Here is a 43431-nt window from a genome sequence, read left to right as displayed (position 1 = left end):
CCACAGGCCCAGCACCCACCCACGCAGCAGCACAGGGCGCAGCTCCGGCGCCCGCCCGGCCGACAGCGCGGCCGGTGGTCGTCGTCCTCCCTGCCGCCGCCGTCCCCCCGGACGGGGACCGTGGGCGGCCGGGGGTCCGGGTGCCCGGGACCTCCGTGCTGGTGCGGGTCGCCGATGTGCTGGGCGGCTCCCGGGGCGGGGGCGCGGGGACGACACCGCCGGGGTGGGCGTGACGGGGGCGCGGGCGGCGGGTGGGCTGTGCGTCGGAGGCGGGGCCGGGCGGGGGTGCCCGGGGTGAACCTCGTCGTCTATCTGGCGGCCGGGCTGTTCGGGCTGTCGGCCCTGGTGTTGTTCCGGCGGCCGCGCAGGGCCGTACGGGACCCGCTGACCGTGTCCACGTGCGTGGCGGTCGTGCTGGGCGCGCTGGTGTTCGTCTGCTCCGCGCCGCTGACCCTGGCCGCCGTCAACCGCCTCACCGGAGTCCCCAACTTCGGCGCCCCGCTGACGTACTGCATGATCTGCGCGTACAGCTGCTCGCTGCTGATCCTGCTGATCCACTGGCGGGGCGGCCCGCCCGAACGGGTCCGGCGGCTGGTGCTGCGCAGCATCGCCGCGTACGTGCCGCTGGTCGCGGCGATCGTCGTGCTGTTCGCGCTGGGCGACGCGCGCAGCGAACGGCTGGCCGACTTCGACACGTACTACGCGAACACGCCGTGCCTGCGCGAGATGATCGTGCTGTATCTGGTCGGGCACAGCGCGGCGACGCTGACGATGTGTGTGCTGTGCGTGAAGTGGAGCCGGGAGGTCACCGGGCTGCTGCGGGCCGGGCTGCGGCTGATCATGGCCGGTTCGGCGCTGGCCGTGGTGGGCTTCCAGCTGACCAAGTGCACGGCGGTGGCGGCGCGTTGGTGCGGGCACGATCTGGACGTGCTGTCCACGGTGGTGGCCCCGCCGCTGGCCTCGCTCGGCGGCCTGCTGTGCTCGGTGGGCTATGTGCTGCCGAGGCTGCTGCCGCCGCTCCTCGCGCACGCGCGCTGCCTGCGCGACTACCGCAGGCTCGGGCCGCTGTGGTCGCGGGTGCGGCTGGTGTCCACCGCGCCGAAGCCGCCCAGCGCCTGGTGGCAGCTGCCGCAGGCCCGGCTGCGCTGGCGCGAGGTGTCCATCCACGACGCGCTGCTGAGCCTGGCGCCGTACTTCGACGACCGGGTCCGCGAACGCGCCCTGGCCGCCGCCCGGGACAGGGGCCGTACCGCGCACGAGGCACGGATAGCGGCGGAGGCGGCGATGCTCGCCGACGCCGCGCGCCGCGCCGCCGCCCGCGAGGAGCCCCTGCCGGCCCCGAGCGGCTACCGCCTGCACGCCACGGAGGTGTCCGGCACCGGCGGCCTGGTCGAGCTGGCCCAGGCGGTGGCCCCCGCCCCCGCGTTCCCCGCCACCCGCCGCGACCCGCGGACGAGGGGGAACGGCGAGGACCTGCCGTGGCCGAGCCCGTGAATGTGACGCGACGCGATGCGTCACGATGGAGGCATGCCGACGTCCCCGCCGCCCTTCACCCCGCTCGACTTCCAGCTCGTGCTGCTGCGCCGCATGGCCGATCACCGGCCGGAGCTGGTGGAGCGGGCCCGGCACGAGCTGGGGGTGTCGGTCGCGGAGATGCGGGAGGCCAACAAGCGGTGGCAGGCGATGGCGCGCTCCCCGCGGTCGCGGTCGGCGGGTGCCCGGTACCGGTCGGTCCTCGGGGCCCCCGAGTCGACGGCCGCCCGCCGTATCGGTGACCTGGACTGCGAGGCCCGGCAGTGGCGGCTGCCGCTCTGGCCGGAGCTGCGTTTCGAGGTGCTGGCCGGTCCGGACGGCCGGGTCTGGAACGAGTGGCTGGTCCGCGCCCCGGGCGCCACGGGACCCGAGCTGCGCACCCTGGACGACCTGACCCCCTGGTCCTGCACGGTCGAGGAGGCCGCCCGCGCCTTCCCCCCGGCCCGCCCCCTGGAGGGCACCGCCCCCACCCGCTGGGGCCTGGCCTTCACGGCCCCGGACACGGACGGCGTACGGCACGAGGTGGTCGCGGAGTTCACCTGGGGGCTGCTCCAGCGGACGCGGGTGGACGGGTAGCGGCCGCCGCCGCGAACGGGGTCGACGCCACGAACGGGGCCGGGGCCGGGGGCGCGACGTGACCGGCGCAACGCTCCGGGAGTGCCGCGGGTGGGGTAGGAACGTGGGTGTCGGGCCGTCGGACGGGCCCGTGCGTCGCATCCACGGTTTCCCACGGTGAAGGAGTCCCCGCGTGTCCTCCCTCTTTCCGGCCCTGACGAACGATCCGGGGCCCCGGGCCGCCCTGCGGTTCGGTGACCGTGCGCTGACGTACGCGCAGTTGGCGGCGGCGGCCGGGGCCGTCGGCGCGCGGACCGGGGGGAGGGGGCGGGTCGCCGTGTGGGCGACGCCGGAGCTGGAGACCGCCGTCGCCGTGGTCGGCACGCTGCTGTCCGGGGCCACCGCGGTGCCGCTCAATCCGCGGTCCGGCGCGAAGGAGCTGGCGCACATCCTCGCCGACAGCGCGCCCTGTGCGGTGCTGGCCGCGCCCGGGGACGAACTGCCGCCCGCGCTGGCCGGGCTTGAGCGGATCGACGTGGACGTGGACGTAGATGTAGTAGACGTAGATGTACGGGAGCGCGGGCCCGTAGCCGTATCCGTACCCGTATCCGTATCCGATGAGGACCGGTCCGGGGAGGGCGCGGGCGGCGACGGCGGAAGTGACAGCGACGGTGACGGTGACGGTGATTGTCGTCCCGCTCTCGTCGTCTACACCTCCGGGACCACCGGGCCGCCCAAGGGCGCCGTGCTCCCGCGCCGGGCCCTCGCCGCCACCCTGGACGCGCTCGCCGACGCCTGGCGGTGGACCGGCGAGGACGTCCTCACGCACGGGCTGCCGCTGTTCCATGTGCACGGGCTGGTGCTGGGCGTCCTCGGGCCGCTGCGGCGCGGCGGGTCGGTGCGGCACCTGGGGCGGTTCACCCCCGAGGGCGTGGCCCGGGAGCTGTCCGGCGGGGCGACCATGCTGTTCGGCGTGCCCACCATGTACCACCGGATCGCGGAGGCGCTGCCCGGCGATCCCGGCCTGGCCGAGGCGCTCGCGGGCGCCCGGCTGCTGGTGTCCGGCTCGGCCGCGCTGCCGGTGCACGACCACGAGCGGATCGCGGCGGCCACCGGACGGCGGGTGATCGAGCGGTACGGCATGACCGAGACGCTGATGAACACCAGCGTGCGGGCGGACGGCGAGGCCCGCGCGGGCACGGTCGGGCTGCCGCTGCCCGGGGTGGAGCTGCGGCTGGTGGAGGAGGACGGCACGGCCATCACGGCGTACGACGGGGAGACGGTCGGCGAGATCCAGGTGCGCGGGCCGAACCTGTTCACCGAGTACCTCAACCGGCCCGACGCCACGGCCGCCGCGTTCACCGCCGACGGTTTCTTCCGCACCGGCGACATGGCAGTGCGCGACGGCGACGGTTATGTCCGCATCGTCGGCCGCAAGGCCACCGACCTGATCAAGAGCGGCGGCTACAAGATCGGCGCCGGGGAGATCGAGAACGCGCTGCTCGAACACCCGGGCGTGCGGGAGGCCGCCGTCACCGGGGAACCGGACCCCGACCTCGGGGAGCGGATCGTCGCCTGGATCGTGCCGGCCGATCCGCGCCGCGCGCCGGGCCTGGACGAGCTGGCCGGGCACGTGGCCGCCCGGCTCGCCCCGCACAAGCGGCCCCGCGTCCTGCGCCTCCTGGACGTGCTGCCCCGCAACGACATGGGCAAGATCATGAAGCGGGAGCTGACGGGCCGGGACCTGACGGGCGGGGAGCTGACGGGCCGGGACCTGATGGACCGGGCCCCGGAGGATCGGGCTCCGGAGGATCGGGAGCGGACGCGTGGCTGACCTGGGGCGGCTCACCGCCCGGCAGGTCCTCGCCCTGGTCACCGACGACTTCACCGAACTCCCCGCGCCCATACGCGAGTACCCGCCCGACGGCCCGCTCGGCTGGGCGGGCTACGACACCTCGCGCGCCCGCGCCGCCGAACGCACCGGCGAGCAGGAGTCGGTGGTGTGCGGCACCGGGCACGTCGGCGGGGTGCGGGCGGTGCTGATCGCCTTCGAGTTCGGCTTCCTCGGCGGCTCGCTGGGACAGCGCACCGGGGACCGGCTGGAGGCGGCGTACGTCCACGCGCGCGAGCACCGCCTCCCCCTCGTGCCGCTGGTGGCGACCGGCGGCAGCCGGATGCAGGAGGGCATGCTCGCCCTCACCCAGCTCCAGCGGGTGGCCCGCCAGTCCGCGCTGCTGCGCGCCGCCGGGCTGCCCCAGGTCGCGGTCCTGCGCGACCCGACCACGGGCGGCGGCTGGGCCACCCTGGGCGCGGGCGCCGACGTGGTGCTGGCACTGCCCGGCGCCCAAGTCGGCTTCGGCGGTTCACGGGTGCGGCCGCCGGACGCCGACCCGGCCGCGTACACGGCCGAGGCCCAGGTGGCGGCGGGCTCGGCGGACGCCGTGGTGCCGCCCGGGGAACTGCGCGGGACCCTCGGGCTGTGGCTGCGGCTGCTGACCCGGCCGTCCTCGCTCGCCGTGCCTCCGCCGGGGGCGCTGCCCGCGCCGGACCTTCCCCACGGCGACAATCTCCCGGGCACCGGCTGGGACGCCGTCCAGCGGGCCCGTGCCGCCGGGCGGCCGCGTGCCCGGCGGTACCTGGACGCCTGCTTCACCCGCCGGACGGCCCTCACGGGCGACCGCTGCGGCGGCACCGACGACGGGATGCTGTGCGGGTTCGGCGAGCACGAGGGCACCGGCACCACCGTCGCGTACGCCGCCCAGACCGGCACCGCCACCCGGCCCGCCGGATACCGCACCGCCGCCCGGCTGGTCCGGCTCGCCGACCGGCTCGGCATCCCGGTGCTGACACTGGTGGACACCCCGGGCGCGGCGAACGACGCCGAGGCGGAGCGGCAGGGCGTGGGCGCGGCGATCGCGGACCTGTTCGGCGCGGTGGCCGCCGCCCGGACTCCCGTCACCTCACTGCTGATCGGCGAGGGCGGCTCGGGCGGCGCGCTCGCGCTGGCCGCGCCCGGCAACACGTGGGCCACGCCCGACAGTTACTTCTCGGTGATCGCGCCGGAACTCGCGGCGGCGATCCTCAAGCGCCCACCGGAGCAGGCCCCGGCCACGGCGGAGCAACTGCGGCTGCGCCCGCAGGATCTGGTCGAGCTGGGGGTCGTCCGGGGGGTCGTGTCATGAGATCGTCCGCCGATACGGACAGGCGAGCAGTTGTTCCCTGGGACGGGGAGGCGGCGCCGTCCGTGTGCCCGGACCACACCTGCCGCGCGGGGTGGTGTCCGGCTGGGCCGCGGCCGGCAAGGGAGTTGACGTGCGCCGGCGGACGGCCGCCGTGGCGGGCTCCCGCCAGGGACAAGACGGGGCACCTTACGCTTGTCCAGCGCTTACCTGGCGCTTATTCGGCGTATCGCCATAAAATGTACCCGTCCAGCGGCACCCCGCCCGGCCCCCTTGAACAGGCGCCCGCTCCCCCGTTCCGCGCACGATGCCAAAGAGGCCGCCGCCCGGCGACCGCCCCGGTCCGTGCTCTCGGGAGGATCAGCCATGACCGCCAGTCTGGAGCAGTTGCGCCGCTGTCATTTCGCCGTCGACCTGGGGGCGGCCCGGACCCGTGTGTACGTCAAGGGCGCGGGTCTCGTCGTCGACCAGCCCTCGGCGGCCGCCGTCAACACCCGTACCGGCGCTCTGATCGCGGTCGGTGAGCTGGCGGAGCGGATGACGGGCCGCACCCCCGACTACATCCGGGTGGTGCGCCCGGTCTCCGGCGGCACGGTCGTCGACATCGAGATGGCGCAGCGCATGCTGCGGCACCTGCTCGGCGACCGGATGCGCCGCGCGCTGCGCCGCAAGGCCCGGCTGCGCGCCGCCGCCTGCACCCCGCACGAGGCGGACCCGCTCGCCCGGCGGGCCACCATCGAGACGCTGGTCGGCCTGGGCGCCCGCCGGGTGGAGCTGGTCGACACGCTCATCGCCGCGGCCGTCGGCTGCGGGCTGCCCGTGGAGCGGCCCGAGGCAACCATGATCATGGTGTGCGGGGCGGCGGCGACCCAGGTGGCCGTGCTCTCCCTCGGCTCGATCGTCGCCGCCGTACGGATGCCGGTGGGCGGCGAGGCCGTCGACCACGCGATCGTGCAGCACCTGCGCCACGAGCACTCGCTGATGCTGCCCAGCCAGTCGGTACGGCCGCTCCAGCTCGCCCTGCACGACAACGGGCTGACCGCGCACGGCCCGGCCGCCACCGAGATCCACGGGCGGGACGTGGCCACCGGCCTCGCCCGTTCCGTCGTCGTGGACACCGCCGCGGTGCGGGACGCCATCCAGACACCGCTGACCGCCGTGCTCGACGGCATCTACAAGGTGCTGCGGGAGTGCCCGCCCGATCTGGTGGCCGACCTCGCCGACCGCGGCATCATGATGGTCGGCGGCTCGGCCCTGCTCCCGGGCCTCGATCAGATGCTGCGCCGGGCCACCGGCATGCCGGTACACATCGCCGAACGCCCCGACGTGTGCGCGGTCCAGGGCCTCGGCGAGATGCTGGAGGGCCGGATCGAACCGCTGGTGCTGAACCCGCTGGGGGCGTGAGGACTCCCGTCCGGGCGGTCCGGCCGGCGGATCGGCCAGGCGGCCGGCGTCGCGCGCCTCGCACAGGACATACGTGTCCGCCGCCCACCGTCCGGCCGCGACGGGGCCGGTGACGACGGGGTGGGTGGCGTAGGCGTCGGCGCGGGCGCGCTCGTCCAGCCGGGTGCTGTCGTACGGGCACAGGAGGGTGACCGCGCGGCCCCGGAACGCGGCGTTCACCGGCGCCTCGTCCTGCGCGCAGGCCGGGTACCCGGCGGCCGACCGGCCCGCCCGGACCGGCCCGCCGACGATCCGCTCCCGGTGCCCGCGAGGTACTCGGACTCGTCGCGGCAGAACAGGGCGGTGCGCACGAAGGGCTGCGCCTGCGCCTTGCCGTAGCGGCACGCGTCGTCGTACACGTCCTCGTACACGTTTCCCACCCCCGCGCCCCCGGCTGCCGGAACGGCGCGGTCACCGACGGCCCCGGCACCGGCAGGAACAGTACGCCGTACCGGGCCCACGCACCCCAGGTGTAGCCCGCCGGTCACCGGGCAGGCGCAGGAATGCACCGCCGGGACCCCGTGGACCCGCGCGTCGGCGCGAAGGCGCCGGCGGCTCCGCTCCCGTCCTCGCGGGCGACCGAGAACCTGGGGGACGGAAACAAGGCGGGGACATGACCTCAGCTGCACCACCACCGGTGGCCCGACGACCCCACACACCCGACGCCCCACCGGTTTCCGGGCCCGGCGCAGGGCCCACCGGCCCGGGAACGGCGACCACCGGCACCGGAACGCCGGCCAACGGCATCGGGACGCCCGCCACCGGCGCCGAAGTGCTGGCCATCGCGGTCCGCACGCACCCGGACGGCCGGATCGCGCTCACCCCGCGCGGCGAGCTGGTGTTCGGGTGCGCGGGCGTGCTGACCACGACGCTGGCCGGGCTGCCGCCGGGGTCCGGGCCGGTCCAGCTGGACATGGTCTCGGTGACGTTCATGGACTCGGCGGGGCTGGAGTTCCTGGGCGTCCTGCACGAGTACGGCCGCACGCACCGCGTCCGGGTGAGCGCCACGGGCTGGACGGGGCAGCCGCGCCGGGTCCTGGAACTGGCCGGCCTGAACGCCACCGACCCGCTGAGGCTCACTACCGATCCGCTGAGGCCCACCGCCGACCCGCTGAGGGCCGCCACCGACCCGCTGCGGCCCACCGCCGACCCGCTGCGGGCCGTCTCGGGCCCGCAGGGACCGGCCGCGGCCGCCCCGGGAACCACCACCGGCCTTCCGGGGTCCGCAACGCTCCCTCCGGGGGCCACCCCAGCCCCGGGCACCGCCGTGGCGCCCGCCGCCTCCAGCGCTCCTCCCCCGCTCCGCATCCCCTCCGCCGTGGCGGCGGAACGGGCGGAGCGGCTGCTGCAGCTTCAGCAGGAGGTCGCGCAGTTGCGGCACGCCCTCGCCTCCCGCCCGGTGATCGACCAGGCGCGCGGCATCCTGATGGCCGCCCACGCCTGCACGGCGCAACGGGCCTGGGACATCCTGCGGGAGACCTCGCAGCGCACCAACACCAAGCTGCGGACCGTGGCGGAGGCCATCACGGCGGGTGCCCGGCCGGACGGTCCCGCGGTGCCGCGGGAGCTTCGCGCGGCCCTGCGCGCGGCGGTCGTACGGACGGCGCGGACGAGTGCGGACCGGGGCTCCGCTGGGTACCCGGGCGGTGAGTGACCACCCCCGTCCGCAGGAGTCACCGCTATGAGAGAGCACACCCCGTCCCAGGCCGAGGGCGAACGGGACGACCCCGACCAGACCCGGCGCACCGCCGAAGCCCCGGAGACGCCGTACCCGACACCGTCGCAGGCCGAGGGCGACCGCGACGACCTGCCCGAGACGGCCGACCCCGCCGACGACGACCGCCGCGCCTGAGCCCGCTGAGTTTCTTCCGACCGGCTCCTCCACCGGGGGCCGGTCCGGGCTCACCCCGTGCCTTGGGGAGTCCAGGACTTCGTGGTTTCTCCGCTGATCGCGGTGATCGGGCTGATCGCAACCGGGCTGGGCGCCATCGTCGGAGCACGCGCAGTCAGGTGCGGTACCGAGAAAAGCGCGGAAGCCGTACGGCGACAGGTTCGCGCGCTCCCATGGTTCCAGCTCGGCTCCTGGGGGATCAGGGCGCCGAGCCGCTTCGCGACCTCCTCGGTCGCGTCGTTGAGCCGGCTGGTGAACCAGTCGCGCGGGAATGCCCGTTCGGTCGCCTCGGCGCCCGGATCGCTGTACCTCCACACGCCGCAGTCGCCGATGTGCTGCGGATCGCTGACTGCGGAGCTGGCGATCCGGTTGAACGGCTGACGCTCCAGACAGTCCGCGGCTCACCGAATTCGGCCGCGTTCATCTTCCTCGGGGGTAACGATTCTCCTCGTGGACGAAGGTGACGCCGTCGCCGTTCGGGGGGCGGAGATCGAGTCAGATCCGCGCGACGGCGGGTTGGACGGACGCACTGTGCACCGCTCTGGAAATCAGAAGGCGAATCGGTTCTTTGATCGCTGGAGTGGTGAATGAGACGGATCACGGCGTTTTTTGACGCCTTCGGGGGGATCACTGGAAAGCCCTCCCGACGGTCCTCTGTCCGAATGGTTTCGTTCAAGCAGTTCGCATTCCGATGTGAGGAATCGCGGCCCTGCCCGGTGGGGAGTCCTCCGCACGAGACACCCCTTCTTGTCGTCGACGCAGAGGAACCCGCCCCCATGAGCACCCCCGCCCCCACCTCCCTGGCCACCAACCGGGCAGCGGACGACACCCTCCTCGTCTGGGACGAGACCCGCTGGGAGGCCGCTGTCGGCACCTGGACCGATCTGCCCGGCGCCACCATCGACCTGCGGATCGGGCAGGGCGCCGCTTCGTACGGGGCGATCTTCGTGGCGACGTTCAGCGCCGAGGCCCTCGCCTCCCACCCCGACAAGAACGCGGTCGTCAACGCCACCGTGTTCTTCGGCGACGACCCGGCCGCGCCGGTCAGCGCCAACCACCGCTTCGTGACGGCCCGGGGCAATCCGGAGTGGTCCTCCCACACCATGATCCGCATCGCCGAGTTCCAGCCCGCCTTCCCCGCTCGGGACGTCACCGCCCGCGTGAAGGTGAGGGCCTCTTCAGGTGCGACGGCGGGCTTCCAGAACTGGGTTCTGAGGATCGACCGGTACAACCTCTGACCCGGTTCCCGAGCCCTCGATCGGCGACGCGGTGATGCGGTGAATCGGGGGCTCGGCGACTCGGAAGCCGTCCGTTCCCGCCTCGTCCGTCGGCTTTTCGGAAAGAACAGAACCTTGTACAGCGGTGCACAGGTGAAGGGACGACCATGAGCACTACCCACGCGGAGCCCGTAGACGTCGAGCGGTCCGCTCCTCCGATCCGCACGATCGCGGGGACCGGTGTCGGCGGATTCGAAGGAGACGAAGGGCCGGCCGTTTCGGCCCGGTTGAACTACCCCTACGGAATCGCGGTGGACGGCACCGGAACCCTCTACTTCTCCGACCACGGCAACCACCGGATCCGGAAGATCACGGCCGAAGGGACGATCACCACGATCGCGGGCACCGGGACCGCGGGCTACAAGGGTGACAACGTCCCCGCGACCTCGACGCAGCTGAACTGGCCGCGGGGCGTGGCGGTGGACGGCGCGGGCACCGTGTACATCGCCGACAGCAGCAACCACCGGGTCCGGAAGGTCGCGGCGGACGGGACGATCAGCACGGTCGCCGGCACGGGCAGGGCGGGCTTCGGCGGTGACGGCGGCCTCGCCGCCTCCGCCCAGTTGAACAACCCGTTCGGGCTGGCGGTGGACGGTGCCGGTGTCCTCTACGTGGCCGAGTACAACGGTCATCGGATTCGGAGGATCACGGCCGACGGGAAGATCACTACGGTCGCGGGGACCGGGGTCGCGGGAACCAAGGGAGACGGCGGGCTCGCGACTTCGGCCCAGCTGAACCGCCCCCAGGCCCTGGCCGTGGACGGCACGGGCGGCCTCTACATCGCCGACAGCGACAACCACCGGGTCCGGAAGGTCGCGGCGGACGGGACGATCAGCACGGTCGCCGGCACAGGTACCGCCGGCTTCGGCGGTGACGACGAGCAGGCGGCCTCGGCCCGGCTGACCCCCCCCTGGGAGTGATGGTGGACGGCACCGGCACCCTCTACATCGCCGACAGCAGCAACCACCGGGTCCGGAAGGTCGCGGCGGACGGGACGATCAGCACGGTCGCCGGCACGGGCACGGCGGCATTCGGCGGTGACGACGGCCCGGCGGCCTCGGCCTCGCTGAACAACCCGGTGGGCCTCGCCGTGGACCGCGCCGGCGCCCTTCACATCGCCGACCACGTCAACCACCGGGTCCGGAAGGTCGCGGCGGCGAGAGCGGCCGGGCTGCCCGAGTCGGGCACGGTGGTCTCCTGGGCCAACGTCCGCAGCAGGCTGCGGATGGGGGTCTTCCGCGAGTCCACCAAGGACGGGGCGGAGATCCACCTGTCCCTCGCCTCGCCCCGGGACCACCAGCGGTGGCGGCTGGTCGAGGTGGGCCAGGACGGCGCCGACGTCCTGTACCGGATGGAGAACGCGCGCAGCGGCAAGGTCCTGGAGGTCGCCGACGCGCGGGAGACGGCCGGGGCGGTGGTCGCGCAGCGCGCCTACGAGGGGGAGGACGCGCACCACCAGCAGTGGAGGCTGGTCCCGGTGGGATCGGTGACCGACACCCCGCGGGTGTTCGAGATCGTGAACCGGAACAGCGGCCTGTTGCTGCGGGTCGACACCAACGCCCGTACGGCGGTCAGGCAGTACGGGGCGGAGGACGATCACCGGAGCCACCAGTGGCAGCTGCTTCCCGCATAGTGCGCGAGGGGGAGGGGCGGTCCGCCCCTCCCCCTCGCTCGACCCGGGGCCTTACTGGGAACCGGACGGCTTCTCCGCGGACGCCTTGGGCGCCTTGGGGGCGTCCGGGGCCTTCGGGGCGTCCGGGGTCTTCGGGGGCTTGGTGTAGTCGCTCTTCTTGGGCCTGCTCTCCAGGTCCCCGTCCTTCTGGAGGTCGCCGTTCTCCGTCACCGTCGCACTCGCCTCCTGCATGCCGGCGGACGCGGCTTCGGTCACCGAGCCGGGGTTCCGGGCGTACTGGGCCTGTGCACCGGCGGATGCCTGGGTGCTCTGGATGAAGGAGCCGAGGAAGCCGAGGACGGCCCGTGCCTCGGGTGACGTCTCCTGCACGATCTTCGCGCGGGAGGAGGCGCCGTGGATCGCGTTGTTGAACAGGCTGGGACTCGTGTCGTCGTACGTGTCGTCGTCGCAGTCCTCGAAGTCGACGCCCTCGCCCGGCCGGGGCTTCGTGCCGGCGGTGGTCACGGAGAAGAGCCCCGCGCCCTTGCCGGCGGAGTTGAAGACGTTGTCGAACACCATGATCGTCACCTCTGGTCGTCGTGGCGGCGGTGCCGCGCGGTCAGGGCTGCTTGTGCAGCGTCTGCTGGCTGGCGTCGAGGCTCTCGCCGTCGAGCATCGTGTGGTGGACCTCCAGGGCGGACACGACCTCGGCCAGTCCCTTCATGCGGAAGCCGCCGGGTGTCAGGTCGATGTCGCCGATGTCGCGGGCGACCATCCTTTCGAGGCCGGGGTAGCTCCCGGGCTGCGGGGGAGACAGGACCGCCACCGGTACGGCGTACTGCACCGCGATCAGGCCGGAGAAGGTCACCGGGATCTCGTACGTGTACTGCTTGCGGTTGCGCCGCTGCGAGACGAGGACCTGCACACGGGAGTTGGCCGGCACTTTGCCGGAGATCTGCGACTTCGAGGCCCAGCTGGTGTTCAGGGAGCCGCCCACGGTGGCCGCGATGCCCAGGGCGAGCTGCGCGTTGAGCGACGCGTTGCCGGTGGCGCTGCCCGTGGTCGTGAACCCCACCGAGTTGGTCATCCCGGTCGAGGCGGAGTTCGTCGCGGAGCTGCTCACGGACGTCTCGGTGGTGTTGGCGTTGTCGACGCCGACGCTGTCCTTGCTGTTCTTGTCGGTCACGGTGTTCGCGTTCTTGTTCGCCGTCCCGTTCTGGCACGACGCCGCGAGCTGCGACTGGAGGTCCAGACGGAGCTGGTTCTGCAACTGAAGCTGCAGCGACGCTCCGACGCTGCCGCCGAAGGTGAGCTTCGCGTCCCCGTTGAGCGACCATGTGACCCCGTTCGACACGGTGAAGTCGACCGAGTCGGTGAAGGTCATCGGTTCCGTCTGGCTGCGGTTGACGTAGGTGCGCGAGGAGAAGGTGTCGGGCGGAGGCTGGCCGATGTCGCCCCGTACCTCGATCAAGGGCTCCCCGAGGTTCATGTAGGCGAGCCAGCCCAGCTGGAAGGCGGTGCCGGGGAAGTCGCCGAAGCTCGACTTGTTCACGGAGAACCCGACGGGCTTGTGCTTCGCGCCGTAGGCGTCGACGTAGACCAGGTTGGGGTGGTCCAGGACGGACTGCCAGGTCTGCTCGATGTTGAGTTCCCGCAGGTTCTTCTTCGTCAGCGGCTGACGCTTCGCCTGCACCAGGCTGTACGCGTTGGAAGGCATCCACCCGTCCTCGACTAATTCCGGCCGCACCGCGCTCGGTGAATTGTAAACAGAGATATGCGCACGTTCCGGTGGACGAAACTACCGCGTTCCCCCTCGCCCGGGAAGACGATTCCGAACCTCACGCTCAATCGAGTGAGCGATTTCAGGAAACTGCTTCCGAAACGCCGATGGAGTTTCCTTTCTTCGCTGCCTTCACTCGATCGATGAGTTTTCTGTTCCCCTGCTCATGGGTACCGTGAGCAGGGACGTTGCCGTGCGTGGGTTTCCGTTCCGGTCATTGACATGTTTTCGGGCACTCTCTCGCAGAAGTCTGGTCAGGATTCCCGGTGACGTCGTACGGCAGGCTGCCGCATCGAGTGTCCGAGGCATTGTTCTCCGCAATCAGAACGAGTGAGGTTTCCGCGATGTACACCCAAGAGCGCACGGCGATGTCCAATTTGGTGGTCGGCGGCCCGGTGGCGGTGAACAGCTACGACAACGCGATCGTGGCGGCGCTGGTGGAGAACCGGCCGGTCATGCTCGTCCACGCCTTCAACGGCGGCTACCTGCGGCCCGCCGAGCTGAGGGAGGAGAGCCACGACAAGGGCGTCCAGCTGGCCACGGCCCTCGACCCCGCCACCAAGGAGGCGAAGGGCCACCTCTGGTACGTCACCCCCGCCGGCTTCTTCGGCCAGCGGCCGCTGTACGTCATCGAGAGCGCCGCGGGCCAGGTGACGCCCGAGCCGCCGGCCGGTGCGGACGGAGCCGACGCCGGGCGCGGCGACGACGGCACGCCCAAGCCTCGGCGCAGGCGCGTCACCGTCCACCAGGACGCTCCCCAGAGCACGGCCGACACCGTCCAGGTCGGTCTGCCCGACAAGGTCGGCGACAAGTGGCGGGGGAAGAACGGAGCGCCCGAGGACACCCAGCTCTGGATCGTCACGGTGACCCCGTGGGGCGGCATCACCTTCGTGCCCATCACCCACCCCGACACCATCCTCGGGTTCAAGGACCACGCGGTGACGGCCAACAGCGAGGCGCGCCTCACCTACAACTGGGGCGGGGACTTCACCGGGACGGTCATCAACACGTTCTACCCGCGGCTGCCCAACGAGTGGGACGTCCCGTACCACCACCTCTTCACGTGATCCGCGGCCACCGCCGTGTCCTGCCCGTACCGAACCGACGCCCGCACCGCTTGGAAGAGGCACCACGATGCCCGTGCCCACGGAAGAACTGAAACTGGAGATCGTCAACGCCGCCACGGGGGACACCCTCGGTGCCGAGGCCGCGCCGGGCGCGGACGGGGCACTCGTGGTCCGCGGCTTCCCCGACGGCGGTCCGAGTCCGGAACAGTGGCAACTCGTCCCCGTACAGGTCGCGCAGGACGATCAGGGGTATGTGATCCGCAACGTGGTCAGCGGCAAGGTGCTCGACGGTCCCGCCGCCACGGATCCCGCCTCGGCCTCCGCCCCGCATCCGGCCGCGGATCCCGTCGCGGACCGCGGTGTCCGCCAGGGGGACGCCGCCGCCGACAGGAAGGGCCAGCAGTGGCACGTCGTCCCCGTCGAGGGCGAACCGGGCCTCTATTTCATCGAGGGCGCGGCCGACGGCACCGTCCTCGACCTCGCCGACCCCGGTGAGAAGGACACCCGGGTCGTCCTGCGCGCGTACGACGACGGCGCGGAGAGCCAGCGGTGGCGGTTCGTCCCTGCGGAACCCGAGCGCGTCAGCGACCTCGTACTGCGCTGGGGCTCGCTGAGCCACTGGAACGGCCGCGGGTCCTGGCGGCTGGTCCGCTCGGCCGCGCTGCGTCCGGTGCCGGACGCGACTCCCTCGTTCAGCGACATGCTGCTGGTCCTTGAGGAATTCGGGAGCGACCAGGCCGCCGGGGGGTGGAAGAGCGAGGGGGCCGACCGCTCTCCCTGCGGGCAGCCGGGCTGGTGGGCCGGGCTCGGCGCGAGGTTCCTCGCCGACACCACGGGAGAGGGAGGCCAGGACGTCGTCGGCCTCAAGCCAGGCAAGGGAGCCGTGACGGCTTCCTGCAGGGGTGACGGCACGTTCGGCGACGAGCGCGTCCTGCACCGGTCCGCACCCTCTTCGAGCCCCGGAGACCTGTGGACCCTCGCGGACACGACCGGCGACGGCAGGCCCGACGTCGTCGTGCTCGCCATCGACGGGGTCCGGGTGTCCTCGCGGGACGAGGACGGGACGTTCACGCCCGCGGGCGGCGAGCCGGCCCTGCGGGCGTTCGGCCACGGCGAGCAGGCCGGCGGGTGGCTCGTGGACAAGCATCCCCGCTTCCTGGCCGACACCACCGGCGGTGGCAGGCTCGATGTCGTCGGCTGCCACGACGACGGAGTCTGGATCTCCCTCCAGGACGAGGAGGGAAAGTTCGCGCCGCTCGCCGACGAACCCGTCCTCCGGGCGTTCGGCCACGGTGAGAAGGCGGGCGGCTGGCTGGTCGGCAAGCATCCCCGTTTCCTGGCCGACACCACCGGCGGTGGCAGGCTCGATGTCGTCGGCTGCCACGACGACGGAGTCTGGATCTCCCTCCAGGACGAGGAGGGGACTTTCGCCGAGCCCCTGTACGTCCTCGACGACTTCGGGGCCGACCAGGGGTGGAGTTCGGCAGGGGAGCACCCCCGCTTCCTGGCCGCGACCACGAACGACGGAGCGGTGGACGTCGTCGGGTTCGGCCCGCGAGGCGTCGTCGTCTCCCGCGGGCGCGGCGACGGCACCTTCGAGCCCTCGAAGCTCGTCCTGAACGACTTCGGTACCGACCAGGGGTGGACCGGCGAGAAGCACCTCCGCCTCCTCGCCGACGTCACCGGCGACGGCAACCCCGACGTCGTCGGCTTCGGCGACGAGGGCGTCTGGGTGTCGCACAACCTCGGCGACGGCCGGTTCGAGCAGGCCCAGCTCGTCTGCCGCGGCTTCGGGTACGACGACGCCGCCGGCGCCTGGCGGGTCGACCACCACCCCCGCTTCCTCGCCGACGTCACCGGTGACGGACGCGTCGACATCATCGGCTTCGGCGGCCCGGGGGTGTACGTGGCCCGGAACCTGTACCGCCGGTTCAGGACCCGGTGACGCCCGGCGGACCGATGTCCCTGGCCGAGCCCGGTCCTTTCATATTTCGGTCGATCGCCGCGTGACCCGTCGGAGGAGGCGCGGTCATCAGCCGGTCACCTCGGCCAGGAAGTCGGCATTCGCCTGGACGTCGTGGCCGAGCACCACCGAGTGGTGCGGCAACTCGGCCAGTCGGCGAGCCACCTCGTGCCGGGCGTCCCGCGAACCGCCTCCGTCGACCCCGAGGAGACCGAACACGTCCGGGTGGCGGTCCTCGGTCGCCCCGCTCATGAAGTCCCCGTCACCCAGCTCTCGGGCGGCCTCTTCTTCGGCGGGGGCCGCGCCCTCCTCGATCCCGGGGAAGACGAGCGTCGCGCCCTCGCCCTCGGTCGCCGGCGGGACCCCGAACCAGCCCGGGAACTGGTCGGGGAGACGGTCGCACACACCGGCGGACACCAGCGCCCCGCCGACTGCCCGACTGCCCGACTGACCGCCCCGGCACCGACAACGCCGACGGCCGGCCCCCGCGCCGTCACGCGACGGCCTCGACGATCCGGGCAGGGGCCCGCTCCCCCGGGCCCCGACGAAGGAGCGGGTCGAGGAGATCGGCGCTCACCGCGTCGACGAGGCGACAGACGGGGGCCACCCGGTCGACGAGAGCCAGGCCGATACCGGCCAGGGGCAGTGCCGGCGGGGCGGACAGGTACGTCGTGACGATGTTGTGGGTGTCCATCAGCCACAGCACCAGCGCGCGCCGCGCCCACCCCCGCCGTTCCTTCACCGACAGGTGCCCGGCCCGCTGCCGGGCGACCAGCGCGAGGCCCTCGACGACCAGGCGTGCCGTCACCTCATCCGGCCGGCGCGCGGCCAGGAGCAGGACGGTGCGGAGGCCGACCCGAGGGACATCGCCGCGGATCAGGTCGCCGGCATGCCCAAGGCCGTCGCCGAGGCAGTGACGGAGATCGTCGGCGCGTACGAGGCCCGCGGCACCCTGGAGGCCGTCTGCGCTCGCGACGCCGACAAGCTGGAGTGCATGATCCAGGGCATCGAGTACCGGTCGCAGGGCTACGAGAACGCACAGCGGTGGATCGACGACAGCCGGGGCCGAATCACCACCGAGAGCGGCCAGGCCCTCGCCGACGCCGTTTGGGAAACCGGCTCGCTCGACTTGCTCCGCGCCGCCCTCGGCGAAAAGGGCTGACGCCGCGGCGGCCGGGCCCTGCCTGACGTCCGGCGCCCACCTGGGTCCACGATCGGGGTCTCGGGGCCCGGGGACGTCCACCGAGTGGCCGGTGGAACGTCTCCAGGCCCGTCGAGACGGCGTCTGGCGCTTCGAGCGAGCCAGCGGTCCTGGACCACTTGGGGGACCCCTCGGCGTGGCAAGCTCTCCGCACTGCGCCGCAGGTGAGAACGTTCCTGCGGCGAAGCGCTCGCGGTGGGGCGGGTGGGACTCGAACCCACGGCCGACGGATTATGAGTCCTCCGAGGATCTTGGCGGCCCTTGCCGATCAATGGCCAAACTCGACGTTTTGCCTGCTCAACAGGCATGCACCTTGTTGCAACTCCTTGATCATTGTCGGTCCGTTCCTGTCCTTGTGTCCCAACCGCGTCCCATCACGGACCCGATTGGACGGCTCCAGCGGGATCGCTGGAGGATGGAGCAGGCCACAAAGGGGGCTCGAACCCGCGCGCAGCGGATTCCCCTTCCTGCGCGCAAAGGCTCCGCCCCTGGTGCCGGGGCGGAGCCTCTGGGGCCGCTTCTCGCAAGGCCGTACGTCGCCTACAGGGTATCTGACCTGGCCTCTTCACTCCAGGGCGATCGGCCAGGAACCTCAGCCCTAGGTTGCGAGCGCGCCCTTGCCCATCAGGTGGAGTGGATCAGGCAGTGCTGTTTCCCGAACGGCGCTTGGACGCGCGCTTCCGAGGAGGCCGGGGCGTGCTGGCTCCGCCGCGACGGCTGGTCCTCTTGGTGGAGGCAGCCTCCGGGGTGGCCTCTTGCTCCGCCGGTTCGACTGCGGGTTCCGCGACCGGGCCCGACTCAGTCTCCTCGGGCTGCGGCTCAGACACAACGGCTTCCGCCTGGTCGCCGCGAGCCGCGTCCGGCTCGGGCGCGACCGCTTGCTCGCTTACGGGGTCGGGCTCCGCCTCCGCCTGCATCGTCATCTCGGGCTCCGGCTCCTCGTGCTGTTCAGCCGGCTTCTCTGCCTCCGCTTCGGACTCGCATGCGCCCAGGTCTGTCGCCATCTCGGACGCCGTCTCGGAGCCAGGTTCCGTGCTGGGCGGCTCGACCTCTTCGTTACGGCCCGGAGCGGCGCCCGACGCCGCCTCGGTCTCCTCGTGATCGGACTGGGTCGGTGCGCTGCCCTCGGCGGCGACGGCGGCGAGCGCGTTGTCGAAGAGGGCCTTCCAGGGCTGGTGGCCGACGTAGCACGGCTTGTACTGGAAGGCGGGCAGGAGGTGGTCTTCGAGGGTGCGGAGGATGATGGCGGAGGGTTCTTCGTCTTCGTCGGTGACGAGTGTGGTCGCCTTGTTGTACCGGTGCCCCTCGGGGAGGCGGACCGACAGTTGTGCTTCGCGGGCGAGTCGCTCGGCGGCGGTCGCGTCTGCGGCGCAGTCGGGGGCGGCGTTGCCGGTGATCCAGAGTTGGACGGCGGCTCCTCCGAAGACTGGGCGGAAGCTGATGGCCCGGCCGTCGCTGTGGATGAGGTGGGCAGCGCCATCGCTGGGAGCTTCGAGGTCGAGGTTCCACTCGTGCCCGAGGGACTGGACGAGCGTCGTCGCCGTCTCCTGAACGGCGGCGTCGGTGATGAGCATTTGGTTCTCCAAGAGGTCTGTTGGTGACGCCCGGCCCGCCCCGTGGAGGGGCGGGCCGGGCGGGTTCAGGCGGAGCGCACCTCGTCGCCGTCGTCCAGGAGCATCGAGAGGGTGGAGCCGCTGTCCCAGGCCACGCGAAGGGTGGAGAGGCCGGCGTCGTACCTGCGGACGGTTCCTTCGTCTCCGGGCTGGAGTTCGGTATGTGGGTCGGTGGTGTGGACGAGAGCGACGCGGTCGCCCTTCTTGTAGGTCATCTGTTTCTCCTTCGGATGGGGCGCTGCGAGGTGGCGGGTGAGTGCTGGTCCCACCCTCCTTCTAGTTCTATTCTATATGCATTACGGCCAAGGTCAAGATCACCTGCACCGATATTCCGGGGCAGGCTCCTGGTCAGGCCGCCTTGCCGAACACCAGAGCCTCGACCTTCTGGAGCGCCGCGATGATGGCCGCTTCCTGGTGCAGCTTGTCCCGGCGCTCCAGCGACCCGCGAGCTTCCCGCACCGCCCTCTGGATGAGATCGCCCTCTGCGAGGGTGTCACCGCACGCGATCAGCACATGGGGGCCTAGATCCCAAAGAATCGCGTTGACGGCGGCGCCGGCCGCCGCGAGTTCATCGATATCGTTGAGCGACCACCCGAAGTCGTGCGGGTCGAGGCCCCTCTCTCGTAGCACCTGGGCAGTGGCTCGGTACATGGTGCCCGTGCCGCCGGCAGGGTCGTGCCACTTCATGCCGGGTTCGAGCGGCCCGTCGAGCACAATGCGGGCCAGCATCTCGGCGACGCTCGACGGCGTATAGACCTCTGCGAGCGAGTCACGGGCGCCTGCCGAGCGCATCTGAGTGAACAGCGGGCCGATCACGTCGGTGGTGGAGTTGAAGTAGGGATCGCCGTTACTGGTCAGGTGGAGCAGCCCCCTGGTCAGCGCGGCCGTGACGACAGCCCTGACCGCCGCGGCGCGATTCGGATGGGGGTCCTCGTCGTCCAGCCACTTGTGCAGCGGCGTGGCCCGGTCGATGAGATCCGGACGCAAGATCCACCAGCGCGCCCAGCACTCGCGAAAGGCAGTGAGGAGGTCCGCGTCGTTCAGGCCGAGCCACCAGTCGGCGGCGAGGTAGGCGTCTGGTCCACGGAGGGGCCAGAGAGCGAGCGCGGCGACCACACCGACGGGAACGGCGATGTCAGCTCCGGCGTGGGCCTGATTCCAGGCATAGGAGACGGCCTCCGCGATCTTGAAGGCGGTCGCGTCCGGGTCGGCCTGGCGGGGTCGGTAATGGCCGACCGTGGGCTTGATCACCTTGAGCTTGGGGTCGGGCCCTTGAGCAGCGGGGGCGCGGCGCGGGGCGAGCGTGACAGGGGTGGGCGGCGGTGGCAGATCTATGACGTTCCGGCGCTGCGGAGGCTCGGGGGCTGGTGGTGTCGGCGGCTCGTCGGGGACGGCGAGTTCACCGAACAGGTCGAGCTGGTCCATAGGGCGTCTCCTGGGATGCAGGGGGAAGATGCGGTCTGGGGCGGCCCGATGCGACCCGGGTCGCCCCAGACGGAGGTCAGCTGCGCTTGGGGAGGATGCGGTCCAGCTCGGTGGCGGCCTCGTCAGGGCGGGCACCCATCTCCACGGCCGCAAGCCAGAGCAGGTCGCCCAGGTCCTCGACGGTGACCATGGCGAGCACATCGGTGAGGGTCAGGTCCCGCAGGTCGGGGCCGCGGAACGGGTAGCCCCGGGCAAGCCTCAGCACGAGGTGCGGTATGAGGGCGTCGGTGTATTCGTCGGAGAGGCCGACGTTACGGCCGGCCTGGTGGATGATCTGCGGGTCACCGAGCGGGGCGGTGGCCGGAACGGCCTGGTGGGCTCCCGTGGCGTTGGTCATCTCCCTTTCGAGATACGCCTCCCAGCTCAGGCGGGCGTCGGCTTCCCGGCCGTCGTCCCGGAGGGCGCCGGCCGAGTGCATGGCCGCGAATCGGGGCGTCCGTAGGGCGATGGTGAGGTAGTCGGCGGGGGTGAGCCCGGCGTTGGCCACCCGCGGGTCGTGAGACTCGATGTGGACGCGGTGGAGGGTGGTGTCCAGCGCGGAGCGGGCGGCGTCCATTGTGACGTCGAGCCTGTTGACCAGGTTCACGCACATCATGTCGGTCTCGTGCATGATCTCCTCCTGACTCAGGGAGATGCGGGGGTGAGCGGCGTTGTGGGCGGTGGCGGCGGCCAACCGTTTGGGGTCGGTGACGAGTTCCATCCGCCAGGCGCTCATGGCGGCGTCGCTGGCGGCCTCCTCGTCGGTGGCGGTCACGACGCAGGCGCGCTGCTGCGCCGCGAAGAGCTCGGCACACCGCCTCACAGCGGCTGCCGGGTCGGCGGGGGCGGGTTCGACGGTGACGATCTCCATGGAGGCGGGATTGGGCTCGCGGATGATGACCCACCAGGTGGGCGTCTTGGGGTTGGGCATCGGTTCTCCTGCGGTCGGTCGGCGGGGTGGTCAGTTGTCGAGGTGCGGCGGGCTGTAATGGGCGCAGAGTTCGGTGATCTCGCGGGCGATCTGGTCCATGAGGGTGCGGATGCGCCGGGTGTCGCCGCCCAGGTACAAGGCGAGGTCGAGGACGGCGGGGGCGGCGGTGTAGTCGAGAAGCTGCCGGTACTGCTGCTGACTGAGCGCCTTGAGGCTGTCGGGGCGTAGCGCCCATGCGGCGATCGCGGCGCTGTCGATGAGTTGGGCGGCGGCGCGGAGTGTCGCGTCGTCGGGGCTGCGCGTGAGAAGGACGAGTGCGGCGGCTCCGATGTGGTGAGGCGGCGTGTTGATGACGGGGATGTGCGGTCTGGCGGGCACGGTGAGTCTCCGATTCAGAGCCCAATGATTCTTTTCTATGTGCATTTGGGGCAGGGGTGTGCGCGTGAGGGCGGCACGGTAGGGGGCGACCGGGCGCACCGCGATCGGCGTGAGGGCCGTCGGCTGCGCGGGCAGAGCTCTCGGTCGACGATCACTGGCGGAGTCCGACCGTTCGCGGAGCCTGTCCCCTGGGGTTCGTCGGCAGCGGGATCGCGACGTCACGGGCGTCCGACAGCGGGTGGACGTAGAAGTAGCCGGGCGGATGCGCGCGGAGGTCAGCCAGCCTGGCGATGAGGGAGACGTCGGCGGCGAGTTTGCCCCAGTCGGCACTGGGCTCCCTGGCGAGGTCGAACCGGAACAGGAGACGCCCATCGTCACCGTGAAGACGCCACAAGAGGTACTCCCCGGGAGCCTCGGCACGAGTGGCGACGAGCGTCTTGATGCGCGGTTCGATCTTCACCGCGGTCACGCGGAGGCGGCGCAGGACCGCGCGCGCCAGATCGCGCGTCGCCTGGCAGACCTGTCGGTCCGCGGGCGGGCAGGGGTCGACCGATGCCACGCTCTACTCCTTTCAGTGGGCCGCCCGGCGGCCGGGTTAGTTCTCACCGGCCGCCGGGCGGAGCTTCGGGCGGGTTCTCCCGCCTTCTAGTTCTATTCTATATGCATTAGGGAGGGTTGCAAGTTTTCGGGCGGGTTTTCCCTCCGGGAGGGAAACTATTTCTGCAGCTCAGCGACCGTCTCCGCTGCGGCGAGTTCCCGAATATGGAGGACGAGGCGGGACCCGGTGACCACCTCTCCGAGCCGCATGTCCGGACCCACGACCCGCGTGTGATCGTCGTCATCCAGCACGCCCTGGTCCACGACCCCATCGAGGCATGCCTTGAAGGACGGGTACCAGTTGGCCGGGTCCCTCCTCTGCCGGTCCTCCGGGTGCAGTACACCGATGATGTGCGCCCGCTCCAGGTGCGGGACCTTCCGGGAAGCAGCCCAGGCCGCCCGCCGCAGGACCCTGGTCAGTTCGGCTCGCTTGTGGTGGTGGAGCCGCTGATTGGAGTTCAGGAGCAGCAGCCGCGGAGGCAGCGCAACCCGGAACCGGCGCCCGGGAAGCCCCTCGAACCAGTCAGCGGGCTCCGGAGCGGGAGCGCGCAGCTGAGGCGTGATCGGTGCAGCCGTGTCCATCAGGCCGTCCACCGGCGCGTACCCGCTTCTGCGCTTCTTGCCCGCCTGGGTCGCGGCCGAGTCGTGCAGGTTGGACGCGAGGACGCCACGACGGCGCTTTCCGCTGACCGCGTCCTCGACGATCGCGTGCAGGTCACCTGCCTCGTACTTCACGACGCGGATGCGGGCGGGGTCGAGCGGGTGACAGGCCGCGAAGACGCGTCCCTTCCAGATGTGGTTCACGAGCATTCCTGGTGGTCGGGCCGAACGGGGATGACCGCGAGGACGCCGGCGCGGACCAGCCGCAGCGCCAGGGAGGCCGTCCGGCCTCGCGGGTGGGTGGCGTACCCGGCGCAGATGGCGGGCGCGCTGGTGCCGAGGGTGCTGTGACAGACGATGTGTCCTTCGGCGGCCACGGCCTTCTTGACCATGGCGGCGACCCGTCCGGGAGCGAGGTGCATGAGGTTGCCGGGCCGGAAGATGCACGTCGTGCACCGGTCCTCGCAGATCCGGACGCTCCACGTAGCAGGGTCGGCCACGTCGTCCCGCAGACCGTCGGCGGAGTAGGTGATGGCGTTGGTCACCGACCAGCCCCCGAGGTCGCCAGGAGCACTGCTTCGCCCGTCGTCGCCAGGAGGGTATGCAGGCACTCCGACCGCTGTTCCGTACCGCGGCTGTCGACAGCCAGATACAGGGCAAGAGCCGTGTCCTTGTCGCCGTTGAGAGTGGCCGCGATGAAGCGGGCTGCGAACAGGGCGGGGGGCGGGACGGCGTCCTCGGGGCTGGCGCAGCCCACGGCCCCGATCGCCCAGAAGCAGGTGTCGCAGTGGTTGCCGTAGATCTTCTGCATCGCCGCCTTGGCGATGACGGCGATGCCGCAGGCGATCCCGAACAGCATGTTCGGCGGCTGAGTGTTCATCAGCGTGTTGAGGAGTCGTGCGGACTCCTCGCGGCGCCCTTCCACCCAGTGATCGACGGCCTCCCAGATCTGGCCGGCTATGTCCTCGTGCATCAGCGCGCCTCTTCGTTCGTCGTTCCGTCGCGGTCGGTGGGGGCGGTGTCGTACTCGCCGGGCAGCATGGGCGCGGCCTGGTGTGCGCGCCGCAGCTCGGCCAGGGGCAGAGGGTGGCTGACGCCCTTGCGTCGTTGTCGGAGGATGGTGACGGGCCCGAGCAACCGGCGCAGCGCCTCTTCCTGAGCTTCGGCGTGGGCGTACCGATCGGGCATGACGTCCAGGAGGTGCTTCCACTGGCGCATCCCCGCCCGTACGCAGGTCGCTCCGCAGTTGTTGTGCGAGAACCCCATCGCGTAGAGGCGCGGCGGCTCGACTCCGAGCGCCCGTGCCTCTTGGAGAAGATCCGCCTTGGTCAGCTGCGGCTCCCGCTTCGAGCAGAGCGGGAATCTGGTGCGCCAGGGCTTCCAGGCGCGCGCGATGGCCGGTATGCGGGCCCGGTCCCTGAGCGTGGACTCGATGCCGATGTACACCATCGTGTCGGCCGGGTCCTTGTGCGTCTCCATCCATCTGCGACACGGGATCTGTTTCAACGTCTTCGTGCACGGTGCCAGGCGGTCGTTGCCGAGGAACCTCTTGTCCCGGAAGACCTGCCAGGGCGTACGTCCGTCGGCCACCCTGGTCAGCGGCACGCCCAGCAGCTGGCTGGTGTCGTCAGCGAATCTCCAAAGGTCCGGGTCCTCTATGCCGGTGTCGGCTATGAGCAGGGTCAAGGCGGTGGTTCCGTGCTTCTTCGCGACGCGGACGGCGGCTGCGAAGCTGCCGATGCCGCCGCTGAACTGCACGACGTGAGCGGTCACTGTCGCTCCAAGGTCGGGGCCGCCCCAGGACTCCCCGGGGCGGCGGAGCTGGCGGGTCAGGGGTGGGGAGTCGTAGTCGCCAAGGGCTGGCGGTCGGCCGCTCGGGGCTCCGCCGGCGAGACGTAGGCGACGGCTTCGACGGGGATGTCCGCGTACCTGCCGAAGGTGCGGCGGATCACGTTGCCGCGGGCGGTCGGCGCCGGGTCGCTGTGCGAATCCGGGTCACTGCTGCCGATCAGGTTCGCCCACCGCTCGTAGACGCCCTGTCGGGGATGGTGCAGGTGCAGCCGGACGCCCATGCCGTGCTCCTGGCCGTCGCTGTAGACGGGGGCGAACTCGATGCTGGGCGCGGGCAGGTCGGGGTTGAGCTGTGCGATCAGCGCCACCGCCGCGACGGGGCCGAGCAGGTCACGCATCGGTCGATCGAGAGGCATGTGCCTCGCTCCTTCGGTGGGTCAGGGGGTGCAGGGGAGTTCGAGCTGCTGGGCCTCGTCCTCATCGGCCCCCTCCTGCGGGCAGTCCGCCGCGCTGTTGAAGGGCTCGCACCTGGCGCACTGCTGCTCGACGGCGCGGCGGTGAGCCCGCGCCCCGGTCGCGCTGCCGCACGCCTTGCGGATGACCGGCGGCGGCAGCTCGCTGACCTCGGCGTCCGGGATGGCACGGAGGATGGCGCCGTTGAGCCAGATCCGACCGCCGCACACACCGTCGAAGCGTGTCTTCGCAGGGCGGACCTGCCGGATGCAGGCGGCTCGGTAGGGGCAACCGCCGCACACGTACAGGACCGGTTCGCAGATGGCGACCAGTTCCTCGCTGTTCTTCCAGCGGTGGTCGGCCACGGCGAAGTCGGGATCGCCCCAGCAGGGGGCGTGCTCGGTAACGGGGGTGCCCAGTGGGGCGCTACGGGTTCCGGTCACAGGACGGGCTCCAATCGCTGGCCTATCCACCGGGCGACGTTCACCGAGACCGCGTTGCCTGCCTGCATCGTCTGTTCGGCCTGATTGCCGTAGACCTTGTACTTCTTCGGGAACCGCTGCCCTTCGAGCTGTTCACGGGCCTTAAGCATGCGGAAGTAGCAGTCGTTGATGTCCGGCGCGCTGCGCACCAGAGCGGCCGAGTCACGGGTGGAGAGGGTATGGACGGGTTCGGCGGCCGTCTTCACCGCGGCCTTGCGGTAGGGGACGACCAGGGTGTTGCTAGCGCGCTCGGGCACGCGGCCGCCGTGCGTGACGAGACCGTGGTGGTTGCCCTGCGCGGTCACACCGCTCATCGGTTCCGCCGCGCCCCTGGCGGAGGCGTGGTTGCGGAACTCCACGATGAACGGGTCCACCGTCAGGAGGGCTTCGCTCTCGCGGGTGGTCCGGGTACGCAGCGGCACGTCGACGGGAACGGCATCGGTGTTCCACGAGCCGCCGGTCGGTACGAGCAGCGCGTCACCCTGCTTCGCGGTCCGCGTCGGCAGGGGCCGGTCTTCGACGGCGTAGGCCCGGTCCCCGCCGTCCTTGCCGTGGGTGAGGGTGATCGAGCTGGGGCGGTAGGGGAACTTGATGAGACCGGCGCGGATGCGGTCCATCGTGGTCTCCGCCAGGGGCTTCTTGCGGTCCCCGATCCGAGTACCGAGGTCATCCCAGTTGATGATGTCGCTGGCCGGTCGGACGTACGGTTCGACCATGGCGTGACGGCAGCGGCTGTTGGGGCAGCGGTAGATGTAGTCCCGCCGGTACTTGCCAATGCGCACGCCCTCGACGTGCCACGACTGAACCGCGTGCACGTCCTCGCCGCACTCGACGCAGGGGGCCAGGGGGCGGGGTTCCAGGTCCGGCTTCCGCATGGTGCTGAGGGTGAAGACCACGTACATCCGGTCGCGCCACTGCGGGGCGCGCAGGTTCGTGTCGTCACCGATGTGCGCGCTGCTGACGCACACGATCTGGTACTGGTAGCCGAGCAGTTCCATGGCTTCGAGCCACTTCGGGAACAGAATCCAGTCCAGGCCGAATTCGACCACGTTCTCCACGACGATGGCCTTGAACCGCTTCGCCTCGGCGGCCCGGACCACGCACCAGCCGGTGACCCGGGTCCGCTCGAAGGCGTCCTTCGTCAGCACCTCCCACTCCTCTCCCCCGTCGAGGAGGTCGAGAAGGTCCATCTGGTGGGTCTCGCGGCGGCGCCCGCCGGCGGGGCTGATCTCGGTGCAGATGACCGAGGCCCACAGGACGTCAGCGTTGGGCAGGTAGCGCATCGGCAAGCCGGAGATGTCGATGCACGCGTGGTCGGCGTTGGGGTGATTGGCGGCGTGGGTGTCGATGGCGAGTTGCCAGTGATTGATGCCGAGGATCAGTTCGTACCCGGCTTCCACGAGCCCGGTACTGCTGCCCCCCGCACCGCACAGAAGGTCGATGACTTTTGCCATGGCGGCGGATCGTTTCTCCAAGAGGTCGGGCCACCCGGCCCCGCGGGTGACGGGGCCGGGCGGTCGAAGATCGGTCAGTAGACGCGGAAGCCGCCGTGCGTCTGGGCGCGGCGCAGGAAGGCCGTCCAGTCGCGCCAGGTCGGGTCACCGAGGGGGATCTCCGCCAGCTCCACGGCCGGGTGGGCCTCGTAGGTGGTCAGGGCGGCACTGATCTCGGTGACGGTGACGAGAAAACCGTCGTTGAGCTGGAGCTTGTAGGACGGGATGCCGGTCGGCTTCGACTCGGCGGCGTCCAGGGTGGCCTGGTAGGCGGCGCGGAACTCGGCAATGCGATTGGCCGTCGCCTGGTCCGGCTGGGTACCGGGCTCGAAGTCCGCAGCGGCCAGTCCGTACGCGGACAGGAGCGGGACGGAGGGGACGGGCAACTCGGCGAGCATCCCGAAGTTGGCCATCGCGTCGAGCGTTCGCGGCATCGCCGTCCACATGATGCCGAAGTAGTTCCCGCCGCCTTCGGCCAGTTTGCCGTCGGCGGTCTGGATGTAGATGTCGTACCCCACGGGGTGTTCTCCAAGAGGTCTGCGGCCGTCCGGCCCGGGATGAGCGGGCCGGACAGCGTTCAGCGGTGGGTGGCGTGTCGGGGGTGCTGCTCGCCGCAGGTGGTGCACCTCGGGACCCGGTCACGGGCCTCCCAGCGGAGGTCGTCCAGGACGAGGAGCCCGAGACCGATCGCGGCGCCGACGCAGATCGCGAGGAGCGTGCTGATGACGTTCACGCCGTCACCGGCTTCGTCTCGGCGGCCGTGCGCGTGTCCGTGACGGGCATCAGTCGAGGATCTGGCCGGCGTCGGCCACGTAGACGCTGACGATCTCGGCGTTCAGCTCCCAGATGGTCAACGGCCAGTCGAAGCCGCCCTGTGTGTGAATGCAGTGCCAACCACGCTGTGTCAGCTCGTTGGTGGCCTCGCCGTACTCCTTGATCGCCGCGTTGCGGTCGGGGGAGGGGCCTTGGACGAGCTTGGAGACACGCTGGTGGTTCTTCGTCACACCGTCGAGCTGGACCGAGAAGAGGTCGATGACCTTGGGCGCGAGGGCACGTTCGGTGACGAAGCGGGCGATGGCCTGGACGAGGGGGACGAGGTTGTTGCCGTGGTCCGAGTGTTCGCCGTCCACGGTGGAGTTGTAGATCATCTCGTCGATGGTCGGGTTGTCCTCGTGACCGCGCCTGACGTGCCAGCCCTCGACCTCCTTGGGGTCAAGGGGCAGTTCCTCGACCGAGGAGATCCACAGGTGCGATCCGTCGGTGAGCTGGGCGGTGATGCCGAACATGCCGCCGCTGATCTCGACGTCGGTGACGAGCGGGATGCGCCGCAGCGCGGTGATGACCGGCTCGTAGGCGTTCCACAGCTTCCGCCAGAGCGGGTCGTTGACGTTGCCGTGGTTCGGCATGGGGGCCATCTGCGCGAGGTCGTTGCTCACGGTGTTGTCTCCAAGAGGTCTTGTGCCGGTCAACAGTACAGAGTTGGGATCTATCTCGAAAGTGCGTTGATCGCCCGAGTCAGCAGACGGGGGGCCTTCGGCGCTCCTCGCGCACGCCTCGCGCGACCGCGGTCAGGGCGGCCAGTTCGTCGGCGCGCTGCTGGGCGGCGTCACCGATCTGCCGCGCCTGGTAGGCGAGTCTGCGCGCCTGCATGAGTGCGTGGTGGTTGTCGCGGGGGTCGAGGTGGATCTCCGCGCCGCCGATCTCGTCAAGGAGGTCGTCAACGATCTCGTCGCGCACATGCTCGGCATGTCCGAGGCCATCGAGGTCCCGCTCCCGTTCGGCCCGATCACGCAGTTCAGCGATGCGGATCAGCATCTCCCCGATCCCCTCGGGGTCTTCGCGGTAGAGGTCGGCAAGGGTGCGGATGTACTCGCTGGCAGCGGCGTTGCTGTCCAGCACGAGCGCACCCTTGTGCCCGCGACGGAGGATGGGCAGGTAGGTCATCTCACTCCCCGGTTCGGAGGGGGCCTCTCCCCCTCTTTCTGGTTCTATTCTATATGCATTGCTCAAGATGTCCAAATTTCTGGCGAGATTTTCTTTCTGGGGCTAGGTGTTCCTCCGCCTGCGCTCCTTGGATTCGCGCACCGCGTCTCTCGCCGCCCTCCGCGCGGCCTCGACCGCCTCGGGTGACTCCTCGACACGCTGTCGCCGGCTGGCAACGTCCTCATGCCAGTCCTCCCAGAAGCGACCGTGCGCCTGGTGCTCCGCCGCCTGGGCCTCCTGCCGCTCCCTCACGCGCTCCGCGCGCGGGTTGGTGCCGCAGCCACGGCATGAGGCAGCGGGGCGCTCACGGTGTCGTACACAGCCCTTCGGTTGCCCCTGGCCCTCCGGCTCCGGACTGTCTGCGGGGGCGGGAGCGGGCTCCCCTACGGCGTCAGCCGTGGGGGTAGGGGGGAAAGGAAGGACAGAGGAAGGACCAGGAAAGGAAGGGGTTCCACCGTCGGAACCCACTGGGTTCCCCTCGTGGAACTCATCGGGTTCCACCGGTGGAACCCGGTCTTCCTGCTCGTCTGGGTTCCCGTCATGGAACCCTGCTTCGTCCCCCGGGTTCCCCGCGTGGAACCCTGCGTCGACCTGCGGCTTCTCGGCCCGCTGTCGACGTTCGGCCTCACGGGCTTCGACATCCTGATAGGTCATCGCAGGTTTCGCCGGCGCTGAACGTCGGACCCCCGTACGGGCCTTGCGAGGGTTCTTGGGTTCGGCCCTGCGGGCCTCTGCGGCTGCTTTCAGCTCCGGAGTGGTCGGCGTCGGCGGCACTCCGAGCGGAAAGACCTTGTACACGGCGGCGCGACCCGCCTTGCCGGTCTCGACACGTTCGACGAGCCCTTTGGCGATCAGCTCGGTCACGATAGTGATGGCACGCTTGTCGGTCACGCCGACCCAGGCCGCTAGGCGCGTGAGACCGGGCCGCGCGAGCCTCGTCTCGTCGTCGGCGCTGTCCGCGATCTTCATCAGTGCGAGCTTCTGGCTCTGGCTGAGCACGTCGGGCGGCAGGTACGCCGCAGCGATCATGAGTTGGATAGACACGGTTCCCCTTGGGCGGTACTGGCGCAGCGGTAGGACGGGAGGCCCCGCCCGTTGCTCACGGGCGGGGCTGAGAGGGACGGGGGCGCGTGTCAGGCTGGCGCGATGTTGATAATCGCGGGTGTCTTCTTGCCGGTCTTCCGCCGCGGGACGGCAAGCCCGGCCGCCTTGAGGTTCTTCACCATGCGATCCGCGTCCGGCTTCATCGGTACGGGGATGCCTGCAACCTCGTGGAGGTCGACCATGGCCTCCACGTCGTCCTTCTCCTCGTCGTTGCCGCCGCGCCAGGAGAGCTTGTTGGGCCCGTAGGTCCCGGCCGGGGACTGGTCCAACTTCTTGCGCGCGAACTTCTTGATCCGGTCGCCCTCGCTGGCGAGTTCGTGCCCCTTCACGTAGTCGATGAGGGCCTGTTCGCGGTCGGCGTCGTTGTGGATGAGCGCGGTCTGCTCCGGAACACCCGGGGCCGTGCCGGGCCAGCACAGGGAGCGGAAGGGGCAGTAGTCGCAGATGGCGTCGAGACCGGGCCCGTGGAAGTCACGCGGCATCTCTTCCGGGTCGGTCGTCTCGCGTACGCGTTCCACCCACCACTGAGCCTCGGCGGCCCGCTGCGGGTCGAAGTCGATCTCCTGGACGTGCTCCGCGCCGCTGTCCCGGTTGATGAAGCGGAAGCGGATGCGGGCGATGTCCAACGGTCCCAGACGGGCGAGGTATCGCTGCCCCGGAACGTTCTCGAAGCCGACCTCGTACAGGGCGCCCGCGTACAGGTGCACCTGCCGCAGCTCGGCGGCAGTGGCTCCGTAGCGGAGGACTCGGTCCCACATCCAGGTGGACTTCGTCTTGACGTCCTCCACGGTGAGCACGTCGGCGGGCACCGCGGGCCTGTGTCGAGCGGGCAGTCGAGCCGCCGTCGCCGCGTCGAGCTGGACGACATCGACATGGCCCCGGATCGACTCGTCCTGGACACTGCGTTCCACGAGCCATCCGTACTCCGTGCGCGCGGACTCCAGCAGACCGGCGTGTATGTACGTACCGAGGATCGCCGTGCGCTTGTCGGGGTGATCGGTCGGCGTGACCCCGTGCAGGATGTACGCGGCGCGTCGACCGCACACGGTGTCGGACGCGCCGAGCTGGGTTTGAAGGGATCGGGGACGGCGGGCGTCGACGTCATGTGCGGCACCCCAGATGGAGGGCGCGACGCCGTCGATGATGGTGGCTACGGACATGCGGGTACTCCAAGATGTGCGTGCGGGCCGGTCACTGCTCGGCGTCCGAGTCCTGCTCGGCGGCCTTCCGCTGGGCGGCGGCGCGGAGCTTGTCGGCGTCGGTCAGTGGGCCCTCGCCCATCTCCGAACGCGGGTTGTCCAGTTCGGCTGCTCGCTGCTCGGCGGCGGCCCGGACGGTGGCGATCTCATCGCGGCTGAGCCGGTTCGCCGGGTCCGGAACGGAGCGCCACAGCGCGCCGAGGGCATCCTTGTCCTTCAACTCCGCGATGCGGGTCAGCCACGGTTGCACCAGATCACCGGCGAGAGCGGGCATGATGCGGGGCTGGGAGTCGACGGAGCAGCCGAGCTTGTTGAAGACCAGATCCTCGATGCTGAAGTCCCGCAGGGTCAGCGGCTTCCTCTGCTCCACACGCATCCGCAGGGAGCGGACCTTGATGACCTGGGGGTCGGCGTTGCGCTTCATGCGCACCCAGCACGTCGAGTCGAACCCCAGGTCCTTCTGAGCGGAGACCTTCCACTCAGTCTGGTTCTGAACCGGCTGCCCGTTGTCGTCCGTGGCGCTGACCTGCTTGCCGCGCGCGAGGACGATGGCGATGCCCGGCAGGGTGCGCAGCAGGTAGATGATGCGATTCCACCGCTCAAGTGCGTCGTTCCACAGGTTCCGACCGATGTCGTAGGCGGCGTCCGGGTCCTCCTGGAGCAGCTTGCGGTTCTTCCGCGTACGACGGCCGCGCTCGTAGGTCCAGTTGGTCAGCATCCGCCACAGGGCCGAGCCGGAGTCGATGGTCAAGACGACCGGGGGCTCCCCGGCCGCCGCCGCCCGGCGGGCCTCCGCGTGGACGGCTTCGACCTGTTCGAGGATGTCCCGGTAAGTACCGTCGTGCTCGATGATCAGGTAGTTCGAGCCCTCAATGGCCGCGTACTCATCGGCCGACCCTTCGTCCAGGTCGATCCAGTACATCTGACCGATGCGGTCGCTACTCGAAAACTGCGCCGCCGAGTAGGTCTTGCCGGCGCCCTCCTCCCCCTCGATGAGCAGCAGCGGCCAGGGCACGATCCCGGTCGGCTTCCGGGTCTTGAGCTTGATGGCGGGCGACTTGGCAGCGCCCGCTGGTGCGTTCACGATCTGGCTCCAAGAGGTCGTGTGAAGTCAGTCCGCACGAAGGGCGCGGACCTCGAAAAGCGGTGACCACTCCGGGTGTTCGGCCAGCAGGAGCCGGACGTACCGGGAGCGGTAGTCGTTGTTCAGCGCGAACTCGTCACCACGGGTCGCCGCGCCGTACTGGTAGCGCAGGAGCTCGAAGAGCATCCCGATGCCGATGCGGTTGAACCCCTTGTCCACGCAGTCGGCGGTCATCCGCACCAAGGCCCTGAGCACCCAGGGGTTGAAGGCGTGGAACGCCTCGAATCGCTGCTGGATGGTCAGGCCGCCGACGTCGGCGGGGTAGCGGATGGGCTGGACGGTGCCGAACAACGGCGGCTGCTCGATCAGCAAGGCTCTCCCCCCTCGGATGATACCCACACTCTGGAGTGTTGGAATCTATCTTTGGGTGGTGAAATTGTCGATCGCCAACCGGCCGGACCGCGCCCGGCGGCCCCCTGGAGTCATGCATCCGAACCCTCCACGAATAGAAGCGCACCCCATTGAGTACGCTTCCATTCTATATGCACTCAGGGCGCGAATCAAGAACAACTAGCCCTGACAGTAGCTAGTTGGCACCCCCCTCACGGGGCTAGTCAGTGGCCTTCTTAGCGGCCCGACCCCGCGGCACAATCCTGGCGCCCGGCCCGTCATAGGTGCCATCCCGCAGCGACGCCAGGACCTCTTCGTCGGCAGCCCAGTCCACACCGCGAGCGCCGGCCTGGAGTGCTGGCACATCCCTGACCACCGGCTCAAGCAACCAGATGGGCGATCCGGACAGCGTGTAGTCCGCGGGGCGGAACCGACCCGAGCGGATCGCCCCGCGGAGCAGCGCCCCGTCCGACAGCCGGAAGAGAGCCGTCAGCTCCGCCTGCCCGACCAACGGCGGGAGCTGGTCAACCTCCCCGACCCAGTAGCCCGGGTCCTGTTCCTTGGTCAGTCGGTTGAGCGCCGCCTCGTTGAGGTGCTTCACGCGCGGAGTCGTCTGCCCGAACCCCTTCACGAACTTGAGCAGCCAGTATGGAGACCCGCTGATGATCTTCGCGTACCGATAGTCGAGTGTGTGATCGCGGCTGATCCACTGGCTGACCTGGAGTCGCCTCACGTCGTACAGCGCGGCGAACTCCGCTCCGCCGGCCAGGTACGGCTTTCTCGGCTGCTCGTTCTCAGTCACTCCATCGCCTCCACTCGCATCACTGTGCACATAGATTGTAACCAGCGTGGAAGCGATTCCGAGCACTCCGGAGTTCCGGTAGTGTGGGTCGTCCAAGAGGTCGAAGGCCCCCGTCGCGAGACGGGGGCCTTCTTCCCTTTCCTGAGTGCCGATCCGGTCAGGTCGTCGGCAGTGGACGCTTCGGGCCCTCGTACTTCGGCGGCCGTGCGTAGCCGAGCAGCCATCCGAAGCGGGGCGAGACGCGCTCCTCCGCGAAGCGGAACACCCCGTAGTAGACGAAGATCGTGGCCGGTGTGAGGACACCCGCGACGGCGGCCGGCTCCAGGCTCAGGCCGTGGCGCAGGGCCAGGGCGACGAGCCAGCCGACCGCGGCCGGCACGCCGGTGCGCAGGAGAGATGCGTAGAGGTTCATGGTGATGGCTCCTTGAAGGATGAGAGGTCAGCCGAAAAGCCGGGCCCAGGTCTGGGGACCGGGGTAGCCGTCTGCGTCCGACCCGCTCCAGTGCTGTGCGAGCTGGAAGTCCCTGGTGTTCAGGCGGTCCGCCTCGCCCCAGTCGCGCGACGGGCCAACGCGGTAGTGCTTGCCGAAGCCGCGCCGCACGAGCTGCTGGCCCAGCAGGAGGATCGACGCGTTCGACTTGCCGGGGCCGAAGGCGCTGCGGCCGGGGAAGGGCGGCGCCGGCTTGGGCGTCGGGGTCGCCCCCGGCCACTTCGGCATCGGGCCCGGATCGGTGTGCTGGTTCTCCGGCGTCTGGCCGTGTCCGTAGTGGCCGCCCCTGGTCTCCCAGGTGTGCTCGTCGCGGTTGGCACTCCAGGTGGGCGTGCCCATCGGCCAGTCGTCGGGCACACCCCAGCTCCGGGCCCAGGACAGGATCTTGTCGAGCCCCTTGGCCGGCGTGTCCCGGACGGTCGCGAACGTCCGGCCCCCCACTCGGCAGTAGGGGAAGAACAGCGTCTCCACCTGGAGGCACACCCGGCCCGTACGGTTCGTCCGGGTGCCGCCGGGCGCGTCCACGACGGACTTGGACCGGCTGTCGGCCGGGTAGAACTGGGCGGTTCGCCCGGAGAAGGGGTCCCAGAGAAGGTGCGGTGCGACCGAGCTGCCGCTACCGGTGAAGTAGCTCACGAGCTGGTCGAACGGGATGAGATCGGCGGGCTTGGCCTGCGTGGCGTTCTTGTCCCAGGTGATGTGCCAGATCACGCGCGGGGCGTATCGGTTGTCGGTCGGTGCCGTGTCGCTGAGCGGATGCCGCTCGGCGCCGGGCAGCCAGAGATCGGGCATGAGGCGCGTCCTGCTTCTCCCCCGCGCCATGAGCGATCTTGATGAGCGTGGCGTTCCTACGGACTGCCGCGCGCTGTGAGCACCAGTTGCAGCGCGGTCAGCAGCACCGGCGCGATGAACGCGGAGATGATCAAGCGCCGGTTGGTGCTCGCCTGTTCGCGGTCCTGGTCGCGCTCGGTTTTCACCGCCTCCAGCTCCCGTTCGAGGGAGTCGATGCGGAGTGCGAGGTTGCGCTGATCGGCGCGGTAGACGTCCACGGTGACCACCTGATTCAAGCGGGTCGCCAGAGCAGCGATGTCACTGCGCAGATCGTCGCGGAGCTGGGCGAGGTCGTCACGCTGGTCCTCGCGCAGCTGGACGACAGCACGGTGCAGCTCCCACAACGTGGGTTCGGCGCCCGGCGGGGGGATGCTCACCGCGTGCTCCTTCGGCGATCGGTGGCCCCGCGCCACGCCCTGATCATACGGCCATGCGGCGCGGGGCCGGATCGTCGCGACGGCCCACGACGATCACCCCGCCGCCGCCCGGCACCGTCTCACTTCGTGTACACCACGCGTAGCTGAGGCGGATGTGCTTGGCCTACGCCTTGGGCGCGCCCGTAATAGGCCTTGTCGCTGTTGTTGGGGTCCAGGGCGATTCCTCGCCAGCTCACCGAGTCGAAGACCTGCGTGACATCGACCCATTTGCCGACGTTCTTGCCCCAACTGACCGTCTGAGCCTCGCTGTCCGAGCTGAACGTAGCCGGCCTGGAGGTGAACTTGTGGGCCTTGATGGTGACCTTACCGCCGCCGTTGTAGAAAAAGTGGTCGAAATAGAGGTAAACCTCCGCCTTTTCGATCACCGCGCCAGCCAGGTCCGTACCGAGGGCCGCCGGGAAACCCACCAGCGACGCCTGCATCCCGTTGGTGGAGTCGAAGTAGCCCTGCAAGCACTGGTTGCCGTAGTACCCGTTATAGCCGGCGCGCTTCGCATAGCTTCCTGACCACGAGGCCGCGTACGTCTTGGTGTAGGTCTTCTTCGGCGGCGTCGTCGTGCCGCCCCCCACGTTGTACACGCCGGTCTCCGGGATGTACGACCCCACGTCTTCGATGTACAGCAGGCCCGGGTAGTTGCTGCCCCCGAACAGGCGCACAGTCTGCCCGCTCGGCCCGTTCTGGCACCGAGAGGTGATCAGCAGACGGTGCAGGCCCGCTCCGAAGGACCAACCCGACCGGATGGTCTCCAGACGAATGCGCCGATACCCGGTCGTGGGCATGGGAAAGATCGCGGACTGAATCTGCGGAGAGGAGACCGACGGCGTCTTGGCCCCGCCGTCCTTGAGCGTGACAACGAGTTCGCCGCCCGCGACCGAGGGAGCCGCATAGCAGTCCAGGACGACGCGGTACATCCGGCTCGTGTCGGCGTCGAAGGACAACTCGACATACCCGTAGTCGGTATTCCCGGCGGTCACGGACAACGCCTGGTAGTCGACGGCGACGAGCCCGCGGGCGAGGCCGGCCAGGTAGGACTCGAGAGGGTCCCCGCCGATGGTCAGCTTGCCAGCGACGGCGAGATCGGCCACGCCGGTGTTGCCGTCCTGGTCGATGGTGGCGACCGCCGTGCCGTCGTTCGTCAGCGTGAGGTAGTTCGGCGTGCCAGTCGTCAAGGAGACGGCCTCGCCGCCCAGCTCGTCAAAGAGCCTCAGCCCCTGCGGGGAGACCTCGGCGCGGGCGCCGCCGCCCGGGGTGGAGAGCACGGAGCGGCACTCCAGGTTGTCGAAGTAGACACTGCCGGCGGTGGTCTGGGACCCGGTTCCGTCGACGCCGACTCGCACCTTGCCCTGGGTGCTGTTCGCCGGGATGGTGACGATGGTGGAGATGCGCTGCCAGGTGCCATCAGTGACCGGCGCCGATACGACCACGCCGTCCGAGCCGAGCCGCGTGCCCGCCTGGTCGAAGAAGCCCAGGAACAGTTTCACGCTCCCGCCCGTGAAGTCGCTGGTGGTCTTGTAGTCGGCGGCCAGCCAGTACCGTTCGCCGGGCGTCATCGGGGACTCAGGATGCTGCAACCACCTGTACGCACCAGGCGCGGAGGTGATCCGCGCGCACTTGGCGGATTTGTTGCCCCCGTCCTCGATGCCGTAGACCGCGGGGTCCTGACCGGCAAGGGCGGCAGCGATGACACCGGTCTCGTAGGAGGCGTCACCGATCAGGTTGCCGGAGGTGCCGACCGCCAGCATGGAGGCGGACAACGAGCCGGCGGCGACGTGGCGGGCGGTGAGAAAGTTGGTGGCCATCTCGTCGCCCGTCAGCGACAGGGCCTTGACCTCGCGGGCCGTGAGTGTCTTGGCCGCCACCTTGTCAGCAGTGATGGATTCGGCGGCCAGCTCCGGCGTGCCGATGGACTCCGCCAGCACCATGCCCGCGCCGATGACCGTGCGGATTTCGGCGTTGTCGAAGTCCGCCGTTCCAGCGGTGGCCAGGTAATCCTGGAGCCACACGGTGGCCGCCACTGTTCCCGACGGCGCCTGGACCTGTCGGCTCATGCGTGCCCAGGCCGCACCGGGAATGGGCGTCGCGATGACGACACCGTAGCCGAGCACGGTGCCGGCAGCGTCCTGCCAGCGCAGGAAGAAACGCACCGAGTTCCCCACCCAGTTGGGGGAAACACGGTAGTCGAAAGCGAGGAAGAAGCGATCGCCAGGTGAGACGGGAAGCTCGGTGATGAGCAGGTTGCGTGACGCCGCGGTGGGGCTGGTGCCGTCCACTCGCAGGGCCTTCGGCGAACCGTTCCCATCCACGAGCTTCCACTTGCTGTTTTGGGTGAGAAGCTGCTCGGTGAAGACTCCCTCGAAGGACGGATCGGGCATGAGGTTGCCGGTGCCGATGGCGAGCTGGTTGTGGCCGACCGCACCGACCTGGAGCTTGGCACGCGAAACGGCAGCCTCGGCCAGGGCGGTCTCACCGACTATGCCGTCCAGCACTTCCTGGGCGACGACCGGTGCAGGGCTGACGGGCCCGATCTGCCCTGACGGAGCCGATGCGACGCCCGAGGTGTTCCGCACGACCACTCGGACGTACAGCGGCTGACTCGTGGGGATGGTCAGCGTGCCGCCCCGTGGGGATTCGAGGGTGCCGCGCAGGGTTGCCACGGAAGGGGTGAAGCCGTCGACGCCGGCCGCGTGGACCTCGACGCGGGCGAAGTCCAGCGGCGCGGCCACGGCCTCCGTGAACGTGCCGTCCCAGGTGGCGGCCACCCCGCCGAGGACGGGTAGGGCGGTGGGCTGTCCCGGTATGGGAGGCGGCGGCCCGTTGACGACGTTGACGCCGGTGGTGCCATCGGGCTGCTGGCCGATGACCGCGCGCAGCGACCCGTCCTCGTCGAAGACGTTGATCGCTCCGTCCTCGATGGAGGAGTAGGCGAGCTGGGCCGTTCGGGCCGTGCTCGCGAGACGCCGTTCGACGGCTGCCAGGCGCGTGGCCAGGTTGGCGATCTGGTTGGTCATGGTCAGGCTCCGTAGGTGTAGCGGTCCGCCCGCACCAACTGCACGGTGACCTGTTCCGGCTCGTCTTCGGACGGCGGCTTCAAGGTCCACGCGGTGATGCGCGACCAGCCGTCGTACTGGGTCCATTCGTCGTTCAGGCGTACGCGCACGTCGTCTCCGACCTGGAAGGAGCCGATGCGGGCCGCCGGGTGGTCGCGGATGACGACTTCGGTGACCTCTCCGATGACCGACCGGCTCACTCTCTCGGTGCGGGTGCGCGCGGCGAGCCGGTCGTTGGCCTTCTCGTTGGGCACTTCGAGGACCTGCTCCAGGCGCAGGCGGCCGTTCCGGACGGCGTCCACGGCTCGACGCCGCGAGCGGCCCTCACCGGCACCCAGACCGATGACGACTTGGGCGTAGTTGTCGGCGTCGTACTGCACCGGAACGGTGGTGACGACGTTGATGCCCGAGGTGAAGCTGATGTCCTGCCGACGCGTCCCCAGGCGCGGCCAACCGATCCGGATGCGCCGTGTCGGCGTGTTGCCGGCCCAAGCGACGGCCTCGGTCCACTCCGGTCCGCCGGCCACGGCCACCATGTCGTCGACCACCGTGTTGAGTGCTGGAGCCTCCCACCACGCCGTGGAATAGGGCTCGCCCGACGTGCCGACCTTGGCCGTGGACGTCGTGGCGTCCACCGTGACGTCGAGGTCTCCATCGGGCTGGGCCTGGCAGTACGCCCACGCGTCGCGGATCACGCGGCACGGGTCCGCGTTGACCCAGGGGCCGCGACCGTCGAGGTTGCCGTGGAGGTCGTGCCGCTTCGTGAGGTAGGAGCCGAAGCCGCTCGCCTCCAGCCGCAGCTTCTGCCCCTCGGGTTCGGCACGCCAGATGATGCCGCCCCACAGCAGGGTGCGGTCCCGCTCTGCGAACAGCAGCGTGGTTCCGGCATCGAGCTGAGAGGGTGTGAGGTGGGCCAACCGCGGCTCGACGACACCGGTGAAGCTGCCCGGCCCGCATAGCTCCGGCCCGAACTCGACGTCGGTGAGCGGCATGTCCCAGGCGAGAGTGGCGCCGGTAAGGGCGTGCAGCGTCAAGTACCGGTAAGACATGGTCAGATGACGCCCTCGGTGAACTCGACGTCACACACGAGCGAAGTGCCGCCGTCGACGCCGAGGTTGCCGCTCTCGCTCTTGGACATGTAGGTCTGCACGTAGAGGGCCTGGTTGGTTCCACGCATCGAAGACGAGACGGCCATGTTGTCGGCCAGGACGATGGTCGACCGACGGACGCCCTTGCCCTGGTCGTCATCGATCGTGGTGTCCTGCCCCTGGGCCGTTCCGATCACCTGCTGCATCGACGCGAAGATGTCTGCGCTGTCCATCCGCAGACCGGACATCGTCGTGACGGCCTTGAGGCTGACGGCCCAGTCCGGCACCGGGACCGTCCAGCGGGCCGCCGACGGCCACGTGTGCCACTTGTTGTCCTGATAGGTGAGGCGCGACAAGGCACCCGGGAACGCGGTGAACAGCAGGCGCGTACGGCGAGGGTTGGCGATCCGGCGGAGATCCTTGATCATCGCGTCCGTGATCGTCGCCGTGTTCGGTGGGATGTCCAGCCTGGCGAGCGGGATAGCGGTCATGCCCGCCGGCGGCGTCGTGCTCGTGGCCGACACGTTGGGGACTACCTGGAAGTAGCCGATGTCATCCTTGGCCGGATCACGGTTGCCTTCGTACTCGGGGTCCTCGATCCGCTGGATGATCAGGTCGGAGCGGCCCGAGGCGCCGGTCGGGGCGACCGGCACGATGGCGTCCCCGACGTTGTACTGCGTGTAGGCCCCCTGGCCCCACGACGCTCCGCGTACGACGGAGGACCCGTCACCGACCCGTACGGCGGAGCCCGGCGTGGAGAGCTGACGCACCTTGAGGTCGTTGGCCTCTGTCACGCCCTGCGAGCCGCGGGCGAGATCCCTGACCATCATCCTGAAGGCGCGGGCGGGGTGGGTGCCGCCGTGGGTGAGCATGGGCGGCTGGACGAGAGTCACAGCAGGTTCTCCTTCTTACAGGGCCGTCCAGGCCGACCGCCAAGAGACAGTCAGACGGGTCGTGTTGGTGTAGTCGGCGGCGGTCCAGCGGATCTCGCTGCGACCGGGCGGGATCTGGAAGAGGTCCAGGCGCGAGGCTCCGGAGAGGGCGCTGGCGGCGTTCCCGCTGCCGTTGCGCAGCACCCAGCGCGTACCGGGGCGGGTCTCGATGTCGATTCGCTCGCCCACGCCGAGGGTGATGTCGAGATCGAGGGTGCGTCCGGATTCGACGTGCAGGATTCGAGGGTTCGAGACGGGGCCGGTGATGCGGACCGAGGGCCATGCTCCGGCCTTGCCGTCGTTGACCACCCAACCCGGCCTGGTCTCCGGCTTCGCGATGCCGGTGGTAATGGGCGCCTGGACCGGCGCCGCGAAACCCTCGTTGTCCTGAGAGATGTCCAGGGGCAGGGTGACGCTGGAGACCTGATCGTCGTGGAAGCGCGGATCGAGCGCGTTGAACTCCAGGTCCAGCGGTATCCACCCGTGGATGGCGTCGGCAGTGGAGACCGCCTCGGCTCTCCGGATGCGCCCGAACAGGACCCTTGTCGGCCGGCCGGGCCACCGGATTCGCAGCATCGCGAGCGCGCCCGCGGTACGGCGGATCTTCGCGTCCGATGTCACGGCCTCGATCTCGGCCAGCTTGTCCAGGGCCGCGCCGGGGTCTCCCGGTGTGCGAATGCCTGCCTCGATGCGGATGACCCGTGGGGCGTACAGGTCGACGCCCGGGAAGGCCCCGTCGTCGGCAGGGTTCGGGACGTCCTGAGTTCGCAGCTCGGCCGGCCCGAGCCCTTCCACGTTGGAGGTCGGCACGGTGGTCTTGTGGCCGATCAGCACGCCGGCGAAGTCGATCTGCCACTCGCTGAGGGGCGTCATCAGATCCGCCCTCCGCGCTGCGCGTTCCGCAACCGGCGCATGATCTCCCCGGACAGCTCCTGCGGGGAGCTCTCGCGCCCGTGGACGGTGATCGGCATGTTCTCCACCAGGGCTTTGGGCTGCTGCTGAACGACGGTGACCTTGATGGCGGTCGGCGGCCGTGCGTCGACCAGCCGGGTGCTGGGTACGGCCGCCCCGTTGGTGAGGCGCATGCCGAATCTGGTGGCGACGTCGTTGAGTACGGCGAGCGCGCTGCCGCGCTTGGCCGCTCCCAGCGGGATGAACGCTTCGCCTCCGGTGCTCGGCTCCGCGAATCTGACGAGCCCGCCGGAAGTGGCGTAGAGGCCGGGCGTCAGGATGCCGCCATTGGCGTACGACAGACCCTTGTTTGCACGGCTGAGGTCGGAGAGGAACTTGGTGCCCTTCGCCCCCAGAGCCTTCTTGATGCGCGACAGGCCCAGGTTCGCGATCTCGATGATGTGGTCCTCATCGAGCCCGGTGGCGTCGGCCACCGCGTGCAGGCCGGTCGTCTTGCTCTTGACCGCACTGATGATCGCAACGAGGTCGGCCAGGTCATCGGCGGGTACCGTCTTGTCGGCGCTGGTGGCAGCGTCGTTCGCGGCCTTCGCCTTCTTCTTGTCCGTCACGGCCTCGGCGGCAAGGTCGGCCGCGTCCTGGTCGCCCTGCTCGGCGAGACGTTTCGCCAACGCCCCGTATCCGCCGGCCGCGAGCTTGGCCAAGTTCTGCTCGAAACCCGTCTGGTCCTTCACCGCCTGGCGGAGCTGACCGGTGTAGTCGCCCAGGCTGGCTTTCGAGGCGGCGGCCAGGTCCCGCAGGTCCTTGGTCATGGACCGCAGGTACTTCGAACTGCCTGTCGCCATCTTGTGGGTGAGGGTGACGCCCTCCTCGCCCATCTCGGCCAGCGCGTCCGCAACGTCCTGGCCGGCTCGCCGGGCCACGGTGTCGAGGTCCTTGCGCCACCGCTTGGCCGTTGTCACGGACTGGTGCAGCTTCTTGCCGAACAGATCGAGACTGAAGTTGCCCTTCTTGTCCTGTGAGTCGGAGGCGATGCCGGAGAGGGAGTAGAGCGACTGCGGCCGATAGGTGAAGCCCGACAGGCCCCCGTTGGCGTGATAGGTGACCTCGCCCCCGAAGCGGCGGGCCACCTCGTTGAGGATCTGCTTGGACCGAGCCCGCTTGGAGGGCGAGAGCGGTAGGTAAGCCTCCCCGCCGGTCTCGTCCTCCGCCCACACCCGCCAGGCGCCGGCCGGCGCGATCTGCGCGGTGTGGTCTTCTTTCCGGCGGACACCCCCGGAGGCGTAGAACTCCACAACGCCGCCGTGCGCCCAGTGCCCCATGCCCGCTATGTGCTTCGAACCGTCGCTGTTGAGCCCGTCGTAGGAGAAGTGGACGGGGATCGTCACGTCAGACGGCTTGTTGACGCTGACGGTGATGGTCTTCGAGCCAGGGATGCGGCCCACGGAGGCACCGATCCCGTCAAGCTGTGCTTGGACAGCCGCCATGTCTCCGGACAGCAACGCGGTCGTGAGGGCTGAGGCTGCCGCCGTGCCCTTCTGCTGGGCCACCGCGACGATGAGGCTGAGCATCCCGGCCCACTCGGAGTTCGACTGGACCCCAGCGGCCTTGAACGCGCTGACGACACCGGTCAGATCCGGAGCCTTGATCGGCAAGTCCGCGCCATACAGAGAGTTGAGCTGCGAGCGGATCTCCCCGATGTCGCCCTTGAGGAAGGATTGCGCCAGCGAAGTCGACGCCTCCTTGCCGAACTTGGCGGACACGTCCGCCAGGAGCCCCATGCCCTGTTCGAGCTGCGCGGCTGCGGCCTTGGGCAGCTTCTTGGCCGCCTT

Annotated in this window: 48 protein-coding genes and 2 pseudogenes (1 of these 50 cut by a window edge); 14 read left to right on the top strand and 36 right to left on the bottom strand. The window is 70.2% G+C overall.

Going from position 1 to position 43431, the window contains the following annotated elements; all coding sequences use genetic code 11:
• Positions 1-294 precede the first annotated feature (294 nt).
• The 5 genes from ABZ858_RS00575 (at position 295) to ABZ858_RS00555 (ending at position 6671) form a co-directional block, all read left to right on the top strand.
• Entirely contained in the window at positions 295-1494 is a 1200-nt protein-coding gene (locus tag ABZ858_RS00575; protein ID WP_361370429.1) for an MAB_1171c family putative transporter, read from the top strand.
• 33 nt (positions 1495-1527) lie between these two features.
• Complete coding sequence (locus ABZ858_RS00570; protein WP_361370426.1) at positions 1528-2109, top strand: hypothetical protein; 582 nt, start codon at positions 1528-1530, stop codon at positions 2107-2109.
• A gap of 172 nt (positions 2110-2281) precedes the next feature.
• A complete protein-coding gene (locus ABZ858_RS00565) occupies positions 2282-3922 on the top strand; it encodes an acyl-CoA synthetase (RefSeq protein ID WP_361370423.1) in 1641 nt (546 codons plus the stop codon).
• Positions 3915-5270, top strand: coding sequence for a carboxyl transferase domain-containing protein (locus tag ABZ858_RS00560; RefSeq protein WP_361370420.1), 1356 nt, complete (start codon positions 3915-3917; stop codon positions 5268-5270). The genes ABZ858_RS00565 and ABZ858_RS00560 overlap by 8 nt, the downstream gene beginning before the upstream one ends.
• Positions 5271-5633: 363 nt before the next feature.
• Positions 5634-6671: a rod shape-determining protein gene (locus tag ABZ858_RS00555; RefSeq protein ID WP_361370417.1), complete on the top strand. Its 1038-nt coding sequence runs from the start codon at positions 5634-5636 to the stop codon at positions 6669-6671.
• Between the two features lie 111 nt (positions 6672-6782).
• On the opposite strand, the pseudogene ABZ858_RS00550 reads toward ABZ858_RS00555, so the two are convergent.
• Positions 6783-6983, bottom strand: a pseudogene (locus ABZ858_RS00550) (MEDS domain-containing protein); the annotation flags it as partial.
• Positions 6887-7081: a hypothetical protein gene (locus ABZ858_RS00545; RefSeq protein WP_361370414.1), complete on the bottom strand. Its 195-nt coding sequence runs from the start codon at positions 7079-7081 to the stop codon at positions 6887-6889. The gene ABZ858_RS00545 and the pseudogene ABZ858_RS00550, both read right to left, overlap by 97 nt.
• A 242-nt stretch (positions 7082-7323) precedes the next feature.
• Between ABZ858_RS00545 and ABZ858_RS00540 the strand changes: the two genes are divergently transcribed.
• The 6 genes from ABZ858_RS00540 (at position 7324) to ABZ858_RS00515 (ending at position 11511) form a co-directional block, all read left to right on the top strand.
• Positions 7324-8364, top strand: coding sequence for an ANTAR domain-containing protein (locus ABZ858_RS00540; protein ID WP_361370411.1), 1041 nt, complete (start codon positions 7324-7326; stop codon positions 8362-8364).
• Positions 8365-8391: 27 nt separating this feature from the next.
• Positions 8392-8562 carry a hypothetical protein gene (locus tag ABZ858_RS00535; RefSeq protein WP_361370408.1) on the top strand — a complete coding sequence of 57 codons (171 nt, stop codon included), beginning with the start codon at positions 8392-8394 and terminating at the stop codon, positions 8560-8562.
• Between the two features lie 81 nt (positions 8563-8643).
• On the top strand, positions 8644-8982 hold the full coding sequence (locus ABZ858_RS00530; protein ID WP_361370405.1) for a hypothetical protein: 339 nt from the start codon (positions 8644-8646) through the stop codon (positions 8980-8982).
• Between the two features lie 395 nt (positions 8983-9377).
• Positions 9378-9839 (top strand): hypothetical protein, encoded by a 462-nt coding sequence (locus tag ABZ858_RS00525; protein WP_361370402.1) that lies wholly within the window; start codon positions 9378-9380, stop codon positions 9837-9839.
• A gap of 146 nt (positions 9840-9985) precedes the next feature.
• Positions 9986-10798 carry an SMP-30/gluconolactonase/LRE family protein gene (locus ABZ858_RS00520; RefSeq protein ID WP_361370399.1) on the top strand — a complete coding sequence of 271 codons (813 nt, stop codon included), beginning with the start codon at positions 9986-9988 and terminating at the stop codon, positions 10796-10798.
• On the top strand, positions 10798-11511 hold the full coding sequence (locus tag ABZ858_RS00515) for an RICIN domain-containing protein (protein ID WP_361370396.1): 714 nt from the start codon (positions 10798-10800) through the stop codon (positions 11509-11511). The genes ABZ858_RS00520 and ABZ858_RS00515 overlap by 1 nt, the downstream gene beginning before the upstream one ends.
• Before the next feature lie 51 nt (positions 11512-11562).
• Here the strand turns inward: ABZ858_RS00515 and ABZ858_RS00510 are convergent, their stop codons facing one another.
• Positions 11563-12069: a hypothetical protein gene (locus ABZ858_RS00510; protein WP_361370393.1), complete on the bottom strand. Its 507-nt coding sequence runs from the start codon at positions 12067-12069 to the stop codon at positions 11563-11565.
• Positions 12070-12109: 40 nt separating this feature from the next.
• On the bottom strand, positions 12110-13207 hold the full coding sequence (locus ABZ858_RS00505) for a hypothetical protein (RefSeq protein WP_361370390.1): 1098 nt from the start codon (positions 13205-13207) through the stop codon (positions 12110-12112).
• 407 nt (positions 13208-13614) lie between these two features.
• Between ABZ858_RS00505 and ABZ858_RS00500 the strand changes: the two genes are divergently transcribed.
• Both ABZ858_RS00500 and ABZ858_RS00495 read left to right on the top strand, forming a co-directional pair.
• Positions 13615-14337 carry a hypothetical protein gene (locus ABZ858_RS00500; RefSeq protein WP_361370387.1) on the top strand — a complete coding sequence of 241 codons (723 nt, stop codon included), beginning with the start codon at positions 13615-13617 and terminating at the stop codon, positions 14335-14337.
• A gap of 67 nt (positions 14338-14404) precedes the next feature.
• Entirely contained in the window at positions 14405-16282 is a 1878-nt protein-coding gene (locus ABZ858_RS00495) for an FG-GAP-like repeat-containing protein (protein ID WP_361370384.1), read from the top strand.
• Between the two features lie 87 nt (positions 16283-16369).
• Here the strand turns inward: ABZ858_RS00495 and ABZ858_RS00490 are convergent, their stop codons facing one another.
• Complete coding sequence (locus ABZ858_RS00490) at positions 16370-16705, bottom strand: hypothetical protein (RefSeq protein WP_361370381.1); 336 nt, start codon at positions 16703-16705, stop codon at positions 16370-16372.
• 88 nt (positions 16706-16793) lie between these two features.
• Entirely contained in the window at positions 16794-17108 is a 315-nt protein-coding gene (locus ABZ858_RS00485) for a hypothetical protein (RefSeq protein WP_361371979.1), read from the bottom strand.
• A 42-nt stretch (positions 17109-17150) separates the two neighbouring features.
• Between ABZ858_RS00485 and ABZ858_RS00480 the strand changes: the two are divergent.
• Positions 17151-17462, top strand: a pseudogene (locus ABZ858_RS00480) (HD domain-containing protein); the annotation flags it as partial.
• A 677-nt stretch (positions 17463-18139) separates the two neighbouring features.
• Here the strand turns inward: ABZ858_RS00480 and ABZ858_RS00475 are convergent.
• From ABZ858_RS00475 to ABZ858_RS00330, 30 genes are all read right to left on the bottom strand, one after another.
• Positions 18140-19075, bottom strand: a complete 936-nt coding sequence (locus tag ABZ858_RS00475; protein WP_361370378.1) for a hypothetical protein — start codon at positions 19073-19075, stop codon at positions 18140-18142.
• A 65-nt stretch (positions 19076-19140) separates the two neighbouring features.
• Positions 19141-19329, bottom strand: a complete 189-nt coding sequence (locus tag ABZ858_RS00470; RefSeq protein ID WP_361370374.1) for a DUF4314 domain-containing protein — start codon at positions 19327-19329, stop codon at positions 19141-19143.
• A 133-nt stretch (positions 19330-19462) separates the two neighbouring features.
• The gene (locus ABZ858_RS00465; RefSeq protein WP_361370371.1) at positions 19463-20539 is read right to left on the bottom strand and encodes an N-6 DNA methylase; all 1077 of its coding nucleotides are present in this window, start codon (positions 20537-20539) and stop codon (positions 19463-19465) included.
• Positions 20540-20615: 76 nt separating this feature from the next.
• Positions 20616-21509 (bottom strand): hypothetical protein, encoded by an 894-nt coding sequence (locus ABZ858_RS00460; protein ID WP_361370368.1) that lies wholly within the window; start codon positions 21507-21509, stop codon positions 20616-20618.
• 30 nt (positions 21510-21539) lie between these two features.
• The gene (locus tag ABZ858_RS00455; RefSeq protein ID WP_361370365.1) at positions 21540-21887 is read right to left on the bottom strand and encodes a hypothetical protein; all 348 of its coding nucleotides are present in this window, start codon (positions 21885-21887) and stop codon (positions 21540-21542) included.
• A 151-nt stretch (positions 21888-22038) separates the two neighbouring features.
• The gene (locus tag ABZ858_RS00450; protein ID WP_361370362.1) at positions 22039-22446 is read right to left on the bottom strand and encodes a hypothetical protein; all 408 of its coding nucleotides are present in this window, start codon (positions 22444-22446) and stop codon (positions 22039-22041) included.
• 155 nt (positions 22447-22601) lie between these two features.
• Positions 22602-23288, bottom strand: coding sequence for a hypothetical protein (locus tag ABZ858_RS00445; RefSeq protein ID WP_361370359.1), 687 nt, complete (start codon positions 23286-23288; stop codon positions 22602-22604).
• On the bottom strand, positions 23285-23629 hold the full coding sequence (locus tag ABZ858_RS00440; RefSeq protein ID WP_361370356.1) for a hypothetical protein: 345 nt from the start codon (positions 23627-23629) through the stop codon (positions 23285-23287). Before ABZ858_RS00440 ends, ABZ858_RS00445 begins: the two co-directional genes overlap by 4 nt.
• A complete protein-coding gene (locus ABZ858_RS00435; protein ID WP_361370353.1) occupies positions 23626-24057 on the bottom strand; it encodes a hypothetical protein in 432 nt (143 codons plus the stop codon). Before ABZ858_RS00435 ends, ABZ858_RS00440 begins: the two co-directional genes overlap by 4 nt.
• Positions 24057-24857, bottom strand: a complete 801-nt coding sequence (locus ABZ858_RS00430) for a hypothetical protein (RefSeq protein ID WP_361370350.1) — start codon at positions 24855-24857, stop codon at positions 24057-24059. Before ABZ858_RS00430 ends, ABZ858_RS00435 begins: the two co-directional genes overlap by 1 nt.
• Before the next feature lie 56 nt (positions 24858-24913).
• Complete coding sequence (locus ABZ858_RS00425; protein ID WP_361370347.1) at positions 24914-25291, bottom strand: hypothetical protein; 378 nt, start codon at positions 25289-25291, stop codon at positions 24914-24916.
• Positions 25292-25312: 21 nt separating this feature from the next.
• A complete protein-coding gene (locus ABZ858_RS00420) occupies positions 25313-25771 on the bottom strand; it encodes a hypothetical protein (protein WP_361370344.1) in 459 nt (152 codons plus the stop codon).
• Positions 25768-27264, bottom strand: coding sequence for a DNA cytosine methyltransferase (locus ABZ858_RS00415; protein ID WP_361370341.1), 1497 nt, complete (start codon positions 27262-27264; stop codon positions 25768-25770). Before ABZ858_RS00415 ends, ABZ858_RS00420 begins: the two co-directional genes overlap by 4 nt.
• A 74-nt stretch (positions 27265-27338) precedes the next feature.
• A complete protein-coding gene (locus tag ABZ858_RS00410; RefSeq protein ID WP_361370338.1) occupies positions 27339-27821 on the bottom strand; it encodes a hypothetical protein in 483 nt (160 codons plus the stop codon).
• A 59-nt stretch (positions 27822-27880) separates the two neighbouring features.
• A complete protein-coding gene (locus ABZ858_RS00405) occupies positions 27881-28036 on the bottom strand; it encodes a hypothetical protein (protein ID WP_361370335.1) in 156 nt (51 codons plus the stop codon).
• A gap of 49 nt (positions 28037-28085) precedes the next feature.
• On the bottom strand, positions 28086-28739 hold the full coding sequence (locus ABZ858_RS00400) for a hypothetical protein (RefSeq protein ID WP_361370332.1): 654 nt from the start codon (positions 28737-28739) through the stop codon (positions 28086-28088).
• 79 nt (positions 28740-28818) lie between these two features.
• A complete protein-coding gene (locus ABZ858_RS00395) occupies positions 28819-29247 on the bottom strand; it encodes a hypothetical protein (RefSeq protein ID WP_361370329.1) in 429 nt (142 codons plus the stop codon).
• Between the two features lie 102 nt (positions 29248-29349).
• A complete protein-coding gene (locus ABZ858_RS00390; protein ID WP_361370326.1) occupies positions 29350-30330 on the bottom strand; it encodes a helix-turn-helix domain-containing protein in 981 nt (326 codons plus the stop codon).
• Between the two features lie 89 nt (positions 30331-30419).
• Positions 30420-31550 carry a PD-(D/E)XK nuclease family protein gene (locus ABZ858_RS00385; protein ID WP_361370323.1) on the bottom strand — a complete coding sequence of 377 codons (1131 nt, stop codon included), beginning with the start codon at positions 31548-31550 and terminating at the stop codon, positions 30420-30422.
• A gap of 31 nt (positions 31551-31581) precedes the next feature.
• The gene (locus tag ABZ858_RS00380) at positions 31582-32673 is read right to left on the bottom strand and encodes an AAA family ATPase (protein ID WP_361370316.1); all 1092 of its coding nucleotides are present in this window, start codon (positions 32671-32673) and stop codon (positions 31582-31584) included.
• A 27-nt stretch (positions 32674-32700) separates the two neighbouring features.
• Positions 32701-33045 (bottom strand): hypothetical protein, encoded by a 345-nt coding sequence (locus tag ABZ858_RS00375; RefSeq protein WP_361370313.1) that lies wholly within the window; start codon positions 33043-33045, stop codon positions 32701-32703.
• A 238-nt stretch (positions 33046-33283) separates the two neighbouring features.
• Entirely contained in the window at positions 33284-33865 is a 582-nt protein-coding gene (locus ABZ858_RS00370; protein WP_361370310.1) for a hypothetical protein, read from the bottom strand.
• Positions 33866-34022: 157 nt separating this feature from the next.
• Positions 34023-34277, bottom strand: a complete 255-nt coding sequence (locus tag ABZ858_RS00365; RefSeq protein WP_361370307.1) for a hypothetical protein — start codon at positions 34275-34277, stop codon at positions 34023-34025.
• A gap of 27 nt (positions 34278-34304) precedes the next feature.
• A complete protein-coding gene (locus tag ABZ858_RS00360) occupies positions 34305-35147 on the bottom strand; it encodes a peptidoglycan-binding protein (protein ID WP_361370304.1) in 843 nt (280 codons plus the stop codon).
• Positions 35148-35203: 56 nt separating this feature from the next.
• Entirely contained in the window at positions 35204-35563 is a 360-nt protein-coding gene (locus ABZ858_RS00355) for a hypothetical protein (protein WP_361370301.1), read from the bottom strand.
• A gap of 119 nt (positions 35564-35682) precedes the next feature.
• Complete coding sequence (locus ABZ858_RS00350) at positions 35683-38631, bottom strand: hypothetical protein (protein WP_361370298.1); 2949 nt, start codon at positions 38629-38631, stop codon at positions 35683-35685.
• Positions 38632-38633: 2 nt separating this feature from the next.
• Positions 38634-39719 carry a hypothetical protein gene (locus tag ABZ858_RS00345; RefSeq protein ID WP_361370295.1) on the bottom strand — a complete coding sequence of 362 codons (1086 nt, stop codon included), beginning with the start codon at positions 39717-39719 and terminating at the stop codon, positions 38634-38636.
• A 2-nt stretch (positions 39720-39721) separates the two neighbouring features.
• On the bottom strand, positions 39722-40651 hold the full coding sequence (locus ABZ858_RS00340) for a hypothetical protein (protein ID WP_361370292.1): 930 nt from the start codon (positions 40649-40651) through the stop codon (positions 39722-39724).
• 15 nt (positions 40652-40666) lie between these two features.
• On the bottom strand, positions 40667-41563 hold the full coding sequence (locus ABZ858_RS00335; protein ID WP_361370289.1) for a hypothetical protein: 897 nt from the start codon (positions 41561-41563) through the stop codon (positions 40667-40669).
• Positions 41563-43431: the final stretch of a phage tail tape measure protein gene (locus tag ABZ858_RS00330; RefSeq protein ID WP_361370286.1), read on the bottom strand. It continues 2385 nt past the right edge of the window; 1869 of the gene's 4254 nt are visible here — the last part of the coding sequence; its start codon lies beyond the right edge, outside the window — the gene reads right to left on this strand; the stop codon is at positions 41563-41565. Before ABZ858_RS00330 ends, ABZ858_RS00335 begins: the two co-directional genes overlap by 1 nt.

Origin of the sequence: Streptomyces sp. NPDC047017 (assembly GCF_040644175.1) — a bacterium.
Classification (GTDB): Bacteria; Actinomycetota; Actinomycetes; order Streptomycetales; family Streptomycetaceae; genus Streptomyces.
This window is presented reverse-complemented; position numbering and strand designations above follow the sequence as displayed.

Excerpts from the sequence above, each read along its gene's own strand:
- ABZ858_RS00570 (WP_361370426.1), top strand. The coding sequence starts at position 1,528 with ATGCCGACGTCCCCGCCGCCCTTCACCCCGCTCGACTTCCAGCTCGTG.
- ABZ858_RS00555 (WP_361370417.1), top strand. The coding sequence starts at position 5,634 with ATGACCGCCAGTCTGGAGCAGTTGCGCCGCTGTCATTTCGCCGTCGAC.
- ABZ858_RS00540 (WP_361370411.1), top strand. The coding sequence starts at position 7,324 with ATGACCTCAGCTGCACCACCACCGGTGGCCCGACGACCCCACACACCC.
- ABZ858_RS00535 (WP_361370408.1), top strand. The coding sequence starts at position 8,392 with ATGAGAGAGCACACCCCGTCCCAGGCCGAGGGCGAACGGGACGACCCC.
- ABZ858_RS00525 (WP_361370402.1), top strand. The coding sequence starts at position 9,378 with ATGAGCACCCCCGCCCCCACCTCCCTGGCCACCAACCGGGCAGCGGAC.
- ABZ858_RS00520 (WP_361370399.1), top strand. The coding sequence starts at position 9,986 with ATGAGCACTACCCACGCGGAGCCCGTAGACGTCGAGCGGTCCGCTCCT.
- ABZ858_RS00515 (WP_361370396.1), top strand. The coding sequence starts at position 10,798 with ATGGTGGACGGCACCGGCACCCTCTACATCGCCGACAGCAGCAACCAC.
- ABZ858_RS00510 (WP_361370393.1), bottom strand. The coding sequence starts at position 12,069 with ATGGTGTTCGACAACGTCTTCAACTCCGCCGGCAAGGGCGCGGGGCTC.
- ABZ858_RS00505 (WP_361370390.1), bottom strand. The coding sequence starts at position 13,207 with ATGCCTTCCAACGCGTACAGCCTGGTGCAGGCGAAGCGTCAGCCGCTG.
- ABZ858_RS00500 (WP_361370387.1), top strand. The coding sequence starts at position 13,615 with ATGTACACCCAAGAGCGCACGGCGATGTCCAATTTGGTGGTCGGCGGC.
- ABZ858_RS00495 (WP_361370384.1), top strand. The coding sequence starts at position 14,405 with ATGCCCGTGCCCACGGAAGAACTGAAACTGGAGATCGTCAACGCCGCC.
- ABZ858_RS00475 (WP_361370378.1), bottom strand. The coding sequence starts at position 19,075 with ATGCTCATCACCGACGCCGCCGTTCAGGAGACGGCGACGACGCTCGTC.
- ABZ858_RS00470 (WP_361370374.1), bottom strand. The coding sequence starts at position 19,329 with ATGACCTACAAGAAGGGCGACCGCGTCGCTCTCGTCCACACCACCGAC.
- ABZ858_RS00465 (WP_361370371.1), bottom strand. The coding sequence starts at position 20,539 with ATGGACCAGCTCGACCTGTTCGGTGAACTCGCCGTCCCCGACGAGCCG.
- ABZ858_RS00460 (WP_361370368.1), bottom strand. The coding sequence starts at position 21,509 with ATGCCCAACCCCAAGACGCCCACCTGGTGGGTCATCATCCGCGAGCCC.
- ABZ858_RS00435 (WP_361370353.1), bottom strand. The coding sequence starts at position 24,057 with ATGCACGAGGACATAGCCGGCCAGATCTGGGAGGCCGTCGATCACTGG.
- ABZ858_RS00425 (WP_361370347.1), bottom strand. The coding sequence starts at position 25,291 with ATGCCTCTCGATCGACCGATGCGTGACCTGCTCGGCCCCGTCGCGGCG.
- ABZ858_RS00415 (WP_361370341.1), bottom strand. The coding sequence starts at position 27,264 with ATGGCAAAAGTCATCGACCTTCTGTGCGGTGCGGGGGGCAGCAGTACC.
- ABZ858_RS00395 (WP_361370329.1), bottom strand. The coding sequence starts at position 29,247 with ATGACCTACCTGCCCATCCTCCGTCGCGGGCACAAGGGTGCGCTCGTG.
- ABZ858_RS00385 (WP_361370323.1), bottom strand. The coding sequence starts at position 31,550 with ATGTCCGTAGCCACCATCATCGACGGCGTCGCGCCCTCCATCTGGGGT.
- ABZ858_RS00365 (WP_361370307.1), bottom strand. The coding sequence starts at position 34,277 with ATGAACCTCTACGCATCTCTCCTGCGCACCGGCGTGCCGGCCGCGGTC.
- ABZ858_RS00360 (WP_361370304.1), bottom strand. The coding sequence starts at position 35,147 with ATGCCCGATCTCTGGCTGCCCGGCGCCGAGCGGCATCCGCTCAGCGAC.
- ABZ858_RS00350 (WP_361370298.1), bottom strand. The coding sequence starts at position 38,631 with ATGACCAACCAGATCGCCAACCTGGCCACGCGCCTGGCAGCCGTCGAA.
- ABZ858_RS00345 (WP_361370295.1), bottom strand. The coding sequence starts at position 39,719 with ATGTCTTACCGGTACTTGACGCTGCACGCCCTTACCGGCGCCACTCTC.
- ABZ858_RS00335 (WP_361370289.1), bottom strand. The coding sequence starts at position 41,563 with ATGACGCCCCTCAGCGAGTGGCAGATCGACTTCGCCGGCGTGCTGATC.